Raw genomic sequence first — 57,671 nt, 5'->3', positions numbered from 1 at the left:
GCGGTTTCGGCGTTGCTTCCGGCCTGCTGGTTGGCGGCGTTGAAATAACCAGCAATGAAATTGGCACTCTGCAGGCGGTGGGCGTGCTGGCCGGCGTAGCGGGTCTTTCTTTCAACGGCCAGGGTCACCAAGTGGTGAAGTTCGCTCACTATCCCGATAGGGTCATGCAGGGCCACTGCCAATGGGCTTACGCCTGGGCGTGGGCCTAACTGACGGGTTAGGTTTATCAAGGCCTGGCCATAGCGAGCCATGAAGTCTGGGCGCTTTGAGGGGCCTGCGAAAAGGGGGAATATGCCGGCGGTGCCGGAAGGCTTTAGGTCAGCCAAGGCATTGCCGGCATGGGCTGAATCGAACACATGCGGCTGCTTGGGCGAGCCTGCCGGTTGCACGGCAGTGGCAAGCTGGCTGCGCAGGCCGCCGTCGTCCTGCTCGATGCGCCACAGGGTGGCGTGGCTGAGCAAGGCTTCGCTGACCATCAGGTACACCCTGTCAGCGATACGGGTTTCGGGTGCCAATACGTGGTAGGCGGCACGGGCGGTGTCCGGGTGTGCGTGGCTGCCGGGTGCATCGCTGTTGTAGTCCTCTGGTGTCCACCACAGGTGGGCGAAGCGCACGTCCTCGGTCACCTGGTAATGGCGGGTTTTCATGCGCCCCTGGTGGAAGTAGAACAGGTAGAGATAACTGCCCGGGCGCAGCAGCCTTAGCCCGTAGGGCTTGGCCGACTGCAGGGGCGGGTACTGATCGACGCTGAGGGTCTGGAAGATTTCACGGTCCAGCGGTTGATCCGCGATGCCATAGCGCACGGGGTAGAGCGGAATGCCGCGCTCGCAGGGCGGCGGCGCAATGGCCTGGCCAACCCTGGGGGCGCAGGGGTGATCGGGTTGAATGGCGCGTTTGAAGCTGCGGGTCATTGCTGATCCCTCGTGGTAATCGGGCTGGAGATCGCCAGCAGGCGGTCGTTGATATCCATCAGCCGTTGTTGCCCTTGGGTGCCGGTGTCGAGCAGCAGGTTGTAGAGGGGGCGGTCCTTGACGAAGGGCTGTTCGGGGAACAGCAAGCGAAGTTGCATGTAATAGCGGCGCTCGCCTTCCAGGTGAAACCCGCAGTAGCCGGCTTCGCGGTCGAAGTCCGCTAGCTGGCGGCGTAAATCAAGCGGATCGAATGGCACGTCCATCGCCTTCAAGTGATGTTCCATGGCGTGGCAGGCATGGCGCAGGAACCAGGCGTGCCCCGCGCTGTTCAGCGCGCTTTCATCCGTTTGGGTGAGGTTCAGGATCGTGGCCTGGGGCAGGGGGAGGGGGCTGGAATCGTCCAGCGTCAGCTGCAACCATGAGTCGCGGCCCAGGCCGCTGTGCCAAATCAATCGCTGGAGTGGGCTGAGCAACTGCAAGAGCTGCTGATGAGGCAGTGCTTCGCAAAGCTCCTCAAGCTTGCGCAGGCGGCTCCACTGAAAGACCAGTGTGTTGCCATCCGAGGCCCGAAGGTGCCTGGCGTGCTTGAGTGCCCCAAGCAGTGCCAAGACGTCCTGGTGGCTGGCCAGCAGCGAGCCCTGCTGCTGCGGGCCCCAGATGTCGAGAAAGCGTGCCAGAAGGGCCTCATTCAGGCGGGCGAGCAGTGGGCCTGCCTGATAGCCGGGGCCTGCATACTCCTCGGCTGTGCCACGCCATACCCAATGGTACTGGCCGGGGGCGCAGAGGCTGCGGATGTCCTCAGCCAGTGAAGGTATCTGGTCGCCGCTGAGCAATAGCCAGGCGTGTTCCGTGAATGGCAGCGGCCAGGCCGGCGGCGGTACAACCGTAAGCCGTTGACGGGGCCAGCCTGCATCGACATAGCTGCTGTCCATCACGTGCGCTCCTTGGCACAAGGGCAGGGCGAGCGAGTACAGCGGCCATCGCTGCGCATTTCGCACACTTGATCCAACCCGGAGCCTTGGGCAGGAACGCCGCTTGCGACATGGCTGTTGCCCGCACCTGTTGCCTGCATATCCAGCGGCGCCTGAATATGCAGCGCCACGCCTTTCAGGGTGATGCCATTGGCGTCGATCATCAGCGTGCCGCCGGCACCTTCCAGCACGATCTCGTCCTGTACCTGAAGTGTGAAGCGCCTGGCGTGTTGCTGGATTTCCTGCCCGGCAGTCAGGTGTACGTGGCCTTGAACAGCCTCCTCCCGATGCCCACCCACTTCGAGGGTGTGGTTTGCTGCGGTTCGGTCGAAACGATGGTTGCCCACCTCCAACCTGTGGTCCTTGCCGATGGTGGTGATCTGGTTGCGCACCACATCAAGCAACGCGTCCTGGCCAATCTGCACGCGCTCGTCATTGCCCACCGACTCGGTACGGTCATGGCCGATGCTGATCGTCTCGCTGTGCCCGACCTGCTCGCTTCGGTCATTGCCAACCTGGGTGGTTTCGTCGTGCTTGACCACGTTGTTCTGGTCGCGCTCGGCGTGGATGAACACCTCCTGGCGGCCCAGTTCGTCTTCGAAGCGCAGCTCGTTGAAGCCCTCGCCCTTGTGGGTTTGGCTCTTGATGGTCATGCGCGTCTTGTGTTCGGGCAGGTCGTAGGGCGGCAGCTGGTTCCCGCAATAGGTACGCCCGGTGATCATCGGCTGGTCGGGGTCGCCGTTGACGTAGTGGATGATCACGTCCTGGCCGATGCGTGGAATGGCCATGGCGCCCCAGCTGCCGCCCGCCCAGGCCTGGGAAACCCGAACCCAGCAGGAGCTGAATTCGTTGTTCCTGCTCTCCCGGTCCCAGGGGAAGCTGACCTTCACCCGGCCCCACTCGTCGCAGTAGATCTCCTCGCCAGGCGGGCCGACCACGGTGGCCATGTGCGGGCCATCGACCCGTGGCCGGGGCAGGGGCGCTGGCCGCCACTCCATCTTGCCCGGCACCAGCACGGCCGTTTGCGTGTAATGCGTGCCTTGCTTGGCGTCGGCGGCATCCTCCTGCAGGCTGGTGAACTGGCTGCCTTCGTGGTGAACACTGATGACCCGCCAGAGCGCATTCAGGTCTTGGCGCGAGTGCCCCTTGAGGGTGAAGGCGAGGCCAGGTTGCAGGCGCATGTCGTCGCCTTCGACGTTGGCGATGCAGGCATCGTGGCGCAGGCCGCTGAGGCGGGTTTCGGTAAACGGGATGCCGACCGCACTGCGCTTGTAGCGCCCGGGGTAGTCGAAGCGCTCGTAGTTCATGGACTGGTGCACCACGCCATAGGCTGCAGCGCGCTGGTTCAGCCGGTAGGCCGGGTGGGTGAAGGTGTAGTCATGGTGAACCTGGCACGCGGTGCGCACCTGTTCGCTGTAGTGGAAGCGCCGCAGGCACGGGATGGCGGGGTCACCACCGCTGTTGACGTGGTACAGCACCTGGTCGGGGCCGACGGCATCGTCGTCCTCGTAAAAACCGTCGTCTGTATCGTCAGCATTGAGGGCGCCCCGGCTAATCATCCCAAGCGACTGCAAGCGGTCGGTGATGATCAGCGTGTGCTCCTTGGCACTGTGCGCGAAGCGGTAGACGAAGCCTTCCTCGGCGGCGAGGCGGGCGATGAAGGCAAGGTCGGTTTCGTCGGCCTGAACGCAGAATTCGCGCTCCTTGTGCTCGGCGAAGGCATTCATTTGCAGGCGCAGGATGCCCTGGCGCTGAAACATCAGTTCGAGAATCTGCGGGACGGTCTTGTGCTGGAAAATGCGCCAGTTCGAGCGTAGCTCGGCACGGGCCAGTTGCGGCTCGACCAGGGCGTGATAGCGGGTGCGATGAAAACCACTGTCGCCCTGGCGGAAGCTGCTGACCAGGCCGTGCACGTAACGCACCGGGCGTTGCCCGTTCCAGATGGTGAAGAGCGCCGGCTTGTCGAGCAGGTGGCCGAAGTTGATGTCATCTTCATAACCGATCAGTTCCAGGTGTAACTGGAACGGGGTGCTGAGCGCTTCATCGAGAACGAATGACACCACTTCGAGAGTGACATCAGCGGCCAGAGGTTGAAAGCTGAAACGCAGGTCAGACTGTTTGGGCATAGTTTCTCTCCATGACGCGACTCACTCTAGCAAGCGGGGTTCGGCACTCGTCAATAAACATGGCGTTTGGTTTGCCTGCTCTTCGTGTGGGAAACTTCCTACACTTGTAAGAATTGGTATCGATGTTTGTAGGAATATTCTCTGTCGAATGTTTCTAATTGTTTTTAGTTGCCGCTTGTGGTTGTCGCGCCCTTGTGACGGTGCGCCGTGCAGCGGCCTGTGGTCGAGCCTGAAGATGTAAGGCAATATTTATTTGTATTCCTGGCGAACCCTGCACTACGCTCTTGTGCAGTTGGTTGGGTTGAGGGCTGGATGCTCTCTCCGTCGACGTCCGCCTGATTTGAAAGCTTTGATCTGGATCAAGTAATTGGCCCAGTAGGATCTCGTATGAATAAGATTTGGAAATCTTTGAAACACTGGGGCTGGTCAGTGATGAAGCGAGTGGGCGTGCTAACCCCGCTCCTCTTGGCAACAGGCATCTTGTTATTGCTAGTTGCAATTTGGTGGTTTGGCCCGCAATGGAGATGGCGAGCGTATCAACCGCTGGCAAGCGCAGAAATGCGAGGCATGGCCAGTGTGTTGCTTGTGGTGTTGCCATTACTTTGCTGGCTGTTCGTCACGCGATCGCGTGTTCGTCGTTTACGGCACGAGCGAGAACAGGCCGATGCGGTTGAACGGGACCCCGGATTGGGCCGCGTGCAGGATCAGGAGCGCGAACTGAACCGGCAGCTGGCGAACTTCCTGGGCCATGTGGGTGGCCGTCGGGCGATGAACCGTTTGCCGCGATACTTGATGATCGGCGCTGAACGGGCAGGCAAGAGCAGCCTGTTGGAGCGCTCGGGCCAGCGCTTTTCCCTCACGCAAATCGGCAAGGCGCAGGCGCTGGGGCGCCAGGAGCAGCAGCCGGCCCAGGCTGTGAAGTGGTGGGTCAGTGACCATGCAATCATCCTCGACCCGCCAGGGGACTTCATTACCCAAGGCATAATCCCGACCCGTCAACCGCTTGCCGCAAACACTAGCGAGCCGTCAGTACCGCCAGGTAACCCGGCCAGGCTATGGGTTCACTTGCTCGGCTGGCTCACTCGCAACCGCCCAGGCAAAGCGCTCAATGGCGTGATACTGGTGGTGGACCTGGCAGCGCTGCTGCATGCTACCCCGGCACAACGCGTGGCCCTTGCACACGCATTGCGTGCCCGGCTGTTCGAGCTCAGCAATGAGTTGGGGCTGCGTTTGCCGCTCTACATCGTGCTGAGCAAGATCGATTTGCTGGACGGTTTTGGCCAACTGTTCAGCCGGCTGGGAATGGAGCAGCGTGACGCATTGTTTGGCTTTACAGCCAGACTCGACCGTAGCGGTTCGTCCGATGCATGGTTGAGCGATTTTTCCGATCATTACGCCCGAATGATCCAGCTGGTGCAGGCCCACGTGCGGGACGGCTTGGGGGCACTCACCGACGCAAGCCAACGTAAGCGCTTGTTATCCTTTCAGGCCCAGTTTGCCGGGTTGCGCCCGGGGTTGATGGCCTTTCTGCACGAAGCCCTGGCAAGCGACCGTTTTACCACCGCACCCCTGGTGCGTGGTTTGTACCTGTCTTCGGTCATACAGCAGGGTGAAATCGATAACGCTTTTGTGCGTGAGTCCGCGCAGCGGTACCGCGTGCCCAGGCCATTGCAGGAGGCGCTTAAACCTGGCCTCAAGGCCTCGCCTTACTTCGCCCAGCAGATTTTCCAGCAAATCCTCTATCCAGAAGCCGGCCTGGCCGGTGATAACCTGAGGGTCACCCGCCGCAAACGCCGCAGCCTTTGGGTCGGCTCCAGCATCAGCCTGCTGGCCATCGCCGCCGCTGCTGCAACCCTGCATCGCTTCTCCGACATCAACCAGGATAAAGCGGGCAGTGTTCTGCTTAAAACCCAGGCCTTCAGCGCCGGTGAAGTGGACGCCCGGCTCGACCCGACTGGCCGTAACCTGCTGGAGCCTTTGCAGCAAATCCGTGCGGCTGTGTCGGTGTTCGGCGACTATCGTTCCGCCTGGCCCGGCGTGGCCGATGCCGGGCTTTACCAGGGGCGTGCCATTGGGCCGATGGTCGATGAAGCCTACCTGAGCCTGTTGGCCCGGCGTTTTCTGCCTGCCCTGGCCAGTGGCCTGGTGGACGCAATGGAAGCGGCGCCCCCAGGCAGCGAGCAGCAAATGGCAGCGCTGCGTGTGTACCGCATGATCGAGGACCGGCAGAACCGCCAGGCACCCTGGGTAGAGGCTTGGATGGCGCGCTACTGGCAACGGGCATTTCCTGGGGAAGGCCAGGTACAGCGTGCCTTGATGGAGCATTTGCAGTATGCCCTGGCCTACGCGGACGCAGACCTGCAGCCGTATCACCCGCGTATCGCGGCCATCCAGCAGGCGCTGCGCCAGGTGCCTTTGCAGCAGCGGCTGTACGCTAGCTTGAAGCACGATGCACAACGAACACTGCAGTCGGGCGTGGACCTGCGCCAGCAGGTCGGTCCGGCGTTCGACATCATTTACCAGCCCGCCGAAAACACGCGCCTGGCCCCCTTGCTGACGGCCCAGGGCTTTACGGCATTCTTTGCGCCGCGCAGCCAGCACCTCAGTGAAATGGCCATGATCGACCGCTGGGCTTTGGGCGAGCGCCAGCAACTGGACTATTCGGATGCCGACCGCGCGGCGTTGGTCGATCAGTTGCGCACCCTCTATAGCGCCGACTACATCGACAGTTGGCAGCAAGCGCTGCAGCAACTGACGGTGACCGAGTTCCAGGACCTCGGCCATGGCGTTGCGGTGCTGGCGCAATTGACCGGGCCTGCAGCGCCGCTTCGCCGGTTGCTGGAAACGGTGCGAGACAACACGCAGCTTCAGCCGCAGCCAGTGCTTGTGGAAGGTGATGGCAGTACCGCCCCGGTGGCCGAGCCACTGCCCGAGCCGTTACCCGTAAGCCAAACGGCAGATATTCGCGTAGCCTTCGCTGCCTTGAACGAGGTCATGGAAGCCAAGGGTGAGCGCCCAAGCTTTTACGAAGAAACCTTGGGTGCGATCAAGGCCCTGCATGACTATGCCAGGGCCGTACAAGACAGCCCGAACCTGGGCAGCGCGGCGCTGGAGGCTGTTCTTGAGCGCTCGGCAACCAAGGGTGGCGACCCCATAACGACCTTGCAGCGCATTGCCATCGGCCTGCCTGAGCCAATCCGCCAACACATCGAGTCGGTGGCCGAACAAACTGCGCAAGTGATGTTGAACGAGGCGCTGCAGGAGTTGGAGCGCCGTTGGCAGGCCGATATCCATGGCTTCTTCGAGGAGCGCCTGGCGCGGCGCTATCCCTTCGTGGTGCGCGCTGAGGATGCTGCGCTGGACGACTTCGCGGCGTTCTTCGGCCCCAGCGGGCGGCTGCAGCAGTTTCAGGCTCGCTACCTGGATACCGTCCTGAAGGAAAACCTGAAAGGGGGGCACGCAAAGGCTCCAGGTGGCGGGCTGTTCCGTGCCGATGTGATCGAACAGCTGGAAAACGCAGCACGCATCCGCGAAAGCTTTTTCGACCACCGTGGCCAGTTGAGTGTGCAGTTCAGCATCGAACCCTTGGGCCTCAGTGGCAACCAGCGCACCAGCCTGCTCGAAGTGGCGGGGCAGCAGATTGCCTACACCCATGGCACGGGCCCGATGACGGGTATCGTATGGCCGAACCCTGAGCATGCACGCAGCACGCTGACCTTGCTGCGCCAGAACGGCAACAGCAGCAGCCTGGAATACCGTGGGCCCTGGTCGATGTTTCGCCTGCTCAGCCGGGGCGGGCTGAACGGGCGCACGCAAACGACGGTAGACCTGACCTTCAGGGCGGGCGATGGCGCAGTTCGTTACCAACTACGCTCGGAAAAGGCCTATAACCCGATCACCCAGCAGCCGTTCAAAGGCTTCAAGCTGCCGCGTACCTTGTTTGATCAGCAGGGTGCAGGTGAAGCCCGGTTCACCCTGTAATGGGCTCAGGCCCAGTACCCAAACAGCAACAGCGCAGCCACGCCAAAGCCCACTGCCACCGAACACCCGCCCAGCGAAAGCGCTGCGCGCCCTTGCCGGTACCAGCCATCCTGCCCCAGCTCGCGTGCCGGAGCCAGCAGGCTGCGCCAGCGCAGCTCGGTGTCATGAAAGGCTTGCAGGTGGGACGGGTCGGCATCCAGCCAGCGGCGGAAGTCGATGCGCTCGCACGAGGTGACGTCAGGGCTTTGCAGGCGCACGTACCATTGGGCAGCCTTGCTGGCCGAGGCATTGGCTTGCAGGTTTGCGGGCTGCAGCGCCTGGTTCATGTTGCGTTCGATGCTCAGCAGCGGCAGATCGAGGCGTTTGGCGATGCTGGCGAAATCCAGTTGGTCGAGGCGGTTGAGCAGGAACACTTGCTGTACGCGCCGTGGCAGGCGTTTGAGCCCATGCAGCAGTTCATGCTCGGCAGTGTGCTCGCGCGAAGGCGTGGGGTGCTCAAGGGGCAGCAGCAGACGGGCCATGGACAGCTCCTTGCTCAAGGGGTAGGGGTGGGGGCATCGTCCTTGATGCGGAATTAGCGTAGGCGAAACGAGATTGATTCTCAAGTGCTGATTCCGCAAAGTTTTGTAATGAGCGTTCACGCCCTGACACACTTTTGCTATCATGGCGGCCATCAACGATCTTCATTAGCCTGAAGAGCCAAAAAAAATGACCCGGCAAAAAGCCGGGTCAAAAACCGTGATTAGCCTGATGAGGAGATAATCTGAGAGCGACCTAAGCTTTCAGGTTATCCAGCGGATCTCGCGATCAGCTGAGTGCAATAATAATCGTTATCATTTGCCAGTCAAATGATTTTTCTGTCATCCGGTGAAAATATTTCTCCGGAGCACTGCCTTGTCCCGGCAATCGGGGCCTTTTGCCGTTCCGGCCATCACGTTTTCTCCCTTCTTTTTCCTGGCCTACGAGGCTTTCTGCACGGCGCGGTTGTGCTCCAGCAGGGCCCTGGCCATGTCCATCATGTGCATCAACGCGAAGGTCAGCTCGCGGGTACTGCCGTCCTGATGAGCGGCGGTTTCGTGGGCCGTGGCGGCGGCGCAGCGTAGCAGGGCGATGGCATGTTCCTGCGCCTGGTCGGCGGTGACGCCTTTGTGCAGGGTCCAGACCGGGTTGTTTTCGTCCGCGCGTGGCGGGTTGGGGTTGAGGTAGTAATCCAGGGCGCGGCGGGCGGCGTCGCTGTCGAGATCTGTTACGTCTTTTTTCGGTGGTTTCATCCTGATACCTGTGGATGGCCTATGGGCGTGGGGTCTGGCTAATTTTAATACTTAAAGTAGTCATGCGCCTTTGGGTAAATAATACTGAATGTTTATTGAGCGCCAGAGGGCAGTCCGTATCGTGCCAGCGATGAATATGGATAAATGGATTGCCCTCGTCCGTGAGCGGATCGAGGAGCTCGATATCTCCCAGGAGCAGCTCGCCGAGCGCGTTGGGGTGTCTCAAGGCAGCATCGGCCATTGGTTGGGCAAACGGCGCCAACCGAAGGTCGAGTCGATGAACCGTGTCTTCGTCGAGCTGGGCATGCCGCATTACCATGTCAGCATGGTACTGCGCGTGCTTGGCCAGGTGGGTGAGGACAAGGGCCGATATGCGATTGTCGAGGATGATGACGAAATCGACCTCATGCAATACATCGTGTGCTTTCGCTACCCCGTTCGTGGTTGGGATGAGCTCGGCATTGCAGAGCCTGAGAATGCGTTGGTGTTCGAGCAAACCGAATATTTTGCCCAAGGCCAGGCGTTCTGGCTGACCGTGGAGAACGATGCCATGAGCTCCGCCAGTGGCCGCAGTGTGCCCCAGGGGATGCGGGTGCTCGTGGATGCTGGGTTGGAGGCAGAGCCTGGGCGTCTGGTGATTGCGCGGCAGCCGGGGAAAACGGCGATTTTGCGTGAACTGGCCGAGGAGGGTGGGCAGCGGTATCTCAAGGCGCTGAACAGCAGTTATCCGGCCCTTGTGTGTGAAGAGGGGTGTGAGTTTCTGGGGGTGGTTGTGCGGGTGCACGGGGTTTTCTAGGGGCTTGGCGTGGCGTCTTTGGTGCCTGTGAGATCGAGCGCCGCCCGCGCGGCGCTTCGCGAGCTATGCTCGCTCCTACGTTTGTTTCGGGCCAGTATCGCCTGTGCCATCGCGCGCGGACGCCTTGTTCGTTCACCTCGATATCGAGACATACGCCAAGGCGGCGCGCGCGGTGGCCACATGAACATTGGCCCGAAACAAACGTAGGAGCGAGCGTAGCTCGCGAAGCGCCGCGCGGGCGGCGCTCGATCTCATAGGCGCCAACGATGCCATGCCAAGCGCGCGGCGCTCGATCTCACAGGCGCCAAAAATCCCCCGTCAGGCAGCCTCACTCCACCAACTCAACCAGCACCGCCCCTTCGCTCACCATATCCCCCTCCTGGCAAAACAGCGCCTTCACCGTCCCTCCGTGGGGCGCACGGATGCTGTGCTCCATCTTCATGGCCTCCAACACCACCAGCGCCGTGCCCGCTTCCACCACCTGCCCAGGCTGCACCAGCACGCGCACGATGCTGCCGTTCATCGGCGCCCCCAGCCCGCCTTGCTGGCCATGGCTGGCTTCAGCCTCGGCGATCGGGTCGAAGGCCTCTACGGCATGCACCTCACCGCCCCAGCGCAGGAACAACGTGCCACCCCGGCGCACCGCCAGGTGGCGGCGACGAACACCGCCCGCGTCATGCCCCAACTGCTCACCGTCCAACTGCCACGTCGGCGCGCTGGTGCGTTCCAACGCCACCGCCTGGCGCTCACCGCCACTCACCAGGTGCAGGCTGCTGCGCGCCGGCAAACCCAGGCGCAAGCCATTGCGCTCGGCCCATGGCGAACCGGCATCGTCATCGCGGGTGCTCCGCGCCTGGCCTTGCAGCCAGGCCTCGGCCGCCGCTTCCCAGAAGCCGGCAGGCAAGGCCTCGGGCGCAGGCAGCAACGCCTGCTGGTGGCGGGGGATGAACCCCGTGTCCAGTTCCGCCTCGGCAAACGCCGGGTGGGTAAGGATGCGCCGCAGGAAGGCGATATTGGTCTTCACCCCGCCAATGGCAAACTCATCGAGCATCGCCAGCAGCCGCAGGCGTGCCTGCTCGCGGTCCTGGCCCCAGGCAATCAGCTTGCCCAGCATCGGGTCGTAGAACGGCGACACGCTATCGCCTTCGCTGACGCCACTGTCCACACGGCGGCCTTCACCGGCCGCCGACTCACGGTACAGCGCCAGGGTGCCGGTGGCCGGCAGAAATTCGTTGGCCGGGTCCTCGGCGTACAGCCGCACTTCGATGGCATGGCCAACCAGCGGCACCTGCGCCTGGGTCAGTGGCAGCGGCTCGCCGCAGGCCACGCGGATCTGCCAGGCCACCAGGTCAAGGCCGGTGATGGCCTCGGTGACGGGGTGCTCCACCTGCAGGCGGGTGTTCATCTCCATGAAGAAGAATTCGCCACGGGCATCGAGCAAGAACTCCACGGTGCCGGCACCCACGTAGCCAATGGCCTGGGCCGCCCGCACCGCCGCCTCGCCCATGGCCTGGCGCAGCTCGGCAGACAGGCCCGGGGCCGGTGCCTCCTCGACGACCTTCTGGTGGCGGCGCTGAATCGAACAGTCGCGCTCATTGAGGTACAGGCAGTTGCCGTGTTGGTCGGCAAACACCTGGATCTCCACGTGGCGCGGCTTGAGCACGTACTTTTCCACCAGCATGCGTGCATCGCCGAACGACGACTGGGCCTCGCGCTGGGCCGAGGCCAGCGCGTCGGCCAGCTGGCTTTCTTCCTCCACCACCTTCATGCCCTTACCACCGCCACCGGCGCTGGCCTTGAGCAGCACCGGGTAGCCGATACGCTCGGCGGCAGCGCGGAAGGTGTCCAGGTCCTGGGCCTCGCCGTGGTAACCGGGTACCAGGGGCACCCCGGCATCTTCCATCAGGGCCTTGGCCGCCGACTTGCTGCCCATGGCGTCGATGGCGCTGGCCGGCGGGCCGAGGAACATCAGCCCGGCTTGCTCGATGGCACGGGCGAAACCGGCGTTCTCGGAAAGAAACCCGTAGCCTGGGTGAATCGCCTGGGCGCCACTGGCCTTGGCCGCTGCGAGGAGCTTGTCGATCACCAGGTAACTGTCGGCAGGCTTGCTGCCGCCCAGGTCGACGCGGATGTCGGCTTCGCGGCTGTGGCGCGCGTCGCGGTCGATGGCGCTGTGCACGGCGACCGTGGTCAGGCCCATGGCCTTGGCGGTGCGCATGACCCGGCAGGCGATTTCGCCGCGGTTGGCGACCAGCAGGGTGGTCAGAACGGGGCGGCTCATGGGCGCGGCTCCTTCGTGTCATCGGTTTGCCAGGCAGGGCGGCGTTTTTCCAGGAAGGCCCGCAGGCCTTCCTGGCCTTCGGCGCTGACGCGGATGCGGGCGATGGTGTTTTCGCAGTAGCGGCGCAGCGCAGGGCTGAGTTCGCCATCGTCCACTTCGCGCAGCAGGTCCTTGGTGGCGCGCAGCGCTTGCGGGCTGTTCTGCAGCAGGTTGTTCACCCAGGCTTCGACCTGTGCGTCCAGCTCACTGGCGGGGTACACCTCGGCCAGCAGGCCCAGCTCACGGGCCCGCACGCCGCTGAAGCGCTCGGCGCTGAGGGCATAGCGGCGCGCGGCGCGCTCGCCAATGGCCTTGACCACGAACGGGCTGATGACCGCCGGCGCCAGGCCGATGCGCACTTCCGACAGGCACAGCTGGGCATCGTCGGCGCCAATGGCCATGTCGCAGCAACTGATCAGCCCCAGCGCACCACCGAAGGCGGCGCCTTGCACCACGGCCAGGGTGGGCGCCTTGAGGCGGTGCAGGGCGTACATCAGCTCGCCAAGTTCGCGGGCGTCATCGAGGTTGGTGTTGAAGTCCAGCTGCGCCGATTGCTGCATCCAGGCCAGGTCGGCGCCGGCGCTGAAATGCCGGCCACGGCCGCGCAGCAGCAAGAAGCGCAGGCTAACGTCTTCGGCCAGCTGGTCGAGGGCAACGATCAGCTCGCGGATCATCAGCGCGTTGAAGGCGTTGTTCTTGTCCTCGCGGCTCAGCCACAGGGTGGCGAAGCCGCGGGGGTCGCGGGTCACTTCGAGGGTGCTGAAATCGCTCATGGGTCACATCCGGAAAATGCCGAAGCGGCTCTGTTCGATCGGCGCATTCAACGCCGCCGACAGCGCCAGGCCAAGCACGTCACGGGTTTGCGCCGGGTCAATGACGCCGTCGTCCCACAGCCGCGCACTGGAGTAGTAGGGGTGGCCCTGGTGCTCGTACTGGTCGAGAATCGGCTGCTTGAGCCGGGCCTCGTCCTCGGCACTGAAGGCCTGGCCACTGCGCTCGCTTTGCTCGCGCTTGACCTGGGCCAGCACCCCGGCGGCCTGCTCGGCGCCCATCACGCCGATACGGGCGTTGGGCCACATCCACAACAGGCGCGGGTCGTAGGCACGGCCGCACATGCCGTAGTTGCCGGCGCCGAAGCTGCCGCCGATGATGACCGTGAATTTCGGCACCTGGGCGCAGGCCACGGCGGTTACCAGCTTGGCGCCGTGCTTGGCGATGCCGCCTTCTTCGTACTTTTTGCCAACCATGAAGCCGGTGATGTTCTGCAGGAACAGCAGCGGGATGCCGCGCTGGCAGGCCAGCTCGATGAAATGCGCGCCTTTTTGCGCAGCTTCGGCGAACAGGATGCCGTTGTTGGCCAGGATCGCCACCGGGTAACCGTGCAGGTGGGCGAAGCCGCACACCAAGGTGGTGCCGAACAAGGCCTTGAACTCATCGAATTGCGAGCCGTCGACCAGCCGCGCGATCACTTCGCGCACGTCGAACGGCTGCTTGGCATCGGCCGGCACCACGCCGTACAGCTCATCGGCAGGGTACAGCGGCGCCACCGGGGCCTGGCATTGCAGCTTGCCAAGCTTGTGCCAGTTGAGGTTGGCAACGCTGCGCCGGGCCAGGGCCAGGGCGTGTTCGTCGTTGTCGGCGTAGTGGTCGGCCACGCCGCTGGTGCGGCAGTGCACGTCGGCGCCGCCCAGGTCCTCGGCGCTGACCACTTCACCGGTGGCGGCTTTTACCAGCGGGGGGCCGGCGAGGAAGATGGTGGCCTGTTGGCGCACCATGATCGCCTCGTCGGCCATGGCCGGCACATAGGCCCCGCCAGCGGTGCACGAGCCCATCACCACGGCAATTTGCGGGATGCCCAGGGCGCTCATGTTGGCTTGGTTGAAGAAGATGCGCCCGAAGTGCTCGCGGTCGGGGAACACTTCGTCCTGGCGCGGCAGGTTGGCGCCGCCGGAGTCCACCAAATAGATGCACGGCAGGCGGTTCTGCAGGGCGATGGTTTGCGCCCGCAGGTGTTTCTTCACCGTCAGCGGGTAGTAGGAGCCGCCTTTGACCGTGGCGTCGTTGGCCACGATCATGCATTCCACGCCTTCGATGCGGCCAATGCCGGCGATCACGCCGGCGGCGGGCACGTCCTCGCCGTACACCTCATGGGCGGCCAGCTGGCCGATCTCCAGAAATGGCGAGCCCGGGTCGAGCAGGCGGTCGATGCGTTCGCGTGGTAGCAGCTTGCCGCGTGAGGTGTGCCGTTCCTGGGCCTTGGGCCCGCCGCCCTGGGCCACCTGGGCAAGCAGGCCGCGCAGGGCCTGGACCTGTTCGAGCATGGCCGCGCTGTTGCTGGCGAACTCCGCCGAACGCGGGTTGATCTGGGTGTGCAAGGTAGCCATGTGCGCCTGTCCCTTGTGCTCAGCGGGTTTCGTTGAACAGTTCGCGGCCAATCAGCATCCGGCGGATTTCGCTGGTGCCGGCACCGATCTCGTACAGCTTGGCATCGCGCAGCAGGCGGCCGGCCGGGAATTCGTTGATGTAGCCGTTGCCACCGAGAATCTGGATCGCCTCCAGGGCCATTTGCGTGGCGCGCTCGGCGGTGTACAGAATCACCCCGGCGGCGTCCTTGCGCGTGGTTTCGCCACGGTCGCAGGCCTGGGCCACGGCGTACAGGTAGGCGCGGCTGGCGTTGAGCTGGGTGTACATGTCGGCGATCTTGCCCTGAATCAGCTGGAACTCGCCAATGCTCTGGCCGAACTGCTTGCGGTCGTGGATGTAGGGCACCACCAGGTCCATGCAGCTTTGCATGATGCCGGTGGGGCCACCGGACAGCACCACGCGCTCGTAGTCCAGGCCGCTCATCAGCACCCGTACACCGCCGTTGAGCTGGCCGAGGATGTTTTCCTCCGGCACTTCCACACCGTCGAAGAACAGCTCGCAGGTGTTGGAGCCGCGCATGCCCAGCTTGTCGAACTTGTTGCTGCGGCTGAAGCCTTTCCAGTCACGTTCGACGATGAACGCGGTGATACCGTGGGCGCCCTTGTCCAGGTCGGTTTTGGCGTAGATCACGTAGGTATTGGCGTCGGGGCCATTGGTGATCCAGGTCTTGCTGCCGTTGAGCACGTAGCGGTCGCCGCGTTTTTCCGCCCGCAGCTTCATCGACACCACGTCGGAACCGGCGTTGGGTTCGCTCATGGCCAGGGCGCCGATGTGCTCGCCGCTGACCAACTTGGGCAGGTATTTCTGCTTCTGCGCAGGGCTGCCGTTGCGGTTGATCTGGTTCACGCAGAGGTTGGAATGGGCGCCGTAGGACAGGGCCACCGAGGCCGAGCCGCGGCTGATTTCTTCCATCGCCACCACGTGGGCCAGGTAGCCCAGGCCGGCGCCGCCGTATTCCTCGGGCACGGTGATGCCCAGCAGGCCCATGTCGCCGAATTTGCGCCACATGTCGGCGGGGAACAGGTTGTCGTGGTCGATCTGCTGGGCGCGTGGGGCCAGTTCGGCGGCGACGAAGGTGCGCACCTGGTCACGGAGCATGTCGATGGTTTCGCCCAAGGCGAAGTTCAGGGTGGGGTAATGCATGCGGGGCACCTTGTTGTTCTTGAAGTTTGGGTAACACCGTAGCTCAAGGATCCGGCTCCGGATCCTGGGGGGTGTTGTTCATCACCTTTACGTTAACGTAAACCTGCATCCCACCACTGTCAATCGGCTCATCACCTTTACGTAAACGTAAATCTGCGCCAGAGTATTCTCCGCTCGCATCAGCCGTGCCCAGAACAACCACAAGAAGGGACACCCATGAGTCAACCAAGCTACACCCGCGGCCGCCAGGACCAACCGCTGCTGACCCTGACCATCGGCCAGGCCTTCGACGCCACCGTGGCCCGCTGCGCCGACGGCGAGGCGCTGGTGGTGCGCCACCAGGGCCTGCGCTACAGCTGGCGGCAACTGGCCGAACAGGTCGACCTGCACGCCCGCGCCCTGATGGCCCTGGGCGTGAACACCGGCGACCGGGTCGGTATCTGGGCGCCCAACTGCGCCCAGTGGTGCATCTTGCAGCTGGCCAGCGCCAAGGTTGGCGCGATTCTGGTCAACATCAACCCGGCTTACCGTGTGGGGGAACTGGAATACGTACTACGCCAGTCTGGCTGCCGCTGGCTGGTGTGCGCCGATGCCTTCAAAACGTCTGACTACCACGCCATGGTGCAGGCACTGCTGCCTGAGCTTGCGCTCACGCCCCCCGGCCAGCTGGCCAGCGAAGGCCTGCCAGCCTTGCGCGGCGTGATTAGCCTGGCCGCCAGCCCACCGGCGGGGTTCCTGCCCTGGCAGACGCTGGCCGAGCGGGCAGGGCAGACCCCGCCCGAGGCCTACGCCGCGCGCCAGCACAGCCTGCAGTTCGACCAGCCGGTGAACATCCAGTACACCTCCGGCACCACCGGCGCACCCAAGGGCGCCACGCTCAGCCACTACAACATCCTCAACAACGGTTTCATGGTGGGCGAAAGCCTGGGCCTCAGCGAGCGCGACCGCATGGTGATTCCGGTGCCGCTGTACCACTGCTTCGGCATGGTGATGGCCAACCTGGGCTGCATCACCCATGGCAGCACCATGGTCTACCCCAACGATGCCTTCGACGCCGAACTCACCCTGCGCGCCGTGGCCGAGGAGCGCGCCAGCATCCTGTATGGGGTGCCGACCATGTTCATCGCCATGCTCGACCACCCTTCACGCACCACGCTGAACCTGTCGAGCCTGCGCAGCGGCATCATGGCAGGCGCCACCTGCCCGATCGAGGTGATGCGCCGGGTGATCGACCAGCTGCACATGGCCCAGGTGCAAATCGCCTACGGCATGACCGAAACCAGCCCGGTGTCGCTGCAAACCGGCCCGGACGACGAACTGGAACTGCGCGTGACCACCGTCGGCCGCACCCAGCCGCAGTTGGAGAGCAAGTTGGTGGATGCCGACGGCTGTATCGTCCCCCGCGGCCAAATCGGTGAATTGTGCACCCGCGGCTACAGCGTGATGCTTGGCTACTGGGACAACCCCCAGGCCACCGCCGAGGCCATCGACCCGGCAGGGTGGATGCATTCCGGCGACCTGGCGGTAATGGACGAGCACGGCCATGTGCGCATCGTCGGGCGTAACAAGGACATGATCATTCGTGGCGGCGAGAACATCTACCCGCGTGAACTGGAAGAGTTCTTCCATACCCACCCGGCGGTGGCCGATGCGCAGGTAATCGGTATTCCTTGCAGCCGGTACGGTGAGGAGATCGTCGCCTGGATCAAGTTGCACCCTGGCCACAGCCTCACGGTCGAGGAACTGCAGGGTTGGTGCAAGGCACGCATCGCGCACTTCAAGGTGCCGCGGCATTTTCGCTTCGTTGAAGAGTTTCCAATGACGGTGACCGGCAAGGTGCAGAAATTCCGCATGCGTGAGATCAGCGTGGCGGAGTTGAGCTGACGAAGGAAGCGGCCTTGCCGGGAGGAACGCGAGGCAGGGCCGCCAGGTTCAAATACGCCATCCTCGGCATCAGCTATCCAGGCCGTTCAACCACTTCAGAACGTCTTCGAACGTGTCGAAGTCCTGCTCTTCCTTGATACTCGGTTGCGTGCCGAAGGTATCCTTGAGGTGAACACCGAGGTGTTTATCCCCGTGAGTGATCTCTGTGACAGGGGTCGTGTCGCTGATCTCATCTACCTCGGCATAATGCTCGCGGAAAAATGTTTTGAGTCTTTCTTCGTTGGACATTGCCATTTCCTCTTTGTGGGTGAAGTGATGCTAAAGTTTCAAGGCTGACCAGTCGGGGGTGATGGTTGTTATATCTGTTTCTTCTGTCGTGAGTACATGGATGTAATAGTCTTTATCTTTATTGTCCAATTGGAAAATCATCGCTCGCTCATCGACGAGCGTAAGGGTTCCTTGGATGTGCGGCTCGGGGTGTGACATCGTTTTGTAAGTTAAGGTTACAGCTTTGTTTAGTTTGCCTTTAAGGTAGGCCAAACTATTCGCGTGTTGTCGGCAGCGGTCGAATGAGTCGATTGCCCGCTGGATGTCACTATTTTGGGTGGTTTCATGATTGATTTTAGCGGACACTGCCTGCACCGCACTGGCACCGGATATCGCATAATGGGCCTTGCCAATTGAACACGTCTCAAGACTCTTCCTGTCGGCAAATTTGATAGCCTCTTCGATCAGCGCCCGTCCTTCCTTGGTACTTGCATCCTTCGCCTGAGTTGCCAAGTGCACACGCCAGAGCAAGGCATATACCTTGGCATGCATCAGCGCACGCTGGACCTCGAAGTCATCGGTTGCCGCATATTTTTTATCAATCCGCTCTATCTGCGCGAGCATGACAGCGTCCGACTTACTGCTTTGAATGTCGCTCAGCAAGTCACTCATGGACACCTTCGTCGTCACATTGTTTTTGATCTCGACACTCGCCAAGGCAGCCTTGGCTTTTTCGGCAGCCTGGGCGGCTTTTTCGGCGGCCAGGGCCGCTTTCTCGGCTTCAGCAACCGTCGTCTCTGTGTCAGGGGCTGCTTCTGCGTGCTCGCGCGCGCTCTGCGCCTCACTGGCGGCAAGCTGGGCTTGTGTCAGTGCATCATTGGCCGTTTTCAGCTCGGCAGCGGCAGCAGGGGCTTTCAGCGCCTTGTCGTTGGCAGCGGCCTGCGCGGCATCGCGTGAGGCAATGGCGTCTTGCTGAGCCTTGCCGGCCTTGGACAGGGCGGTGGCCCTTCGTTGGTCGTCCAAGGCTTGCGCAGCCTTGCGGGCATCGGCGACCTCGCCGGCCGCCTTGAGCGCCTGCGCCTTGGCTGTGTGTGCCTTGGCCGCTTCGGCGTTGGCTTCGTCCACCTTGCCGGCGGTTGCTGCAGCCTCGGTTTTCTCTCGGGCTGTTTTAGCGGCTTTGGCAGCAGCCTGCGCATCGGCGAGGGCTTTTATCGCCTTGGCTTTCTCATCTGCAGCCTCAGGCACATTCAATATCGGGGCAGTGGCATCGGCTACGGCGGCATCGCGTGCTTCGTTGGCCAACCCTTCGGCTTCCCTGGCACTGGCAATGGCATCGTCCGCTTTGCCGATAGCCGCAGGTGGGTTGTCGGTTACGGCCGGGGCTTCCTCACTGCTGCCAGCGCCTGGTTGCAGCAAGGCTTTTACGCCTTCGCGGAAGCTGCTTGAGCCCTCTAGCGCCGAGTAGATGACATGCACGGTAATGTCTTCGAGCTTGCAGGTTTCACCGTCGAACAAGCTGGCGGTATGCTTCGCGCCGCTGGGGAACTCGATTTTCCAGCTGGAAAGCAGCCCTGTACCCTCGAAGGGCTGGTAGCGCGACTTGTCGGGGATCGAGGGTTGCAGGTCGAAGTTGCGGTTTACTTCCTTGAGTGCCCAGATGGCCACGCTTTGGTTGGGGCGCAGGTCCCGCAAAACGTTGCTCGCATTGCCCTGAGTACCGGCATAAAGGTGCTTGGCGCCTTCAAGATCGTCGGTGAGCAGCACCCGGTTGGCGGTTTGGTAGAGCATGGCCGACAGTGACTTCGAGGTGCCGCCCTTGGCGACATTGAACGTCAGCCAGATGCGCTCGATCCGGCGCAGGTAATGGCCGGGGAACAGCGTGTCGAAGTGCTGCGGCGCCAGTTCGAAATGAATCACGTCCGCTGCCAGTTGTGCCTGCAGCTGTTCCTTGCTCCAGCCCAGGTCATTCACCAGCGAGAGGTCGGCGTGGATATCCAGTGGCCGATGGTTGTCGCGCACGGCAGCGAGGTCCATCAGCATCAGGTCGCGCTCCAGCGCTTCACCGGCCAGCATGCCGCGCCAGTTGTCGAGCCAGCCGTCGGTCTTGATCCAGGTGCTGTTGAAATCGCCCAGCTCGTACTGCAGGCAGGCCTCGGCCATCAGGCACAACGAGAGGGTGGCATCGTAGGCGCTGCTGTAGATCTCTGCCATGCGCCCGATCAGCCATAGGTAGGTCGGTTGGCTGGTGAACACCGACGTCATGATTTCGTATTCCGCCTCGTGGCATCGCAACTTGGCACGCGCTTCCTCCAGGGCGATGGTCGCGGCGTGTATGCAGATATCGCGCTCGCGCAGTTGCTTGTCGATGATCTTCAGCTCAAAGGCGGCCTGGTCGGCTTCATGCTGCCATTGCTGCGCACGCAATTGGTATTCGGCGCGCACGCGCAGGTCGTCACCCACCAGCTCCATGACCTTGCCCAGTGCTTCGAAGGTCGTCCCCACCCTGGCCAGGCCTTGGCTGGGGTTGGCGTTACCGAATGCAAGGCCGAACACCGTGGGGATGTTGGCCACGCCACTGGCAACCGCGTTGAAGGGAATCGACGCTGCGTAAAAGCTTTGGGCGAGGCCACCCAGGGCCATGGCGGCGGTTTCCAGGTCGGTTATCCCTTCGTCCACCAGCCCTTGGTAATAGGCTTGCTTGTTCTGCGCCATCTGCTGGCTCATCAAGACCGTGTCGCGCTCACGCTTGGCCAGTTCCAGCGCTTGTTCCTGCAGGCGGCACGGGAATTTCAGCACGTTGATGATGTGGGTCTTGCTGGCCAATGCCAGCGTCAGCGACGCCTCGGTATCATAGAAGCGCAGCTGCGATTGCCCCAGTTCGATCAATTGCAGCACGGCTTCCCCGGCACATTCGCGCACCTCTTCGTAATGGCAGGGCGGTACTACCCGGGCAACCTGGGCGGCACTGCGCAGGTCCTGGCCGACACCCACTGAACCTTGAGCGAGCTGGTCGAGCACGGACGGGTCGAGCATGATCGCGGCGGGCTTGCCATCCAGGGTCAGGCCGTGACGTAGGTTGAACTGGCGGTTACGCAACAGGTTGCGCAGTTCTATCAGCGTGTTGTTCAGCGGCGGGGTGAAATCGCCGGTGCCTGCATCGGCCAAGGCCGGTGCTTGCGCCGGGGCGCTGGAAAGGTCTTCGGGCAGCAGGCCGATCAGGCGCAGGGCTTTGTCGTAGCACAATGTGGCCTCTACCAGCGAGTCCAGGGTCAGCAGGCGGTACTGGTCGTCGCCTTGGCGTTGCCAGTTCTCCACCACGAACAGGTGCATGGCCTTGCGGTAGCGTTCGGGGTTAGCGTAGGCCAGCAGATCGGGGTCGTTCGCTTCTCCAGGGGCCGCAAACACGGCTCGGCTCAACAGCGGCAGCGTGAGCCAGAACAGCGGCGGGTGGTTGCCTTCGGGAACCCAGGTGCGGTAGGGGTCGAACAGGTAGCGGGTACACCAGCGCCAGGCCTGGGCGTATTCCCGGTTCTGGCGCTGCAGCCAGCTGACCAGGAACGGGACATGGAAGAACAGTTCCCAGAAGTACAGGCCGTTGGCGCTGTGGAAGTCCACCTTGGCGGCTGCACTGCTCGGCTGCAGGCGCGGTTCGGGCAGGTGTTGGGCTTCCCAGGAAAGTGCCTGGCTGACCGATTGTGCCGCCATTGCAACGAGTTGTTTGCCGAAGAGGGTGTTGAGCCGAACGCATGGGGTCGGCACTGTTTTCCCTGGGAATGGTTTGGCGTTGGCTTCCGTGAAATCCAGGTACAGGGCCTGAACTTCGTTACGCCTGATCTGAACACTTGGAACGGCGTCGTCCTTCTTGTCCACTACGGTGTAGGCCAGGGTGGCCGAACCGAGCGGTTCGATACCTGTTGGTAACCGGTGCTCCACGGCCAATGTAAAGGTGTATTGGCTGATGTCCGGGTTGAACGGGTGTTGAAAGATGACCTTTCCGTGGCCATTGGTGCTCAGTTGGTCTTCATAGACCAAGGTGTGAGTGGGGTCGATGTACAGCAGAATTTTGCGTAAGGCATCTGGTTGATGGTGCTGCAGGCGCAGGATGGCGTCCAGCAACGTACTATCACCGGCAGCGTTGACATTTTCTGTGTCCAGAAGTGCTTTTTCATGCCTGATGATCGCCTCTTGGGCATCGGCATCATGCGCTGTGTTCGCTTTCCTGAAGGCAGTGGTGGTCGCAACGGGTTCGTCAGTGCCTTCGGCATCCGAAAGGGGGAAGATCTCTCGGTACGTTTCAGCCGAAAGGTATCGAACTTTAAGGAGTGCGGATTTTAGCTGCTGGAAGGCGAAAAGGTCCTTGTCTTTGAGGGCCTTCAGGTTCGCCAGTTCAGGTGTTTCAAGCAGGGCAGATTCTTTGCTCGACAGCGTCCATGTTGGGTTTTGTTGCTCAGGTGCTTTGACAGTCAGGCGAGTCGTTAGCTGGGCAGTGGCTGGTTTTTTTCGATCTATTACCTCTATTGTTCGCTGCTTACTGATGTTTTCGGCGGGTGTTGATATGTCGAAGGTGATTGTGTAATCAATTGAAAGAGTTGATTTTTTAAGTGCTAGGAATTGGGAGGTGCTTTCTATGTCTAGCGAAAACTGGTCACTGTAAGGGCCAGTCGATTTGTAAGCAATTAATTGTCGCGGTTTTTTCTGCGTATTGGTTTCGTTTTTTGTGCCGGCTCTATATGTTTCAGGTTTTGCGGAAATGATAAGAGCCTTATGGGAGATTTTTTTGTCTTCCGCGTGGAGGAGCTTCGTTTGGTATGTTATTAGGTAATATTTTTCCTCGAGTTCGGTCCGGGTCAGGTCGCTAAATTTGATGAGAATTGAATCTTTTGTAGAACTCGTTATTTCGTCCCCGCGGAGGCTAACGCAAAAATGCGCTTCTCCCCCTGGGGATGCCAGCATTATTTCTCCAGTGTCCCAGCCTCCGCGTGTTTTCCAAACACCATCCATGTCGAGTGTGAACTGGATGTCACTTGTACCCATCGAAAAAGAAGCGTGTGGCTTTATGTCGCCTCTGGAAACGAGGTCATACTGCGTGTTGAGTTTTTCAACCGTTGCGTCGGCGTCCCAGGCGAAGGGTATTGATCCGGTGGTTGCCGGTTCGAGTTCGACAACCGCTCCCACGTAGGGATGCTGTACGACCCGAGGGTCGTGGAAAAAGCCGATCCAGTTCGAAATCAGCTTTCTTTCCAGTGGGCGCTCGCGCTTGTTTTCGGTGTCCAATACCTTGTTTTCTAACAGGAGAAGATCTTTTGTGACGCTGAAGTAATTCTCGTTGCGCTGCGGCGAACCGCTCTCACCCTTGATAAGGCTCGGATCGGCCAGAACGACCGTGAGCCACGGATCGTCCAGGCGATCGCCATGGTTGTTGACCATCACCATCAACACGGGCATGAAGTTGCGGGTTTTTAGAAATGCATTTCCTGTTGGCTTGCCATTTCTGACGCCCGGCAGTGTCGTATCGAACGCTCCCTGCTCATCATGCCCATCCAACTCAATCAGCGTATTGGCCGGGCTCCACGCCCCATCGGTCTGCTGGAACGCGAGGCACACCCGCAAGGGGTAAAAGTCACTGGGTTTGTTATCCGCCCCCATGGGAATCGCCGTGTTGTCCCGCTCTACCCAAACCACATAGCGCCGCCCCGCAATCATCACCGGCCGTACCAACTCGATGTGCGTGCGAAGGTCATCGTCCAACAGTGCCTTTTCCGTTGCAGTGGCATCGGCAGGGGCTTTGGGCAGCGGGGTCACCACCATCTCCCCGCTCAGCATCAACGTGATCTTCTCCCATTCCCCCCACGCCAGCATGCTCGGCGCCCCATCCGGGGCCCGTTGCGACATGTCGAGCGTGCGCCAGTAATACTCCACAGGCTCGACGTTGGTCTTGCCGATGAAATGGTAGGTATCGGTCAACGGGGAGGTGCCGTCGGCATACGCCGAAATCGGTTGGATATTGCTCAGCTTCTCGAAGGTGCTCAGGTAGCCCAGCATGGCGATCTGGATTTCATCCGCCGTGCATTTGCCCTGGGCGAGCAGGGTTTCCAGGTCCTTGAACGCTGTGGTCTTGCGCTGGCGGCGGGTGGGGTCGATGAAGTTCTGCGGCTCGTTGTGCGCATCCTTGCGCAGCTTCCAGCGCTCGTAACTGCTGCTGAAGTTTTCCCAATCCTCCCGTTGCGCTTCGCTGATGGCGGTGCTGCGGTAGCCGTTTTCCAGGCGCGAGTGAATCTGATGCAGGTAACGCTGCAGGCTGGCGGTGGCCGACAGCGTTCGCGTCGTGAGCGGTTCATGGGATACCTGCAGGTCGATCAGCAAGTAGTCGGCCAGGGCCTGTGGGCTGGTGATCCAGTGGCGGGCAGCGTCCCTGGGTACCCACTTGACGATCATCCATTGCAGCAACGCATCACGCCAGGCAACGCTCAGTTGTTCATCCAGCGCCTGGCGCTGTTTGCCCGAGCAGTGTTTGCGCAGCGCCACGGCGGCTTGCTCAAACAGGGCGTAGTCATTGGCCTTGGCGTTGGGCAATTTGCCCAGGTCGAGCAACGTGTCCAAGGCCAGATTGTGTTTACTGGCCAACTGCAACATACGCAGCAATTGATCCATGCCCCTTAGCGTATTCGGGGCGGGCATGCTGGCCAGGGCTGCGAAGGTGCCCTGGGGTTGGCCCAGTACGCGCTCAAGGGTGGACCAGCGCTCCTGTTCATGGGCGGCGATGGCGGCTTCATCGGCGGCTGTTTCGAGGCTGGCCGTGTCGTTTACCAGTGCATGTTCGTGGGTGCCGGAAACTACGCTGGCCAACAGCGACTGGTAGCGGCTCAGTTGATAGGTGACCGTGAGGTCGAGCGCTCGATACCTGGCTTTGCCTCTGCCATTCAAGCCAAACCAGGCAGGGTGCACGCTGATCAGCCTGAGCGTTTCGGCGCTGAGTTTGAAGATTTTCACCGCGTAGGCGTAGCGCTGCAGCTTGGTCCACAACGCATGATCGCTGTCGGTAAAGTGGCTCAGGGCCGTGTCGGTTGGCTGGCAGGCCTGGCGAATGGTGTCGATTTGGGTGGCAAGCATCAGCGGATCGACCTCGGCCCAATTCAGCAGGTGGGCTGCATGCTGCGCGCTTTCCAACGCCAGGGCTTGGCTCAGTGCCTGGTGGAGCCCTTCAAGGTTGGCTTGCACTGCTGGGTTTTCCACTTCCGTGGTCGGTTTGGGCGCGAGGTCGGTTTTGCCCGGGTGAATGAGCACATCGGCCTTGAACGCCAGTTCCCATTGGGGCATGGCATACGACACGTTGGTATTCACCACCATGGCCAGTTGTACGGCGTTGAGTTTCTGTTGCTGCAGCCACTCCATGGCCTGGGCCACGCCGGCAAGCACATCGACGATATCCGCCTTGCCGGTTTCACCCAACAAGCTGGGTTCGCCCGCCAGTTGTTTGCGGTAGGCCGGTTGGTCTTGCATCAACAGCCCAAGCAGCACCAGGCCATCGGCTGTTGGCGTACCGAACAGGCGGGTGAGGGCGACGATGCGGTAGCACGCCGACACCACGGCCAGTGAGCGCTTGGGTTTGCTCAGCCCCTGGGCCTCGATCACCCAGCCCAGGATGCCCCGCACGAAGGCGACGTCCACCTTCAATGCCAGCGCGAGCTGTTTGACGGTCAAGGCGTCGGCGCCGCTGGTGGCCGTGTGGTCGAAATGCGTGTCATCCAAGCTCAGGGCAGGCAGTGCAGGTGCACTGTCGTCACCGCTGGCTGGCGCGAACAGCTTGTCGTAGAACGCCACGTTGCGGTGGGTGGCGTAGGGGGAAATTTCATTGAGGAAGGCGGCGTACTGCCAAGGGGTAACCTTGTACTTGAGCTGCAGATGCCGGAACAGGCCCAGCGCCCGCAGGGTATGCTCGGTCAGCTGGTAGTCCGCGGCCTGGCCCTGCGCGCGCAGGGCGGCCATGACCAGGCCGTCGGTTTCGGCGGCGTTCAGGCCCAGTGCCCGCTGCAGGCGCAGCATGCGTGACAGGCGGCCGATGTGGGCTTGGGTGAGGCCCGTGATACGCACGTTCTTTTTCCCTGGTGCTTGCGCCGAGCCTGACTCGGTGAGGTACAGGGGGGGACCGGCATTGTTGATGAACGCCGCGCCATGCACCTTGCTCGACGGCGCAGCGGCCGAGGGGACGTTGATGCTTCGCGTTACCGAGGTCCCCTGCACGCCAACTGCGTTCACGGCCAGTAGCTGGCGTAGCTCCCGGCGTGTCACCCCCAGCGCCTTGGCCAGTGTGCGTGTGGTGTCGACATCGGCCAGTGCGGGGCTGCTGTCGTCCGCCTGTAGCAGCAAGGTGTGCAGTTGCGGTGAGAAGCCGCTGCAAAGGGTGATGGCCGAGCGTTGGGCGGCGAGGGTCAGGTTGTCGAAGGCGAACAGCGGGTGGCCCTTGTGGGCAGCGCTGAGCAGGTCCCACAGCGGCAGCTGTTTCGCCGCCAGCGTGGCCTTGGCGGCTTCCCACGCAGGATGGAACGGCACATTGGCCTGATACGCCCCATTGGCCACGGCCAGTTGCAACGATTGCCTGGCGGGCACGGCCTCCTGGGCCCGGCTCTCCAGCAGTCCCACCACCATGCGCACCTTGGGCAAGACTTTGCGTGCATTGCGCTCATCGAGCTTCAGCGCCAGCAGGTCGGGGCGCCGGGTCAGCAAGGTGATCGGTGCACTGACATCGGCCCGCACTTCGAATGCCTGAATCAGCTCCTTGAGGTGAACCAGGTAGGCCAGGCGGCTGTTGTTGGCCATCAGGGCGCCGGGCGCGCAGCGGGTCTTGTCGTCGCTGAACAGCGTCATGTAGGTGGCAGCATCTGGGCGCGCGGCGGGGGAGTGATCAGTGTTTGGAGACGTGAGGTCGTTCATCGCAGGCTTCCTGAGTCGAGCAGACCAGCCCCGGTGACGCCGGGGCGCAATGTAGGTGTCTACACGCTACGCCTCAAGCCGCAGTCGCACAGCTGGCAAAAATGTCAGGTAGGCTATGCTTGAGCGGGGGCGTTTTGCTCAGAAGTTGAGCATGCGCAAGTTCCGCGTGGCGAGGATAGGCGCGGTTCGATAAACGCCGCATGCGCGACAGGCGCTCTGTGCCGAGTAGATTGAGCGCCGGTGATGCATTACCTCATTACCCACGTGTCTTTGATACGATTCTCCCCAACAGTCCAGTTCTCTTTTTCTTGTACTGTTCGGGATAAAAAGTCACCGGGCCTGCGTTCAGATAGCCGTTCTCGATAAGTTCCAGTTCAATCAATGTACTTGTCGGGTTGAGGCCCAAGTTAAAGAGGACGGGCTCGGTATACGTGGTGACCGGTTTGCCCATGATATCGGACAGCTGCTGTCCGAAAGCGACCGTCGGGAAGCCATTACCATGGGTTTCTGTACTTGCCCCAGCTCTGCAGGAGATCAGGTGAATGGGGCCATCGGTGAGGGCAGCTTTATTCAATTTCAGCTGTTCCTTCAAACCTTTGGGTGTCAAACCGCCTACGGTCCAACCATCGCCATGACCGAATATGACGTCCATTGTATCGTGTTTGCTACCATATTCCCTTCCACTGGTGACAACGATGTCCTTGAGGCGACTATTGTCACGCCGGGTTTTGCCGAACGTCGTGTAGGGCCTGGTGATCTTTAGGTGTGGCCTGATGAACTCTCCAATGCCGTGCCCGGAAGGGTCGCCGTAATTTATAGGGTCACCCATTACGAATGCATAGGTGTTGAGCCCTCCGCGCGCAAACGGGCTGTCACTGTCCGGGCTCATGAACCTCATCAGACTGGGGTTGTAACTGCGGTAGCCCATTCCGAGTATATAGTGCTGGCTAAGCGTATCGGGTCGCTCCCCTTTGAATACGGCGGGCAGGTCAGGACGCCCCACGGCTTGCCCATATGCATTGAAAGTTATGGAATGTTGCTCCGATTGCGTGCAATACCGGACGGCAGACTGTTGGGCGTCCGTTGCCAGCAACGTAGTGCGCTGCTGTTGGACCGCGCCAGTGAGGAACGCCATTGTCATTCGCCCATGAGTGAGCGAGGTCGTGATGACGGTAGCCTGCAGAACTGTGACAACGTTGGAGTCTTGATAGAAGTATCGTTCGATCATGAATCATTCCCTCCTCGCTCAAGGTTGGCTGAGGACTTCGATCAGGCCGCCGACGGTCATGTGGTCGCTGTAACTGACTGGTTTACGGGTCGCCAGGCGCAGTGCTTTCAGGTAACGGTGCAGGGTCTGCTCGCCAAGCGCTTCCCTGAGCATCAGGTCTTTATCAACCTTGAAGGTAGGAAGAAGGGCGCTGTCACCGTAGGTTTCGATGGCTTGGGCGCGTTGGTTGGCGATGATCTTCTGCAGGCTGCGGATGACGAGTTTGCGGTAGTTGTCCATGGTTGAATCTCCGCCGGAACAGGATGGATTGGCTTACTTGCCATGTTTGTTGATGTGGTCGATCGCGGCTTGAACCGTGGTCAGCTGCTCCGCCTGCTCATCGGTTATTTCCATTTCAAACTCTTCTTCCAGCGACATGACCAGTTCCACGGTGTCCAGCGAGTCTGCCCCAAGGTCTTCCATAAAGGACGACTCATTCTTGACCTCTTCCTCTTCGATGCCCAGTTGTTCTGCAACCACTTTTTTCACGCGTTCTTCTACCGTACTCATCTCAATCTCCAGTGGATGGGACCTGTGATGGGTATATCGCGCGTGAGGTTTGGGTGAAACTGGTAAAAATGTCAGTTGCCCGAGAGCAAATTGCATGCCTCGGGATTGTGCGGTACGCCCGGTAGGAGCGAGCGAAGCTCGCGATGCGCCGCAAGCGCGGCGCTCGGTTTCACAGGTACCGAATGCCTGCGCCGCTGACGCGACGCATCGCGAGCGGCGCTCGCTCCTACGGGGCGGGTACAGGCCCTTGGGCGATGGGCAGTCCGGGTATGAACGTCTACCCTTAAGCCTTCACCGGGGGCTCCTCATTCGGCGGGTCCCCCACCGTCGGCGGCATGGTCGGCTTGATGGGCAGCTCGTCCGGTTCCTGTTCCGGCACGGGCGGCGGCAAGCTCGGGTCGTCGATGTTGGGGTCGGGTGTCTCCGGTGGAATGGGAATGTTCATGGCCTGACCTCGCGTGGGTGAATGGAAAGAGGTGCTGAAGGCTCTGACCGCTGGCAGCTGCCGTTCGCTCAATTTTTTTGAACCCCACGCCTGTGCCCGGCTCTGAACCCTTACCGCCACCAGCCTGAGGGAGCAAGGTCGATGTCACGAAACGAGCCCTTTGAACGCGTGCCCATGGCGAACGATCACCCGGACCAGGCCATCAGCCTGTCCCAGGCGCTGTTGGCGCCGCGCATCGTGATCGAAGACACCCAACCGGTACTCGAAGCTGGCACCTTCGCTGCCAAGGCCATCAGCGGCCAGCCAGTTGCAGTCAGCAGCAAGGTCTACAGCGACGGCCACGACCGCCTGGCGGTGATGCTCAACTGGCGCCAGGCCAACAGCCGCCGCTGGCATTGCGTGCCCATGCACTCACCAGGCAACGACCTGTGGCTGGCCGAATTCACCCCATCCGAGCTCGGCCCACACCTGTTCAGCATCGAGGCCTGGATCGACCCCTTCGCCACCTATTGCCACGACCTGGAGCGAAAGTACCACGCCGGCGTCGAGGTCAAGCTGGAGCTCGAAGAGGGCCGGTTGATGCTGGGCCAGGGCATGGAACTCACCGAAGGTGTGCTGCGCGATGAAATCGGCGCCCTGCGCGACCGCCTGGTGGCGCTAAAACCCGATGACCAGGTGGCGCTGCTGCTGCACCCCGACACCGCACGCCTGATGGCCGATGCCGAGCACCGCAGCTACCTCACCCGCAGCCGCGAATTCCCCGTCGATGTCGACCGCCCGGCGGCGCTGTTCGCCAGTTGGTACGAGCTGTTCCCCCGCTCGATCACCAGCAGCCCCGACCGCCACGGCACCTTCAACGATGTGCACGAACGCCTGCCGATGATCCGTGACATGGGCTTCGACGTGCTGTACTTCCCACCCATTCACCCCATTGGCACCCAGCACCGCAAGGGCCGCAACAATGCCCTGCGCGCCGAGCCCGGCGACCCCGGCAGCCCCTATGCCATCGGCAGCGACGAGGGCGGCCACGAAGCCATTCACCCGCAGCTGGGCAGCCGTGAAGACTTCCGCCGCCTGGTCGCCGCTGCCGCCGAGCACGGCCTGGAAATCGCCCTGGACTTCGCCATCCAGTGCTCCCAGGACCACCCCTGGCTCAAGCAACACCCTGGCTGGTTCAGCTGGCGCCCAGACGGCACCATTCGCTACGCCGAGAACCCGCCGAAGAAATACCAGGACATCGTCAACGTCGACTTCTACGCCGCCGAAGCGGTGCCGAGCCTGTGGCTGGCCCTGCGCGACGTGGTGGTCGGTTGGGTGGAAGAGGGCGTGAAGACCTTCCGCGTCGACAACCCGCACACCAAGCCGCTGCCGTTCTGGCAATGGCTGATCGCCAATGTGCGCAGCCAGTACCCCGAGGTGATCTTCCTCGCCGAGGCCTTCACCAAGCCGGCCATGATGGCGCGCCTGGGCAAGGTGGGGTATGCCCAGAGCTACACCTACTTCACCTGGCGCAATACCAAGCAGGAGCTGCGCGAGTATTTCGAAGAACTCAACCAGCCGCCGTGGAGCCAGTGCTACCGGCCAAACTTCTTCGTCAACACGCCAGACATCAACCCCTACTTCCTGCAAACCTCCGGCCGTGCCGGCTTCCTCATTCGCGCAGCCCTTGCCACCATGGGCTCGGGGCTGTGGGGCATGTATTCGGGCTTCGAGCTGTGCGAAGCCACGCCGCTGCCGGGCAAGGAGGAATACCTGGATTCGGAGAAGTACGAAATCCGTCCGCGCGACTTCACCCAGCCCGGCAACATCGTGGCCGAAATTGCCCAGCTCAACCGCATTCGCCGGCAGAACCGCGCCCTGCAAACCCACCTGGGGGTGGTTTTCCTCAACTGCTGGAACGACAACATCCTGTACTTCGCCAAGCGTACGCGCGAGCGCGACAACTACATCCTGGTAGCCATCAGCCTCGACCCGCACAACGCCCAGGAGGCCAGCTTCGAGCTACCGCTGTGGGAGCTGGGGCTGGGCGACAACGCCGATACCCTGGGCGAGGACTTGATGAACGGCCACCGCTGGACCTGGCACGGCAAAACCCAGTGGATGCGCATAGAACCCTGGCACCAGCCGTTCGGCATCTGGCGTATCGAAAAGGCTCATTGAAACCACCGCAACCTGGTAGGAGCGAGCGTAGCTCGCGATGGGTCGCCTGGCGGCCCCAGGGTTTCAGCTTCGCAGCCCGTGTTGCCGGGGCTGCCTTGCAGCCCATCGCGAGCTGCGCTCGCTCCTACCGGGGCCGTGCTGTACCGAGATCTGAAAGGAGTCACCCATGGCCAAGCGTTCCCGCCCGGCAGCCTTTATCGATGACCCGCTGTGGTACAAGGACGCGGTGATCTACCAGCTGCACATCAAGTCGTTCTTCGATGCCAACAACGACGGCATCGGTGACTTCGAAGGCCTGATCGGCAAGCTTGACTACATCGCAGGCCTTGGCGTCAACACCCTCTGGCTGCTGCCGTTCTACCCCTCGCCACGCCGGGACGACGGCTACGACATTGCCGAGTACAAAGCCGTGCACCCCGACTACGGCAGCCTGGCCGACGCCCGCCGCTTCATCGCCGAAGCCCACGCACGAGGGCTTCGGGTGATCACCGAGCTGGTCATCAACCACACCTCCGACCAGCACCCCTGGTTCCAGCGCGCCCGCCACGCCAAGCGTGGCAGCAAGGCGCGGGACTTCTACGTGTGGTCCGATGACGACCAGAAGTACGACGGTACGCGCATCATTTTCCTCGACACCGAAAAATCCAACTGGACCTGGGACCCGGTCGCCGGCCAATACTTCTGGCACCGCTTCTACTCGCACCAGCCTGACCTCAACTTTGACAACCCCCAGGTGCTCAAGGCGGTGATCGGGGTGATGCGCTTCTGGCTCGACCTGGGCGTCGACGGCCTGCGCCTGGACGCCATCCCCTACCTGATCGAACGCGACGGCACCCACAACGAAAACCTCCCCGAAACCCACGCGGTGCTCAAGGCCATCCGCGCCGAAATCGACGCCAACTACCCCGACCGCATGCTGTTGGCCGAGGCCAACCAGTGGCCCGAAGACACCCGCCCGTACTTCGGCGCAGGCGATGGCGACGAATGCCACATGGCGTTCCACTTTCCGCTGATGCCGCGCATGTACATGGCCCTGGCCATGGAAGACCGCTTCCCGATCACCGACATCCTGCGCCAGACCCCGGAAATTCCCGCCAACTGCCAATGGGCGATCTTCCTGCGCAACCACGATGAGCTCACCCTGGAAATGGTCACCGACCGCGAGCGCGACTACCTGTGGAACTACTACGCCGAAGACCGCCGCGCGCGCATCAACCTTGGCATTCGCCGGCGCCTGGCGCCGCTGCTGCAGCGTGACCGGCGGCGCATCGAACTGCTCACCAGCCTGCTGCTGTCGATGCCCGGCACGCCCACCCTGTACTACGGCGACGAACTGGGCATGGGCGACAACATCTACCTGGGCGACCGCGACGGTGTGCGCACGCCGATGCAGTGGTCGCCAGACCGCAACGGCGGCTTCTCCAAGGCCGACCCGCAGCGCCTGGTGTTGCCGCCGATCATGGACCCGCTCTACGGCTACCAGACCGTCAACGTCGAAGCCCAGGCCCACGACCCGCATTCGCTGCTGAACTGGAACCGCCGCCTGCTGGCGGTGCGCAACCAGCAGAAGGCCTTCGGCCGCGGCACCTTGCGCACCCTTGCCCCCAGTAACCGGCGCATCCTCGCCTACCTGCGCGAGTACACCGATGCCGACGGCAACAGCGAAGTGATCCTCTGTGTCGCCAACGTTTCCCGCGCAGCCCAAGCCGCGGAACTGGAACTGCAGCAGTACGCCGAGCGGGTGCCGGTGGAGATGCTGGGCGGCAGCGCCTTCCCACCGATCGGCCAGCTGCCGTTCCTGTTGACCTTGCCACCCTATGCCTTCTACTGGTTCCTGCTGGCCGCCCACGACCGCATGCCCAGCTGGCACATCCAAGCGACCGAGGGGATGCCGGAATTGACTACCTTAGTGCTGCGCAAACGCATGGAAGAACTGCTCGAAGCGCCGTCGAGCGACACCCTGCAAGGCTCGATCCTGCCCCAGTACCTGCCCAAGCGGCGCTGGTTCGCCGGCAAGGAAGGGCCGATCGATGCGGTGCGCCTGTGTTACGGCGTGCGCTTCGGCACGGCCACCACACCGGTGCTGCTCAGCGAAATCGAGGTGCACAGCGACGGCGTGGCCACCCACTACCAGCTGCCGTTCGGCCTGCTGCCCGAGGAGCAGATCAACAGCGCCTTGCCCCAGCAACTAGCGCTTTCCCGGGTGCGCCGTGCCCACCAGGTGGGCCTCATTACCGATGCCTTCGTGCTCGAACCGTTCATCCGTGCGGTGCTGCGCGCTTGCCAGGAGGAGCAGCGCCTACCCTGTGGCAATGGCCAGGGCGAACTGCACTTCGCCAGCAACGCGCAGCTCGCCAGCCTGGGCCTGGACGACGAAAGCGCGGTGCGTTACCTGAGCGCCGAGCAGTCCAACAGTTCGGTGGTGATTGGCGACCGCGTGGTGCTCAAGCTGATCCGCCGGGTCAACCCGGGCATTCACCCCGAGCTGGAAATGAGCGCCTACCTGACTGCCGCAGGCTTTGCCAATATATCGCCGTTGCTGGCCTGGGTCAGCCGCGTCGATGACCAGGCAACGCCGCACTTGCTGATGATTGCCCAGGGCTACCTGAGCAACCAGGGTGACGCCTGGGCCTGGACCCAGAACACCCTGGAACGGGCCATTCGCGACGAGATGGAGCCCGACAGCGCCGAGGCACAAGCTCACACCGACGCGCTGGCCGAGCTCAACGGTTTCGCCAGCCTGCTCGGCCAGCGCCTGGGCGAGATGCACCTGCTGCTGGCCGCGCCGAGCGACGACCCAGCCTTCCAGCCGCGCGCCAGCAAGGCCGAGGACAGCCAGCGCTGGAGCACGCAGGTCAGCGCCGAACTCAACCACGCCCTCGACCTGTTGGCCCAGCACCGCGCACACCTGGACAGCGACAGCCAGGCCCTGGTGGACGACCTGCAGCAGCAGCGCGAAGGCCTTGCCCAGCACATCGTCAGGCTGGCCGAGCAGGCCCAGGGCGGGCTGCTGATGCGGGTGCATGGCGACCTGCACCTGGGCCAGGTGCTGGTGGTGCAGGGCGATGCCTACCTGATCGATTTCGAGGGTGAGCCGTCCCGCCCACTGGAGGAACGCCGGGCCAAGCACAGCCCCTACAAGGATGTCAGCGGCGTGTTGCGATCCTTCGACTATGCTGCTGCGATGATCCTGCGCAGTGCGTCTGCGGTCGACCTTTCAGGCCCGGCGCGCCAGGCCCGTCAACGTGTTGCCCGGCAGTACCTGCACCAGTCTCGCCATGCCTTCGTCCAAGCCTATGGGCTGGCCACCGCCGCCATGCCCCATGCCTGGCAACAGGCCGAAGGCGAGCGCGCCGCACTGGAGTTGTTCTGCCTGGAAAAAGCCGCTTACGAAATCACATACGAAGCCGAGAACCGTCCGAGCTGGCTGGCCGTGCCCTTGCATGGCCTGCATGGACTGATCAGTACCTGGGGAGAGTCAGAATGAACGTTACAACGCGTGAAAACGGCGGCCTTCGGCAACGGGACCTGGATGCCCTGGCCCGCGCCGAGCACGCCGACCCTTTTGCCGTGCTGGGTCCCCACGCCGATGGCCACGGCGGCCTGCAGCTTCGCGCCTTCCTGCCCGGCGCGTTGAATGTACGTGTGCTGGCGCGCGACGATGGCCGGGTGCTGGCCGACATGGCGCAAGGCAGCCTGCCAGGGCTGTTCACGGCGCACCTGGATGAGGCGCACCCCTACCGGCTGCACATTGGCTGGGCCGGGGGCGAGCAGGTGACCGAAGACCCGTACAGCTTCGGCCCGCAACTGGGCGACATGGACCTCTACCTGTTCGCCGAAGGCAACCACCGTGACTTGTCCGGGCGTTTCGGCGCGCAGCCGATTCAGGTCGATGGCGTGGACGGCGTGTGCTTCTCGGTGTGGGCGCCGAACGCCCGGCGGGTGTCGGTGGTGGGCGATTTCAACAACTGGGATGGCCGCCGCCACCCCATGCGCCTGCGCCACAGCGCCGGGGTGTGGGAGCTGTTCCTGCCGCGCCTGGGCGTGGGCGAAACCTACAAGTTCGAGGTGCTGGGCAAGGATGGCGTGCTGCCGCTCAAGGCCGACCCCCTGGCCCGCGCCACCGAGCTGCCGCCCAGCACAGCCTCCAAGGTGGCCGGCGCACTGAGCCATGCCTGGCACGACCAGCAGTGGATGGAGCAACGCGCCCAACGCCATGCCTACAGCGCGCCGCTGTCGATCTATGAACTGCACCCAGGCTCCTGGCAATGCGAGCTTGACGAGCTGGGTGAGGTCGCGCGCTTCTACAACTGGCGCGAATTGGCCGAGCGCCTGGTGCCTTACGTGCAGCAGCTGGGCTTTACCCACATCGAGCTGCTGCCGATCATGGAGCACCCGTTTGGCGGCTCCTGGGGTTACCAGCCGCTGTCGCTGTTCGCGCCCACTTCGCGCTACGGCAGCGCCGAGGACTTCGCCGCGTTCGTCGATGCCTGCCACCAGGGCGGCATCGGCGTGATTCTGGACTGGGTGCCCGCGCATTTCCCCACCGACGAGCATGGCCTGGCCCGCTTCGACGGCACCGCGCTGTATGAGTACGACAACCCGCTGGAAGGCTACCACCAGGACTGGAACACGCTGATCTACAACCTGGGGCGCAACGAGGTGCGCGGCTTCATGCTGGCTTCGGCGTTGCACTGGCTCAAGCATTTCCATATCGATGGCCTGCGCGTCGATGCGGTGGCGTCGATGCTCTACCGCGATTACTCGCGCAAGGCCGGCGAGTGGGTGCCCAACCGCCATGGTGGGCGCGAGAACCTGGAGGCCATCGACTTCATTCGCCACCTCAACGGCATTGCGGCCCACGAGGCGCCAGGCGCGCTGATCATCGCCGAGGAATCCACGGCCTGGCCCGGTGTCAGCCAGCCGATCCAGCAGGGCGGGCTGGGCTTTGCCTACAAGTGGAACATGGGCTGGATGCACGACACCCTGCACTACATCCAGAACGACCCAGTGCACCGCACCTATCACCACAACGAGATGAGCTTCGGGCTGATCTACGCCTATTCCGAGCATTTCATCCTGCCGATTTCCCACGACGAGGTGGTGCACGGCAAGCACTCGCTGATCGACAAGATGCCCGGCGACCGCTGGCAGAAATTCGCCAACCTGCGCGCCTACCTGACCTTCATGTGGACCCACCCGGGCAAGAAGCTGCTGTTCATGGGCTGTGAGTTCGGCCAGTGGCGCGAGTGGAACCATGACCAGCAGCTGGACTGGTACCTGCTGCAGTACCCCGAGCACCAGGGCGTGCAGCGCCTGGTAGGTGACCTCAACCGGCTGTACCGGGAGCTGCCGGCGCTGCACGAGCAGGACTGCCAGCCCCAGGGCTTCCAGTGGCTGATTGGCGATGACGCGCACAACAGCGTGTATGCCTGGTTGCGCTGGAGCAGCCAGGGTGAGCCGTTGCTGGTGGTGGCCAACTTCACCCCGGTGCCGCGTGAGGGCTACCGGATTGGCGTGCCGTTCGGGGAACGCTGGGAGGAAATGCTCAACAGTGATGCCGAGCTGTATGCCGGGTCCAACGTTGGCAACCTGGGGGCGGTACAGAGTGAGGACGTGGCCAGCCATGGGCAGCCGTTGTCGTTGGCGCTGAACCTGCCGCCGCTGGGGGTGTTGGTGATGAAGCCGGCCTAATTGTAGGAGCGGGCTTGCCCCGCGAAGCAAGCGACGCGGTGCGTGGCACCGGCTGCGCCGGTGTTCGCGGGGCAAGCCCGCTCCTACAAAGGCCTACCAGCGCATGCGGATGCCAAGGCTGGCAATCAACCCGTTGATGTCGTTGTCATCCACATCACTGCTGTAGTCGGCACTGACGAACAGCGCCACCGAAGGCGTCACCCGCGCCACCAACCCCAGCCCCAGTTCCACCGTGGTCGAATACCGCGAGCTGGAAATCTTGTCGACCTGGTCCAACTTCACCTCATCGGCATTGCTGAAGTCGTACCACACGTTGGTGCGCACATAGGGCTCGATCGGCATGCCGTTGACATCGTAGCGCCCCGACAGCCGCGCACCCACCCGGCCGCTCCAACTGGGCTGGTTGTCGAAGGCCTGCGCGGTTGCCACCGGCACCTGGCTGCCGGGGTAGAAACGCTGGTTCACCAACTGCGCCTGGGGCTCGATCACCCAGTTGTCAGTGAGGTGGATGGGGAAACCGCCCTCCACCGAAAAGGTCGTGGTACGGCTGTCATAGCGCCCCTGTGCGTTGCCGCCATCGAGTTGCGAGCCGGTGGCCGTGGCGTCCAGGTGCCAGCCCTGGGTGTGGGTCAGGCTCCAGTACGCGCCCTGGCTCTCGCCGCTGAGGTTGATGGCGTTGCGCTGCATGTCGGCTACCTGCGCACGGGGCACTTCGATCGGGCCCTGCAGGTTGTCGTGGCCCACGAAGGTGCCGCTGCGCAGCACCATGGCCGGCTGTTGCTGGGCACTGGGGTAGGTGGCGGGTTCTTGTAGTTCCGAGGCAAAGGTTTCCACCGGGGTTGCCAGAAGCATCGACGTGGAAACCGCGTAGAAAATACGGTCGAAACGCAACGGATTCGAGTGGGTATTCATGGCGGATCTCCTCAGTTTTCTTGTTGTACAGCCAAGGATCTGGCCTGTTGTCACGAGCTGTACGGCAAAAACAGAGGGCGACCCAAACCAGCACGCCACGCTTCAGGCGCGCGTGCAAAGGCGCGAGCTAGAGGCCCGGCATGAGTGTTAACTGCAAGTGGTAGTGTTCAGCTAAGGAGACGGCGGCGCTTGCGTCAAGAATGTGTGAAAGCCATGTGCAAAACCTGTATTGCAGGTTAACTGCTTGATTTCCCCGGCAATCGACTCGGGCATAGCGGGTATCGTTCTTTACTGGCCTGGCGCTATGCCGAATCGTTGCTAGAGCCGCACCTGCCGCCAAGGGCCGCAGGGCGGGCGCTGCTTCAGTCTTCCTCGCGCTGCAGCACCATCAGCAACAGCGAGCGGCCCTTGACCTCGAAGGTGCTGTCGAACTGCAGGTGTTGCGGCTTGCGCAGTTCTGGCCGGTCGGTGTCGACCAGGCAGCTCCAGTAGTCCCCTTCAGGCACTGCCGGCAACTGGAACGGCACCACGTCATGGTGTGCATTGACGATCAGCAGCATGGTCGCCTCCGCACCAGGCCGGGCAATGCCGCTTTCCTGGGCGCGGCCATCGATCAGCATGCCCAGGCAGCGCCCGTGCGGGTCTTCCCACTGCTCCACGCTCATCTCGCTGCCATCGGGCGCCAGCCAGGTCACGTCCTTGACGCCGATTGCCTCGTTGTAGTCGCCCACCAGAAAACGCGAGCGGCGCAGCACCGGGTAGGCCAGGCGCAGGCGGGTCAGGCGCTTGACGAACGCCAGCAGCTCCTCGCCTTGCTGGTCCAGGTCCCAGTTCACCCAGCCGATTTCGCTGTCCTGGCAGTAGGCGTTGTTGTTGCCATGCTGGGTGCGGCTGAATTCGTCGCCGGCAACGATCATCGGCGTGCCCTGGGCCAGCAGCAAGGTTGCGAAGTAGTTGCGCATCTGGCGCATGCGCAGGGCGTTGACCTGCGGGTCGTCGGTGGGGCCTTCCACGCCACAGTTCCATGACAGGTTATTGTCGGTGCCGTCCTGGTTGTTCTCGTCGTTGTCCTCGTTGTGCTTGCTGTTGTACGACACCAGGTCGCGCAGGGTGAAGCCGTCGTGGGCGGTGATGAAATTGACCGACGAATAGGGCCGCCGGCCACGGTTGTTGAACAGGTCGCCCGAGGCGGTCAGGCGTGCGGCGAAGTCGGCCAGCTGGCCTTCGTCACCTTTCCAGAACGCCCGCGTGGTGTCGCGGAAACGGTCGTTCCATTCCGCCCAGCCTGGCGCGAAGTTGCCCACCTGGTAACCCCCGGGGCCGCAGTCCCAGGGTTCGGCGATCAGTTTCACCTGGCTGAGCATGGGGTCTTGGCGGCAGGCCACGAGGAAGCCGTGGCGTTCGCTGTAGCCGTCGTGGTAACGGCCCAGGATGGTGGCGAGGTCGAAGCGGAAACCGTCCACGCGCATCTCGCCGGCCCAGTAGCGCAGCGAGTCGGTCACCAGTTGCAGCACCCTGGGGTGGCTCAGGTCGAGGGTGTTGCCGGTACCCGAATCGTTGATGTAGAAGCGCTTGTCGTCGGGCATCAGGCGGTAGTACGAGGCGTTGTCGATGCCGCGCATCGACAGGGTGGGGCCGCGCTCGTTGCCTTCGGCGGTGTGGTTGTAGACCACATCCAGAATCACCTCCAGGCCTGCGTCGTGCAGGTGCGCCACCATCTCCTTGAACTCGGCGATCTTGCCGCTGGCAAGGTAGCGTGGGTGCGGCGCGAAGAAGGCGATGCTGTTGTAACCCCAGTAGTTGTTCAGGCCCTTTTCCAGCAGGTGCTGGTCGTTGACGAAGGCGTGAATGGGCAGCAGCTCGATGCTCGATACGCCCAGCTCCTTGATGTGCTTCAGCAGCTCGTCATTGGCAAGGCCGGCGAAGGTGCCGCGCAGTTTTTCCGGCACCGCCGGGTGGCGCATGCTGATGCCGCGGGTGTGGGCTTCGTAGATGATGGTGCGCTCCCACGGCACCTGCACTGGCTGGTCGCGGCCCCAGGTGAAGGCCGGGTCGATCACTTTGCACTTGGGCACGAAGGGCGCGCTGTCGCGCTCGTCGAACGACAGGTCGCCGTCGGGGTGGCCGATGGTGTAGCCAAACAGCGCTTCAGACCACTTCAGGCTGCCGACCAGCTGCTTGGCGTAGGGGTCGATCAGCAGTTTGTTGGGGTTGAAGCGGTGGCCGTTTGCCGGCTCGTAGGGGCCGTACACACGGTAGCCGTAGACCAGCCCGGGGTGGGCGTCGGGCAGGTAGCCGTGGTAGATCTCGTCGGTGTATTCGGGCAGCTCGATGCGTTCGAGTTCCTGCTCGCCCGTGGAGTCGAACAGGCACAGCTCAACCTTGGTGGCATTGGCCGAGAACAGGGCAAAGTTCACGCCCAGGCCGTCCCAGGTGGCGCCGAGCGGGAAGGGCAGGCCTTCACGAATGCGCGATGGGGCAACGGAGCGGGTTTTCTTTGGGGTGCGCGGGCTCATGGCAATCCTCGAATGGCCTTGTGGATGGGGGGTGGGGAAACATGTACCGGCCTCTTCGCGGGGCAAGCCCGCTCCTACACAGGGATCGTGAAGGGCCTGTAGGAGCGGGCTTGCCCCGCGAAAGGGCCGCTACAGGCGTTAGCCAGCGGTGGGCTTTTTCACTGCCCGAGGCTTCTTGGCAGCCGGCGCCTTGGCCGCCGGCAGGGCCGTCACCTTGGGCTCGGCTGGCGCCTTGGGCTTGGCTGCCGCGCGCTTGCGTGGCTCGGCCTTGGGTGCCAGGGCTTCGGCTTCGGCCAACTTGCGGGCCATGTCCCAATGGCGGTCTTCCTGTCCCTGTGGCTTACCCTCCGACTCCCAGATCTGGTAGGCGAATTCGCGTACTCGTTTTTCATCGACACTCATCTCGACGCTCCTGAATGCTAGGCATGTTCAATCAACAGGTTGACTGGAAAATCCGCCAATACGGCGCTCAGTGGCAGCTCCCTTGTAGGGCTGACAGCGGCGCCGCCGAAAAGTCCAGTCCAAGTGGCAGGCGACAAGGCAAACGGCAAGATCACCCGTGTATCGTCCCAGTTCTGTGCCGGGATCAACGGTTCGGTTGCGCTGCCCAGCAGGCTGCTGGCCAGGCGCGGGGCTACGACGATGGCGCGCTCGCCGTCACCCAGGCGGGCGAAGGCGATGACCTGTTCGGCATGCCGGCCCTGCACGTTCAGGGGCAGGTAGGCGCCGCGGCGAAACAGCTCGGCGTGGGCCTGGCGGCAATCCAGCACGCGGGCCACGAGCGCCTGCTTGATGCGGCCATCGCGCCAGTGCGCCAGCAGCTCGCCAGGGGGCGTGGCAGCGTCCAGCGTACGACGCCTGCAAGCGTAGTCCACGGGGCGGCGGTTGTCCGGGTCGACCAGGCTGAAATCCCAGTACTCGTTGCCCTGGTACAGGTCGGGCACGCCGGGCACGGTCATGCGCAGCAGCGTCTGCACCAGCCCGTTGAGGGCGCCGGAGCAGACGATCAGCTGCACGGCATCGGCCAGTGACTGGCGCAGTTGCTGGTTTTCCCGGTCCAGCAGCAGGCCGTCGACATAGGCCGCGCACGCGGCTTCATAGGCATCGTTAGGTGCGTTCCAGCTGCTGCGCAGCTTGGCCTCGCGCAGGGCCTTCTGCTGCCACTGGCGAATGCGCTCGGCGTACTGGCGCAGGCCGTTGTCGTCGCGCGGGTCGAGGTTCAGCGGCCAGCTGCCGAGCAGTGTCTGCAACAGCAGCAGCTCGTCGCCGGGGCTGGGCGCCGGGCCATCGTCCAGGCTTTCGCGCAGCGGTGCGGCCAGTTCGCGCCAATGCTCCACACGGCTGGCGAACCACGGGCCACGTTCGCTCAGCACGGCCAGGCGCGCGCGGGTATCTTCGCCGCGCTTGTGGTCGTGGGTGGCGGTGGCCAGCAGGTTGTCTGGGAAGTCGCGCAGGCGGCGTTGGGCCTCGTTGTGAAAGTGCGCGGGGCTGGCGCTGAAACGCTCGGCCTCGAAGCCCACATCGTTGCGCGACAGCAGCCGCGCCGAGCGGTAGAAGGCGGTGTCTTCCACGGCCTTGGCGGCGCTGGGCGCGGTGAGCTGTTGAAAGCGCACGCAGGCGTGGCGCAGGTGCTTGCGCGGGCGGCCCGGCGGCAGCTGGCGCCAGGGCTGGCCGCCCAGCCAGCGTTCGAGTTGCTCCAGCAGCGGCCAGTCGGCTTCGGCCAGGTCCTGGCGGGCATTGGCCAGGGCCTGCTGGAAGAAACGCTCGTCCTCGGCCGGGCGGCCGCAGGCGTTGAAGTAGGTGCGGTACACCGGGTAGTGCGCAACCAGGGCCTGCAACGCGCGGCGGATGGCGCCGAGGGTCAGGTCGCGGGTCATCAGGTCGTCGCGGGCCACTTGCAGCAGGGCCTGGGCGACCGACTCGCAATCGCCGGCCAGGCTGGCAGTGAGTACCAGGTGCCGGGCCTGGCGCACTTCCTCGGTGAACGCGGGGCGTTCGCTGACTGTGCTCCACAGCTCGGTCAGCGGCGCTTCGCCGGCGGGGTCGTGCTGCAGCAACGACACCTGGTTCATGAATTCGTAGCCGGTGGTGCCGTCGGTGAGCCAGTCGCGGTGCAGGTGCTCGTCAACGCCGAGGATCTTCTCGACGTAGATCGGGAAGTGCTCCAGCGCCGCGTGCAGCGGGCGCCGGGCAAGCAGGCTGTCGACCCGGCGGCGCAGCTTGCGGCAGTAGCCACGCGGGTCGGCCAGGCCATCGATATGGTCAATGCGCAGGCCATCGACCAGGCCGCGCTCGATCAAGGCAAACAGCTTGGCATGGGTGGCCTCGAACACCACTGCGCGCTCCACCCGCAGCCCACCCAGTTCGTTGATGTCGAAAAAGCGCCGCCAGTTGATGTCGTCTGCGGCGGTGCGCCAACTGGCCAGGCGGTAGGTTTGGCGCTCAAGCAGCAGGTGCAGGCGTTTGAAGCCGGCCTCCGTACGGCTGTCGAAGGCCAGCAGGGCCGCTTGCAGGTCGGCGCCTTCGCGCACCAGGCGTGCCAGTTCGGCGTGCAAGGGCAAGGCGCTGGCCAGCGGGTCGGTGGCCTCAGCCAGGGCGGTGAAGTGTTCGGCCAGGGTGTTCAGTGCAGGTTCCGGGCTTTGCGCCAGGATCCAGCCGTAGTCCTGGGGGCAGATCGGAAAGCGGTGATCGTGGTGGGCGACTTGCAGCAGGCCCTGCTGCGCGTCGAACTGCAAGGGAATTTCGCCGTTCTTCAACGCCGCGCCATAGTCGCTGCCCAGGAACGGCAACAGCAGCTGGCCGGCCAGCAGCGGGTCGCTGGAATGCCACTGGATGTCGAAGAATTCGGCATAGGGGCTGCGCCTGCCCCAGGCCAACAGGTTCTGCCACCAAGGGTTGTCGGCGCCGCCCACGGCCATGTGGTTGGACACGGTATCGAGGAGCAACCCCATGCCGTGCTGGCGCAGGGCGGCCACCAGCCGCTCCAGTGCAGCTTCCCCGCCCAGCTCGGGGTTCACGCACGTTGGGTCGACCACATCGTAGCCATGGCGCGAGCCGGCCCGGGCCTTGAGGATTGGCGAGGCGTACAGGTGGCTGATGCCCAGCTGGGCGAAATACGGCACCAGCGGCACCGCATCGTCCAGGGTGAAGTCGCTGTGAAACTGCAGGCGCAGGGTTGCGCTCAGGGCTTTCATCGGTCGCGCTCCCAGGCTTGTTCACGGGCCTGGGCCAGCAGCTCCAGGCGCCGGGCGGCGTGCTCATCGTCGAGCAGTTCGCGCACCGGCGTGGCAAAGCGCCGGCGCCAGTTCGGGTGGCCGCTGGTGGTGCCGGGCAGGTTGGGTTGCTCGTCGCTGCCCAGCAGGTCTTCCAGCGGAATCAGCACCAGCGGCGCGCGGGTGTGGCCGACGTAGCGGATGGCCGCATCGATCACGGCGTCGTTGTCTGCTTGCGGGCCGTAGTTGGCTTCCAGGGTGCGGCGCAGCCCCTCGCTTTCCCGCTGCCGCTCGTGGCGCCAGTGCAGCTCGGTGGCAGCGTCGATCAGTTGCAAGCGGTGGCTCCAGTCGATGTCGCGGCTCTGCAGCCAGCCGGCCAGCGGCGCCAGGTCGTGGGTGCCGGTGGTGGCCAGGGCGTTGTCTGGCCAGTCGAGAATCGGCTTGAAGTGGCCGGGCTGGGTTTGCTCGAAGGGCAGCACGCGCATGCCCAGCACGGCGTTGGCCGCCAGCTGCTCGCGCAGGCCGTCGGGCACCGTGCCCAGGTCTTCGCCGAGGATCACCGCCTGGTGGCGCACCGATTCCAGGGCCAGCAAGCGCAGCAGGTCTTGCAGCGGGTAGTGCAGGTAGGCGCCCTCGCTGGGCTTGCAGCCGCGGGGGATCAGCCACAGCCGGCGCAGGCCCATCACGTGGTCGATGCGCAGGCCGCCGGCATGGGTGAGGTTGGCCCGCAGCATTTCGATGAAGGCGCGGTAGCCGTTGCGCTTGAGGCCTTCGGGGGAAAACGCGCAGATGCCCCAGTCCTGCCCGGAGCGGTTGAGGATGTCGGGCGGCGCGCCGACCTTGAGGTTGGCCAGTAGCTCGTCCTGGCGGCTCCAGGCCTGGCTACCGGCGCCGTCCGCGCCCACCGCCAGGTCGGCGATCAGGCCGATGGCCATGCCGCTGCTACGGGCGGCTTGCTGGGCGCGCTGCAGGCTGCGTTCGGTCAGCCACTGGCAGAAGGCGTGGAACTCGACCCTGGCCGGGTAAGCGTCGGCGAAGGCCTCCACTTCCGGGTGATAGGGGTCGTGCCAGGCGCTTGGCCAGTTGCGCCAGTCGGCGCCCAGGCCATGCTCGACGGCCTGGGCCTGCAGCACTTCGAAGCGGCAATGGTGCTCCAGGGCCTGGCCACCGGCCTGGCGGTAACTTTCGAAGTCCTTGCGCAGGGGGTGTTCGGCTTTGCTGAAGTCCTGGTACAGCGCCTCCAGCAGGCGCAAGCGGGCGTCGGCGGCGCGTGGCCAGTCCACCAGCGGGCGTTGTTCCAGGTCTTCGAGCACTTGCTCCAGGCCGCAGGCGGCGATGGCCATGCGCACGCTGCGCTCGCCCAGCAGCGCCGCGGGGCTGGCATACAGGGTGTTGAGCAGCAGGCGGCTGGAGGGCGAGTAGGGGCTGTAGTGCTGCTGGTCGACCGCCGACAGGGCGTGGATCGGGCTGATCGCCAAGGCATCGGCGCCGCGTTCGGCGGCGCTTCGGGCCAATTGCTCCAGGGCCAGGCAGTCGCCGTAGCCACCATCGCCAGGGCGGCGCAGGCTGTACAGCTGCACCGCCAGGCCCCAGCAACGTGGCGGCGGTTCGGCCACCGCGTCGGCCAGGCTGTAGCAACGCGGCGGCGCCACGGCCAGGGTGAAGCTGCGCTCGTCGATGTGCAGTTGGTGGTAGCCGATGGGCAGGCCACCGGGCAGGTTGCCTTGGGCATCCAGCGTCAGGTGTTGCAGGCGGTTGCTTTCCAGGGTGCAGCGCACGGCGCTGCCCGGGGCGAAGTAGCGTTGCAGGGATACCGGCTGGTCCACTTCGGCGGTCAGCAGCGGCGGCAAGTGCTCGCCGTCTTCGGCGACCTCCACGGCGCGCAGGCTGGCCAGGGTGGCGGGCTCATCCTGGGCGGGGTGGCCAAGGCCGTCCAGGACCTTGCGCAGTACCTCGTCGCTGACTTGCTGGGGGCGGTTGTTGGCGTCGATCCAGTCACGGGCCAGCCCTACGCGGGCAGCCAAGCGGTGCAGGGCGGTTTCGCTCATGGGCGCTCCTGGCCAGGTGGAAGCAGGCTGACCACACAGCTGTGGGCGGCCAGTGCGGAGTCGGGGTGCGTGGTGTCGCTGCTGTCGAACAGGCGCCGTTCGGCTGCCGGCAGTGCCACGGCCTGGGGCGTGGCGGCCAGGTTCAGGTCGATGCGCAGGATGTGGCCATTGCCCAGTTGCCAGCGTGCGGTCAGGGCCTTGTCGCCCAGCACCTCGGCGCCCAGGGCGCGGCTGCCGGGCAGGTGCGGGATGACGTGGCGTTGGCGCAGGCTGAGCAGTTGCTGGTAGAGGCCGTGCCAACCGGCGATCACTTCCTGGTTGCTTGGCCGCGAGGCTTCGAAGGTGTGCCGGGCGTTGGGGTCGGGGATGTGCGCGCGTTGCTCGGGGTCGGCGAAGGCGGCGAAATGGGCGAACTCGCCCCGCCGGCCTTCGCGCACGGCATCGGCCAGCTCATCGTGAAAGTCGGTGAAGAACAGGAACGGCCGGCAACTGCCGTCGTCGTCGCCCATGAACAGCAGCGGGACCATCGGCGCCAGCAGCAACAGGCCGGTGGCGGCGCGCAAGGCTGGGGGCGGGCACAGGCGGGTCAGGCGCTCGCCCAGGGCGCGGTTGCCGATTTGGTCGTGGTTCTGCAGGAACAGCACGAACGCGCTGGGCGCCAGGTGCCCGCTGGGCTCACCGCGTGGGGTGCCGTGGCGGTTGGCCTGGCCCTGGAACACGAAGCCCTCGGCCAGGCAGCGGGCCAGCTTGTCGATCGGCTGCTGCTGGTAATCGGCGTAGTAGCCTTCGGTTTCGCCGGTCAGCAGCACGTGCAGGGCATTGTGGCCATCGTCGTTCCACTGGGCATCGAAACCTTGTTCCAACAGGAACGCCTGGTTGTGTTCGTTCTCCAGCACCAGCCACACCTGGCGCCCGGGTTCGACAGCGGCGCGTACCCGTTGGGCCAGTTCCAGCAGAAAGTCGGGCTGGTCGATGGCGTGCACGGCATCCAGGCGCAGGCCGTCGCAGCGGTAGTCGCACAGCCACATCAGGGCATTCTGGATGAAGTACTCGCGCACCTCGGCGCGGCGAAAGTCGATGGCCGCGCCCCAGGGTGTCTGGCGGTCCTGGCGAAAGAACGCGCTGGCGTACTGGTGCAGGTAGTTGCCGTCGGGGCCGAAGTGGTTGTACACCACATCGACCATCACCATCAGGCCCAGGCCATGGGCCTGGTCGACCAGCGCGCACAGTTGCTCGGGGCTGCCATAGCTGTGCTGCGGGGCGAAGGGCAGCACGCCGTCGTAGCCCCAGTTGCGCTCGCCGGGGAACTGCCCCAAGGGCATCAGCTCGATGGCGCTGATGCCGAGCTCGGCCAGGCGCGGCAGGTGCCGCGCCACGCCCGGGTAGCCTTCGAGCACGCCCACGTGCAGTTCCTGAATCACCGCCTCGTGCCAGGGCCGGCCCTGCCACGGGTGTTGCCAGGGGTAGGCTTGTACATCCACCACCTGGCTTGGCCCATGCACGCCCTCAGGTTGGTAGCGCGACGCCGGGTCGGCCACCCGCAGCTGGCCGTCGATACAGAAGTGGTAACGGTCACCGGCCTGGCACGGGGCGATGCCCGTGTGCCAGCCGCCTTCCTCGGGCAGCAGGGCGATGGCCGGCTGCTGCTCCAGGTGCAAGCTCACGTTGCGCGCATCGGGTGCCCAGAGGGCGAAGCGCGCCGACGTGGCGTCCAGCAAGTGTGCGCCATGCCTGTGCATCTTCGGCCCTCGCTCAGTAGTGGCTCAGTTGCGCCTGCTTGACCAGGTCCTCGTAGAGGCGGGCATAGGGTTCTACCGCCTGGCACCAGTTGAACGGCTGGGTCATGGACAGGCAGCGCATGGCGTTGAGCAGGCCCTTCTTGGCGTAGATATAGAAGGCGCGGCTCAGGGCCTCGCGGTAGCTGTCCACGCTCGACTCATTGAACAGGAAACCGGTCACGCCATTTTCGATGGTGTCGGCCAGGCCCCCGGTGTTGCGCGCCACCGGCAGCGACCCGAAGCGCTGGGCGTACATCTGGCTCAGGCCGCAGGGCTCGTAGCGCGAAGGCATCAGCAGGAAGTCGCTGCCGGCGAACATGCGCCGGGCGTCGGTTTCGTTGAAGCCGATGCGCACGCCGATACGCCCGGGGTGACGCACGGCCAGCTCGCGCATGGCCTGTTCTTCCTCCGGTTCGCCGCGGCCGATAATTGCAATCTGCCCGCCTTGCTCGACGATGTAGTCGGCCACGCCCAGAGTCAGGTCCAGGCCTTTCTGGTACACCAGCCGCGACACCACGGCGAACAACGGCCCGGTGGATGGTTCAAGGCCGAACAGGCGGCGCACGGCCTCGGCGTTGCGGGCCTTGCCGTCCCAGTCGTTGATGCTGAAGTTGTGCTCCAGGTGCTGGTCGGTGGCCGAGTCCCAGCTTTCGTCGATGCCGTTGGGAATGCCGCCCAGCAAGCCTTGCTGGGCCTTGCTGGACAGAAAACCATCGAGGCCGCAGCCAAATTCCGGGGTGGTGATTTCCCGGGCGTAGGTGGCGCTGACCGTGGTGATGTGGCTGGAGTAGGCAAGGCCGGCCTTGAGGAACGACAGCTTGCCGTAGAACTCCATGCCTTCCTGCTGCATGGCATGGTCGGGAATTGCCAGCTCAGGGCTGCAGGCACGGCTGTACACGCCCTGGTAGGCCAGGTTGTGGATGGTGAACAGGGTTGGGGTATTGAGCCCACGCCAGTGCATGTAGGCCGGGGCCAGGCCGGCTGGCCAGTCATGGGCGTGGACCACCTCGGGCTGCCAGTGAATGCGGCCCTCGCCGGCAGCGATCTCGGCAGCGGCCAGGCCCAGGCGGGCGAAGCGGATGTGGTTGTCGGGCCAGTCGCGGCCGTTGTTGGCACCATAGGGCGTGCCGTCGCGCTCGTACAGTTCGGGGCAGATCAGCACGTAGATCACCAGGCCGTCGGCCATGTCCATGCGGCCGATGCGGCAGGGCGGCAGGGCGGCGTGGCCACCGAGTTCGCCCACCACATGGATGGGGTTGTCGCTTTCCATTACCTGGCGGTAGCCGGGAATCAGCACGCGCACATCGTGCAGGTGCGCCAGGGCCCGGGGCAGGGCAGCGGACACGTCGCCCAGGCCGCCGGTTTTCACCAGGTCGGCGATTTCCGAGGTCACGAACAGGATTTTGCGTTTGTTGGGGTTGTGCTGGCGCTGGGCGCCGGGTGCCTTGGCTGTCGTGGCAAGCGCCGGGGTAAGCGGCTCGCGGTTTTCCGGGTTGAATGAATCTACGTGAGGTTCGACAGCGGCACTGATCATACTTCTCTCCGTCCCTATGTGTGGCCGGGTGCTGGCACCCGTTGCAATGTGGCGTGCTGGTTCTCTCTGGTTCTGTCGTTGCGTAACGCTATCCATGCCCCGAAGTCGTGCGCACGGGCACAACGCGATCAGCATTCCGGCCGAAGGCGATTGGACTGATAGGGGTAGGCGGGCCGTGCGAAGGAAGTCCTTTTGCGTTTGGCCTACTCAGTTGCTGACCCGCCGCCATTTCCAAAAGTTCGACTTTTTTACGTCGCACTTTCCCTGAGCAAATGGCGGGCCGAATCCTGAGTGTAGGAGAGCTGGAGATAAAAAGGTGACCCACTGGTCACTTTCGTTATGACGCGGAATAGACGCAAACGTTGGCGTGTGTGAGCGCATGTGAATGCGCTGTTGGGAGGGGGTGTGGGCGTGCTCTTCTGTGGAACGTGCGCACCTGTTTGGTGCGTTAGGTAGCCCTAGGCTCGCGCGCCTTTGGCGCAGGAATAACTGGCCCGAAACAGATGTAGGAGCAGGCTTGCCTGCGATGCGCCGCGCGGGCGGCGCTCGATTTCGTAGGCGCTGAAAATGTATTGGCGAGCACCTAGTGGCCGTTACTCATCGAAGCGCCGGTCAGGGCTGACATGCGCATGCCTTTAGAGGTGTAGTGCCTATGACATCGAGCGCCGCCCGCGCGGCGCATCGCAGGCAAGCCTGCTCCTACATCTGTTTCGGGCCAGTTATTCCTGTGCCAGAGGCGCGCGTCCCCTAGGTTCACCAGCATGACCGGCCGCGAAGCTGAAAGCCTGGGGCCGCTGCGCGCCCCATCGCGAGCTACGCTCGCTCCTACCGGGGAGAATGGGTGTGAATCAGCTCGACGGCTGCAGCGACGAATGATGGTGGGTAATCAGCCATTCACCCCCAACCTTGCGGTAGTTGAACGTGAAGCGCGCTGGCACCTGTTTGCCCGTGGCGGCGAACGTGAAGGTATACAACCCCGCCAGCGTGGCTTGGTCGCAGCCGCTGAATACCTGGGTTTCATCCAGCGCCCCGGCGGGCCGGTCGCGCAGGAAACCCTTGAAATAGTCGATATGCGCCTCGCGGGTGAGCCTGGGCGTGGCGGACAGCGTCGGCAGCAGCAGGGCGCCATCCTGATACAATTCGGCCACCTTGGCCGCAACACCCCCTTGCAAACGGTTGTTCCACTCGCCAAACAGGGCCAGTACCTGCGCATCGCTAGGGGTGTCGCATGTCGCAGCGCTTGCTGCAAGCGCGGGCAGGCTGAAGCAGCTGGCCAGCATGAGAGGCAGCATGAAAGGCAAACGCGGCATTGGCTTGAATCCTCGTGTACGGCAACCCCGGGCGGGCTGCGGGCGCACACTGTGGCGTTTGGCAGCCACACAGGTTATCGGCGCTGGCAGCTCAGTTGCCGCGATTGATCGCTGATGCACGTAGGACGAGGGGAAGGCTTGGTACTGGCCAGGTTACCCATGGCCAAGTGGGAGCAGGGCGCTCCCACGGCGGGGCGGGTGAATCAGCGCGTGACGGCCTTGCCGTCGTGGCGTGCCTGTTCCAGCAGCTGGTGCAAATGCGCGACCTGCTGGCGCAGCTGGTCACGTTCGTCCTTCAGCTTGCGCAGCTCGTCGCGGCGCAGGGACACATAGAGGGTCTGGGTGGGGGTGGAAGGCATCAAGGTACCCATGAGTACACCTCGCGGTTTTGGCTGGTGACAGTTAAAGCGTGGTCGCTTCACGCGGCGCGCATTCTGAATTCTTTTGCCGTGCTTGGGAACTTTTTTGTTTAACGTTGTCTGGCCGTTCGTCGCTGAACCCTCGGGCGGCGCGCTGGACTAATCTGAAACGCTGAACGTGTCGTCATTCATTTCGCAAGGGGAGCAACGGCTCATGCAACTGGGAATCGTCGGGCTGGGCCGCATGGGCGGCAACATCGCAAGGCGCCTGATGCGCGCCGGCCATCGCACCGTGGTGCACGACCGTAACCGTGATGCCATCGCGGGCCTTGAGGGCGAGGGCGCGCAGGGTGCCCACGACCTCGGCGCGCTGGTGCAGAAACTCAAGGCACCGCGCGCGGTGTGGGTGATGCTGCCGGCCGGCGAGCCGACCGAGCAAACCATCGCCCAGCTGGCCGACCTGCTGGAGCCGGGCGATGCGATCATCGACGGCGGCAACACCTTCTATAAAGATGACATGCGCCGCGCTGCCGAGCTGGGCAAGCGCGGGTTGCATTACCTGGACGTCGGCACCTCCGGTGGCGTGTGGGGCCTGGAGCGCGGCTACTGCATGATGATCGGGGGTGAAAAAGACGTGTTCGAGCGCCTGGAGCCCTTGTTCAAGGCGCTGGCGCCAGGTGTCGGTGATATTCCACGCACCCATGGCCGCAGCGGCGAGCACCAGCGCGCCGAGCATGGCTACATCCATGCCGGCCCGCCCGGCGCCGGGCACTACGTGAAAATGGTCCACAACGGTATCGAGTACGGCCTGATGCAGGCCTATGCCGAAGGCTTCGACCTGCTGCGCAGCAAGGGCGGCAGCGAGTTGCCGGAAGACCAGCGCTTCGACCTGGACGTGGCCGAGATCGCCGAAGTATGGCGCCGTGGTAGCGTGGTGACCTCGTGGCTGCTCGACCTCACCGCCGATGCCCTGGTGGCCGACCCACAGCTCGCGCAGTTCAGTGGCTCGGTGTCTGACAGCGGCGAGGGCCGCTGGACCATCGACGCCGCCGTCGAACAGGCAGTGCCGGTGCCGGTGTTGTCCAGCGCCTTGTTCGCCCGCTTCCGTTCGCGCCAGCAGCAGGGCACCTACGGCGACAAGATTCTTTCCGCCATGCGCCTGGGCTTCGGTGGCCACGTCGAGAAAAAAGACTGATGAGCAAACAGACCATTCCTGCTGCCCCGCCCTGCACGTTGTTCCTGTTCGGCGCCAACGGTGACCTGGTCAAGCGCCTGCTGATGCCGGCGCTTTACAACCTCAGCCGTGACGGCCTGCTGGACCGCAACCTGCGCATCGTTGGCGTCGACCACAACGCAGCCACAGCCGAGGCATTTGCCGAGCGCCTGCATGCGTTCATGCTTGAGCGCGACAAGGGCGGCGAGGGCGCCGCCAAGTGCCTGGACGAAAAACTCTGGGCCCGCCTGGCCAAGCGCCTGGACTACCAGACCGGGGATTTCCTCGACCCGGCCACCTACGCAGCGCTGGCCAAGCGCATCGACAAGACCAGCCATGGCAATGCCATCTTCTACCTGGCCACCTCGCCGCGCTTCTTCCCGGAGGTGGCCCAGCGCCTGGGCGAAGCGGGCCTGCTCGATGAGTCGGGCGGCGGTTTTCGCCGGGTGGTGGTGGAAAAACCTTTCGGCACCGACCTGGCCAGCGCCGAAGCGCTGAACGCCTGTTTGCTGAAAGTGATGAGCGAGCGGCAGATCTACCGCATCGACCATTACCTGGGCAAGGAGACGGTGCAGAACATCTTGGTCAGCCGGTTTTCCAACGGCCTGTTCGAGTCGTTCTGGAACAACCACTACATCGACCATGTGCAGATTACCGCTGCCGAAACCGTCGGCGTGGAAACCCGCGGCGCGTTCTACGACAACACCGGTGCGCTGCGTGACATGGTGCCCAACCACCTGTTCCAGCTGCTGGCCATGGTTGCCATGGAGCCACCGGCGGCCTTTGGCGCCGATGCCGTGCGCGGGGAAAAGGCCAAGGTGATCGGCGCCATCCGCCCGTGGTCGGCAAAGATGGCGTTGAAGAACTCGGTGCGTGGCCAGTACGCAGCCGGCAAGCAGGGGCGCAAGGCGCTGCCCGGCTACCGCCAGGAGGCCAATGTTGCCCCCGATAGCCAAACCGAAACCTACGTGGCGCTGAAGGTGATGATCGATAACTGGCGCTGGGCCGGGGTGCCGTTCTACCTGCGCACCGGCAAGCGCATGAGCGTGCGCGACACGGAAATCGCCATCTGCTTCAAGCCCGCGCCCTATGCGCAGTTCCGCGAGTCGGAGCTGGAGCGGCCCAAGCCCAACTACCTGAAGATTCAGATCCAGCCCAACGAGGGCATGTGGTTCGACCTGCAGGCCAAGCGGCCGGGGCCGGAGCTGGTGATGGAGAATGTCGAACTGGGCTTTGCCTACAAGGACTTCTTCAAGATGACCCCGGCCACCGGCTACGAGACGCTGATCTATGACTGCCTGACCGGTGACCAAACCCTGTTCCAGCGGGCCGACAACATCGAGAATGGCTGGCGTGCGGTGCAGCCGTTTCTCGATGCCTGGGCCCAGGGTGGGGAGGTGCATGAATACCCGGCCGGGCAGGATGGGCCGGACGCTGGCAATGAATTGCTGACCCGCGACAAGCGCGAGTGGCATACGTTGGGATGATCGTTTTGTGTTGGCCTTGCCGGGGTACACCCTTTCCCACAGGCAACCCCCTGTAGGAGCGGGCTTGCCCCGCGAAGAGGCCGGCACAAGCAACCCCATAAAGGAGGTGCAATGCCCGCCCATATCGAAGACTACGCCCTGCTCGGCAACTGCCGCAGCGCCGCCCTGGTCAGCCGCGACGGCTCCCTCGACTGGCTGTGCCTGCCACGCTTCGATGCCCCGGCGGTGTTCGCCGCATTGCTGGGCAATGAAGAAAACGGCCGCTGGCGCCTGGCCCCCAGCGACCCTGTCGAGCACTGCAGCCGCCAGTACCTGGCAGATACCCTGGTGCTGGAAACCACCTGGGTCACCCGCAGTGGCCGTGCCCGGGTGCTGGACTTCATGCCGCTGGGCGAAGTGAACTCGGTGGTGCGCATCGTCGAAGGCCTTGCAGGCGAAATCCATTTCGAAATGGACCTGGTGATGCGCTTCGATTACGGGCGCAGCGTACCCTGGGTGGAAAAGCTCGACCCGCTTACCCTGACCGCAGTCGCCGGCCCCGACCGGCTGGTTCTTGGCAGCACGGTCACCACCCATGCCCGCGACCACCACACCGTGGCGCGCTTTCGCGTGGGCACCGGCGAGCGCCAGGTGTTCAGCCTGCGCCACCAACCCTCGCACCTGCCAGTGCAACCAGACTGCGATATCGACCAGGCCCTGCACCACACCCAGGCGCACTGGCAGGCTTTCGCCGACCGCTGCCCGCCGGTGGGGCCCTACACCCACTTGGTGCGGCGCTCGCTGCTGACCCTCAAGGCCATGACCTACGCTCCCACCGGCGGCATCGTCGCTGCGGTGACCACCTCGCTGCCCGAGCGCATCGGCCATGAACGCAACTGGGATTACCGCTTCTGCTGGCTGCGAGATGCCACCATGACCTTGCTGGCGTTCATGAACCTGGGCTACTTCGACGAAGCCCAGGCCTGGCGCGAATGGCTGCTGCGTTCGGTGGCCGGCAACCCTGAACAGATGCAGATCATGTACGGCCTGGCCGGCGAGCGCGACCTGCAGGAGTACACCTTACCGTGGCTGGCCGGCTACGAGCAGTCGCAACCGGTGCGGGTGGGCAATGCGGCGTCGGAGCAAGTGCAACTCGACATCTACGGCGAGCTGGCCGATGCCATGACCCAGGCGATCAAGGGCGGTTTGCCGCGCCACCCGCGCAGTGCGGCGATTTCCCGGTTGATTCTGCCGTACCTGGAGCGCATCTGGCGTGACCCGGACGAAGGCCTGTGGGAAGTGCGCGGTGGGCGCCAGCATTTCGTGCATTCCAAGGTCATGGCCTGGGTGGCCTTCGACCGCGCGGCGGGGCTGGCCGACACCACCGAGGAAGGCCGTGAACGTGGCCGGCATTACCGCCAGGTGGCCGACCAGATTCACCAGGAGGTGTGCGCCCAGGGGCTGGATGCGCGCGGCGAGCACTTCGTCCAGGCCTACGGCTCGGCCGAGCTCGATGCCAGCCTGCTGCAGATCGCCCTGACCGGCTTCCTGCCCGCCACCGACCCGCGCTTTCAACGCACCCTGGTGCAGATCGAACAGCGCTTGCTGAAGAACGGCCTGCTGCTGCGCTACGACAGCGACAGCTGCAGCGACGGGCTGACGGCGGGCGAGGGCACGTTCCTGGTGTGCTCGTTCTGGCTGGCCGACGTGTACGTGCTGCTTGGCCGCGAGGCCGAGGCCCAGGCGCTGTATGAAAAACTCACCGGGCTGTGCAATGACCTCGGCCTGCTGGCCGAGCAGTACGACCCTGCCGGCCAGCGCATGCTCGGCAACTTCCCCCAGGCCTTCAGCCATATCGGCATCATCAACACCGCCCTCAACCTGCACCGGGCGCAGTGCCCGGCGCGGGACCGGGCAAGCGGTGGCTGATGGGCAATCATTGTGTGACGCATGACGTCACATATGATACTTTGCCTTGTGTGATGCATGGGGTCACACAAGGCCGCCATCCCTAATGGGCCCTGCGAGTTATCCATGAGTTGGTCGATCACCTTGATTATCACTGAATAGGAGGGCTGACCATGCCTTTGCACAATCCGCCACACCCTGGTGAAACCTTGCGTGAGGATGTGTTGCCAGCGCTGGGGCTTACGGTTAAAGCGTTTGCAGGCCACTTGGGGTTTTCCCGAGAGGCGCTTTCCCGGGTATTGCATGGCCGCGCAGCCATGTCGCCGGACCTTGCAGTACGCCTGGAAATGGCGGGCATCAGCACGGCACGGCTCTGGCTCGGTATCCAGGCAGACTACGATATCTGGCAGGCGCTGCACCGCCAGCAGCCGGTCATACCCCGGCTGTTCCAGGCGGCCTGATGCAGCAACGCGGGTGCATCGGCGTAGACTAAGGCACCCCCACTCGGCAAGGAGTACGCATGAGCGTTCGTGGCCATGACAGGCAGATCGACAACATCGAGTTCAATGTCAGCGACATTGCGCGCAGCAAGGCTTTCTATGGCCAGGTGTTTGGCTGGCGATTCACCGACTACGGGCCGGCTTATAGCGAGTTCAGCGATGGCCGCCTCACGGGTGGTTTCACCACCGGCGAGCCGGTGCGCCCAGGTGGGCCGTTGGTGATCCTGTATGCCGATGACCTGGACGCCACGCAGCAGCGTATCGAGGCGGCTGGGGCGCGCATCAGCCGGGCGACGTTCGCCTTTCCGGGTGGGCGGCGCTTTCACTTCATCGACCCGGACGGCTATGAACTGGCGGTGTGGACGGCGCAAGCCTGATGGCCAACCACAAGATCGAAATTCGCCGGCGCAACATCGAAAAAATCCTGGTGGCGGCCGAACGGCTGTTTGCCGACAAAGGCTACGGCGCCACGTCCATGGGCGATATTGCCGAGTTGGCCGAGCTGCCGCGCTCCAATTTGCATTACTACTTCAGCACCAAGGATGAGTTGTTCCGCGCCGTGTTGCAGGACTTGCTGGAGGTGTGGAAACAGGACGCGCTGTGCTTCGAGAATTTCGACGACCCGCGGGTGGTGCTGACCAGCTACATCCGCGCCAAGATGGGCCACTCACGTTCGCGGCCCCTGGGCTCGAAGATCTGGGCCGAGGAAATGCTGCACGGCGCACCGGTGCTGGGTGAAAGCCTGGGGGAGAGCCTGGTGCCCTGGGCCAGGCTCAAGGAAGACAAGATCCGCCGTTGGGTGGCGCAGGGGCGGATTCTGCCGGTAGAACCGTCGGCGTTGCTGTACATGATCTGGGCATCGACCCAGCACTACGCCGATTTCGGTTACCAGGTGACGTTGCTCAACGAGGGCGAGCCGCTGTCGGACGGCGCCTTCGAGCGGGCGGTGCAGACGGTGACCAGTGTGATTTTGCGCGGGATCGGCTTGGAACCTTGAACGGCGGGGCTGCCATGCAGCCCCTATCGCAACCTACGGTCCCCTGCAGGAGCGACCGCAGGTCGCGATAGGGCCCTCAATCAGCCCGCCTCACGGTAGGGATTGCGCGGATCCTGCGTCCAGTTCAAGTAAGGCTTGCCCGTCTCCTGCGCCACCATCTCGATGCAGTTGTCCACCGGGCAAGTGATCTGGCACAGGTTGCAGCCCACGCACTCTGCTTCGATCACGCTGTAGGCATGGGTTCCATCGGCCTTGAGCGTACTGGCGATGGCCTGGTGCGAGGTGTCCTCGCAGGCAATGTGGCAGCGCCCGCAACCAATGCAGGCACCCTGGTCGATCTGCGCCACCGACTTGTAGTTGATGTCCAGGTACTTCCAGTCGGTGGTATGCCCCACCGCCTGGGCGCGAAACGCCTCCAGGTTGCGGTGCCCATGCTGGTCCATCCAACGCACCAGGCCATCCTGCATGTCTTCGACAATGCGGAAACCATGCAGCATGGCGGCGGTACATACCTGCACTGCGCCACAGCCCAGGGCAATGAATTCGGCAGCATCGCGCCAGTTGCCGATGCCGCCAATGCCGCAGATCGGCAAGCCATGGGTTTGCGGGTCGCGGGCAATTTCCGCCACCATGTTCAGGGCAATTGGCTTCACCGCCGAGCCGCAGTAGCCACCGTGGGTGCTCTGCTCGCCGACGATGGGGTGGGCGACCATGCGGTCGAGGTCGACGCTGGTGATCGAGTTGATGGTGTTGATCAACGACACCGCATCGGCGCCGCCCCGGTGGGCCGCCCGGGCCGACTGGCGGATGTCGGTTA

37 protein-coding genes (2 of these 37 only partly in view) are annotated in these 57,671 nt (G+C 63.6%); 12 read left to right on the top strand and 25 right to left on the bottom strand.

Features of this window, described 5'->3' with window-relative positions; genetic code table 11:
• The 3 genes in view from F3J44_RS09500 to F3J44_RS09490 are tightly spaced (each overlapping or abutting the next) and all read right to left on the bottom strand, a layout consistent with a single transcriptional unit that may run on beyond the window.
• On the bottom strand, positions 1 to 911 hold the beginning of the coding sequence (locus tag F3J44_RS09500) for a toxin VasX (protein ID WP_167271927.1). 1,903 nt of this gene lie to the left of the window's left edge; only the first 911 of its 2,814 coding nucleotides appear in the window; its start codon is at positions 909 to 911; its stop codon lies off the left edge, out of view.
• Positions 908 to 1,843, bottom strand: a complete 936-nt coding sequence (locus tag F3J44_RS09495; RefSeq protein WP_167271925.1) for a DUF4123 domain-containing protein — start codon at positions 1,841 to 1,843, stop codon at positions 908 to 910. Before F3J44_RS09495 ends, F3J44_RS09500 begins: the two co-directional genes overlap by 4 nt.
• The gene (locus tag F3J44_RS09490) at positions 1,843 to 4,008 is read right to left on the bottom strand and encodes a type VI secretion system Vgr family protein (protein WP_167271923.1); all 2,166 of its coding nucleotides are present in this window, start codon (positions 4,006 to 4,008) and stop codon (positions 1,843 to 1,845) included. The genes F3J44_RS09495 and F3J44_RS09490 overlap by 1 nt, the downstream gene beginning before the upstream one ends.
• 387 nt (positions 4,009 to 4,395) lie before the next feature.
• Between F3J44_RS09490 and tssM the strand changes: the two genes are divergently transcribed.
• Positions 4,396 to 7,989, top strand: coding sequence for a type VI secretion system membrane subunit TssM (gene tssM, locus F3J44_RS09485; RefSeq protein WP_167271921.1), 3,594 nt, complete (start codon positions 4,396 to 4,398; stop codon positions 7,987 to 7,989).
• 5 nt (positions 7,990 to 7,994) lie between these two features.
• On the opposite strand, the gene F3J44_RS09480 is transcribed toward tssM, so the two are convergent.
• Both F3J44_RS09480 and F3J44_RS09475 read right to left on the bottom strand, forming a co-directional pair.
• Positions 7,995 to 8,510 (bottom strand): DUF4880 domain-containing protein, encoded by a 516-nt coding sequence (locus F3J44_RS09480; RefSeq protein ID WP_167271918.1) that lies wholly within the window; start codon positions 8,508 to 8,510, stop codon positions 7,995 to 7,997.
• A gap of 438 nt (positions 8,511 to 8,948) precedes the next feature.
• A complete protein-coding gene (locus tag F3J44_RS09475; RefSeq protein ID WP_167068194.1) occupies positions 8,949 to 9,260 on the bottom strand; it encodes a hypothetical protein in 312 nt (103 codons plus the stop codon).
• A gap of 130 nt (positions 9,261 to 9,390) precedes the next feature.
• Between F3J44_RS09475 and F3J44_RS09470 the strand changes: the two genes are divergently transcribed.
• Positions 9,391 to 10,056: a LexA family transcriptional regulator gene (locus F3J44_RS09470; RefSeq protein WP_205299795.1), complete on the top strand. Its 666-nt coding sequence runs from the start codon at positions 9,391 to 9,393 to the stop codon at positions 10,054 to 10,056.
• Between the two features lie 328 nt (positions 10,057 to 10,384).
• Here F3J44_RS09470 and F3J44_RS09465 read toward each other — a convergent pair whose 3' ends face one another.
• From F3J44_RS09465 to F3J44_RS09450, 4 genes are read right to left on the bottom strand one after another with little or no spacing between them, the layout of a single operon-like run.
• Positions 10,385 to 12,337, bottom strand: coding sequence for an acetyl/propionyl/methylcrotonyl-CoA carboxylase subunit alpha (locus F3J44_RS09465; RefSeq protein WP_167271914.1), 1,953 nt, complete (start codon positions 12,335 to 12,337; stop codon positions 10,385 to 10,387).
• Positions 12,334 to 13,149, bottom strand: a complete 816-nt coding sequence (locus F3J44_RS09460; protein ID WP_167271912.1) for a gamma-carboxygeranoyl-CoA hydratase — start codon at positions 13,147 to 13,149, stop codon at positions 12,334 to 12,336. The genes F3J44_RS09465 and F3J44_RS09460 overlap by 4 nt, the downstream gene beginning before the upstream one ends.
• A 3-nt stretch (positions 13,150 to 13,152) precedes the next feature.
• Positions 13,153 to 14,760, bottom strand: a complete 1,608-nt coding sequence (locus tag F3J44_RS09455) for a carboxyl transferase domain-containing protein (protein ID WP_167271910.1) — start codon at positions 14,758 to 14,760, stop codon at positions 13,153 to 13,155.
• 19 nt (positions 14,761 to 14,779) lie between these two features.
• The gene (locus F3J44_RS09450) at positions 14,780 to 15,943 is read right to left on the bottom strand and encodes an isovaleryl-CoA dehydrogenase (RefSeq protein WP_167068180.1); all 1,164 of its coding nucleotides are present in this window, start codon (positions 15,941 to 15,943) and stop codon (positions 14,780 to 14,782) included.
• Between the two features lie 216 nt (positions 15,944 to 16,159).
• Here F3J44_RS09450 and F3J44_RS09445 point away from each other — a divergent pair, with 216 nt between their 5' ends.
• On the top strand, positions 16,160 to 17,827 hold the full coding sequence (locus F3J44_RS09445; RefSeq protein WP_167271908.1) for an AMP-binding protein: 1,668 nt from the start codon (positions 16,160 to 16,162) through the stop codon (positions 17,825 to 17,827).
• Positions 17,828 to 17,896: 69 nt separating this feature from the next.
• Here F3J44_RS09445 and F3J44_RS09440 read toward each other — a convergent pair whose 3' ends face one another.
• From F3J44_RS09440 to F3J44_RS09415, 6 genes are all read right to left on the bottom strand, one after another.
• Complete coding sequence (locus tag F3J44_RS09440; protein WP_167271905.1) at positions 17,897 to 18,115, bottom strand: hypothetical protein; 219 nt, start codon at positions 18,113 to 18,115, stop codon at positions 17,897 to 17,899.
• Between the two features lie 30 nt (positions 18,116 to 18,145).
• A complete protein-coding gene (locus tag F3J44_RS09435; protein WP_167271903.1) occupies positions 18,146 to 27,025 on the bottom strand; it encodes a neuraminidase-like domain-containing protein in 8,880 nt (2,959 codons plus the stop codon).
• 256 nt (positions 27,026 to 27,281) lie between these two features.
• Complete coding sequence (locus F3J44_RS09430) at positions 27,282 to 28,253, bottom strand: RHS repeat-associated core domain-containing protein (protein ID WP_167271901.1); 972 nt, start codon at positions 28,251 to 28,253, stop codon at positions 27,282 to 27,284.
• Between the two features lie 18 nt (positions 28,254 to 28,271).
• Positions 28,272 to 28,532, bottom strand: a complete 261-nt coding sequence (locus tag F3J44_RS09425; RefSeq protein WP_167271900.1) for a hypothetical protein — start codon at positions 28,530 to 28,532, stop codon at positions 28,272 to 28,274.
• A gap of 33 nt (positions 28,533 to 28,565) precedes the next feature.
• Entirely contained in the window at positions 28,566 to 28,802 is a 237-nt protein-coding gene (gene acpP / locus F3J44_RS09420) for an acyl carrier protein (protein ID WP_167271898.1), read from the bottom strand.
• Between the two features lie 283 nt (positions 28,803 to 29,085).
• Positions 29,086 to 29,247 (bottom strand): hypothetical protein, encoded by a 162-nt coding sequence (locus F3J44_RS09415; protein WP_167068174.1) that lies wholly within the window; start codon positions 29,245 to 29,247, stop codon positions 29,086 to 29,088.
• Positions 29,248 to 29,421: 174 nt separating this feature from the next.
• Between F3J44_RS09415 and F3J44_RS09410 the strand changes: the two genes are divergently transcribed.
• The 3 genes from F3J44_RS09410 to glgB all read left to right on the top strand — a co-directional run bounded on the left by F3J44_RS09410 (position 29,422) and on the right by glgB (position 37,101).
• On the top strand, positions 29,422 to 31,407 hold the full coding sequence (locus F3J44_RS09410) for an alpha-1,4-glucan--maltose-1-phosphate maltosyltransferase (protein WP_205299794.1): 1,986 nt from the start codon (positions 29,422 to 29,424) through the stop codon (positions 31,405 to 31,407).
• Positions 31,408 to 31,573: 166 nt separating this feature from the next.
• The gene (gene treS, locus F3J44_RS09405; protein ID WP_167271893.1) at positions 31,574 to 34,894 is read left to right on the top strand and encodes a maltose alpha-D-glucosyltransferase; all 3,321 of its coding nucleotides are present in this window, start codon (positions 31,574 to 31,576) and stop codon (positions 34,892 to 34,894) included.
• Complete coding sequence (gene glgB / locus F3J44_RS09400) at positions 34,891 to 37,101, top strand: 1,4-alpha-glucan branching protein GlgB (RefSeq protein ID WP_167068165.1); 2,211 nt, start codon at positions 34,891 to 34,893, stop codon at positions 37,099 to 37,101. Before treS ends, glgB begins: the two co-directional genes overlap by 4 nt.
• Before the next feature lie 93 nt (positions 37,102 to 37,194).
• Here the strand turns inward: glgB and F3J44_RS09395 are convergent, their stop codons facing one another.
• The 9 genes from F3J44_RS09395 to F3J44_RS09355 all read right to left on the bottom strand — a co-directional run bounded on the left by F3J44_RS09395 (position 37,195) and on the right by F3J44_RS09355 (position 50,782).
• On the bottom strand, positions 37,195 to 38,013 hold the full coding sequence (locus tag F3J44_RS09395; protein ID WP_167271891.1) for an autotransporter outer membrane beta-barrel domain-containing protein: 819 nt from the start codon (positions 38,011 to 38,013) through the stop codon (positions 37,195 to 37,197).
• 362 nt (positions 38,014 to 38,375) lie between these two features.
• Positions 38,376 to 40,529, bottom strand: a complete 2,154-nt coding sequence (gene glgX, locus F3J44_RS09390; RefSeq protein WP_167068160.1) for a glycogen debranching protein GlgX — start codon at positions 40,527 to 40,529, stop codon at positions 38,376 to 38,378.
• 138 nt (positions 40,530 to 40,667) lie between these two features.
• Positions 40,668 to 40,931: a DUF2934 domain-containing protein gene (locus F3J44_RS09385; protein ID WP_167068158.1), complete on the bottom strand. Its 264-nt coding sequence runs from the start codon at positions 40,929 to 40,931 to the stop codon at positions 40,668 to 40,670.
• A 17-nt stretch (positions 40,932 to 40,948) separates the two neighbouring features.
• Positions 40,949 to 43,723: a malto-oligosyltrehalose synthase gene (locus F3J44_RS09380; RefSeq protein ID WP_167271889.1), complete on the bottom strand. Its 2,775-nt coding sequence runs from the start codon at positions 43,721 to 43,723 to the stop codon at positions 40,949 to 40,951.
• Positions 43,720 to 45,789, bottom strand: a complete 2,070-nt coding sequence (gene malQ / locus F3J44_RS09375; protein ID WP_167271887.1) for a 4-alpha-glucanotransferase — start codon at positions 45,787 to 45,789, stop codon at positions 43,720 to 43,722. Before malQ ends, F3J44_RS09380 begins: the two co-directional genes overlap by 4 nt.
• Positions 45,786 to 47,528, bottom strand: a complete 1,743-nt coding sequence (gene treZ / locus F3J44_RS09370) for a malto-oligosyltrehalose trehalohydrolase (RefSeq protein WP_167271885.1) — start codon at positions 47,526 to 47,528, stop codon at positions 45,786 to 45,788. Before treZ ends, malQ begins: the two co-directional genes overlap by 4 nt.
• A gap of 13 nt (positions 47,529 to 47,541) precedes the next feature.
• Positions 47,542 to 49,101 (bottom strand): glycogen synthase GlgA, encoded by a 1,560-nt coding sequence (gene glgA, locus F3J44_RS09365; RefSeq protein WP_167271883.1) that lies wholly within the window; start codon positions 49,099 to 49,101, stop codon positions 47,542 to 47,544.
• Between the two features lie 848 nt (positions 49,102 to 49,949).
• Complete coding sequence (locus tag F3J44_RS09360; RefSeq protein ID WP_205299793.1) at positions 49,950 to 50,411, bottom strand: DUF4440 domain-containing protein; 462 nt, start codon at positions 50,409 to 50,411, stop codon at positions 49,950 to 49,952.
• Positions 50,412 to 50,614: 203 nt separating this feature from the next.
• Complete coding sequence (locus F3J44_RS09355) at positions 50,615 to 50,782, bottom strand: DUF6026 family protein (RefSeq protein WP_167068141.1); 168 nt, start codon at positions 50,780 to 50,782, stop codon at positions 50,615 to 50,617.
• A 202-nt stretch (positions 50,783 to 50,984) separates the two neighbouring features.
• On the opposite strand from F3J44_RS09355, the gene gnd reads away from it, so the two are divergent.
• The 6 genes from gnd to F3J44_RS09325 all read left to right on the top strand — a co-directional run bounded on the left by gnd (position 50,985) and on the right by F3J44_RS09325 (position 56,854).
• Positions 50,985 to 51,965, top strand: coding sequence for a phosphogluconate dehydrogenase (NAD(+)-dependent, decarboxylating) (gene gnd / locus F3J44_RS09350; protein WP_167271881.1), 981 nt, complete (start codon positions 50,985 to 50,987; stop codon positions 51,963 to 51,965).
• Positions 51,965 to 53,470 carry a glucose-6-phosphate dehydrogenase gene (gene zwf / locus F3J44_RS09345; protein WP_167068137.1) on the top strand — a complete coding sequence of 502 codons (1,506 nt, stop codon included), beginning with the start codon at positions 51,965 to 51,967 and terminating at the stop codon, positions 53,468 to 53,470. The genes gnd and zwf overlap by 1 nt, the downstream gene beginning before the upstream one ends.
• A 111-nt stretch (positions 53,471 to 53,581) precedes the next feature.
• Positions 53,582 to 55,378 carry a glycoside hydrolase family 15 protein gene (locus F3J44_RS09340; RefSeq protein WP_167271879.1) on the top strand — a complete coding sequence of 599 codons (1,797 nt, stop codon included), beginning with the start codon at positions 53,582 to 53,584 and terminating at the stop codon, positions 55,376 to 55,378.
• Between the two features lie 152 nt (positions 55,379 to 55,530).
• Positions 55,531 to 55,818, top strand: coding sequence for a HigA family addiction module antitoxin (locus F3J44_RS09335; RefSeq protein ID WP_167271877.1), 288 nt, complete (start codon positions 55,531 to 55,533; stop codon positions 55,816 to 55,818).
• A gap of 59 nt (positions 55,819 to 55,877) precedes the next feature.
• The gene (locus tag F3J44_RS09330) at positions 55,878 to 56,234 is read left to right on the top strand and encodes a VOC family protein (protein WP_167271876.1); all 357 of its coding nucleotides are present in this window, start codon (positions 55,878 to 55,880) and stop codon (positions 56,232 to 56,234) included.
• The gene (locus F3J44_RS09325) at positions 56,234 to 56,854 is read left to right on the top strand and encodes a TetR/AcrR family transcriptional regulator (protein ID WP_167068131.1); all 621 of its coding nucleotides are present in this window, start codon (positions 56,234 to 56,236) and stop codon (positions 56,852 to 56,854) included. The genes F3J44_RS09330 and F3J44_RS09325 overlap by 1 nt, the downstream gene beginning before the upstream one ends.
• Positions 56,855 to 56,934: 80 nt before the next feature.
• On the opposite strand, the gene preA is transcribed toward F3J44_RS09325, so the two are convergent.
• Positions 56,935 to 57,671, bottom strand: partial view of an NAD-dependent dihydropyrimidine dehydrogenase subunit PreA gene (gene preA, locus F3J44_RS09320; RefSeq protein ID WP_167271875.1) — the 3' portion only. The gene runs 538 nt beyond the window's last position; only the last 737 of its 1,275 coding nucleotides appear in the window; its start codon lies beyond the right edge, outside the window; its stop codon occupies positions 56,935 to 56,937.

The organism is Pantoea sp. Tr-811 (genome assembly GCF_011752535.1).
Lineage (GTDB): Bacteria > Pseudomonadota > Gammaproteobacteria > Pseudomonadales > Pseudomonadaceae > Aquipseudomonas.
Note: the sequence above shows the minus strand (reverse complement) of the source record. Positions and strands in the feature narration are given on the sequence as shown.

Excerpts from the sequence above, each read along its gene's own strand:
- F3J44_RS09495 (WP_167271925.1), bottom strand. The coding sequence starts at position 1,843 with ATGGACAGCAGCTATGTCGATGCAGGCTGGCCCCGTCAACGGCTTACG.
- F3J44_RS09490 (WP_167271923.1), bottom strand. The coding sequence starts at position 4,008 with ATGCCCAAACAGTCTGACCTGCGTTTCAGCTTTCAACCTCTGGCCGCT.
- tssM (WP_167271921.1), top strand. The coding sequence starts at position 4,396 with ATGAATAAGATTTGGAAATCTTTGAAACACTGGGGCTGGTCAGTGATG.
- F3J44_RS09480 (WP_167271918.1), bottom strand. The coding sequence starts at position 8,510 with ATGGCCCGTCTGCTGCTGCCCCTTGAGCACCCCACGCCTTCGCGCGAG.
- F3J44_RS09475 (WP_167068194.1), bottom strand. The coding sequence starts at position 9,260 with ATGAAACCACCGAAAAAAGACGTAACAGATCTCGACAGCGACGCCGCC.
- F3J44_RS09470 (WP_205299795.1), top strand. The coding sequence starts at position 9,391 with ATGAATATGGATAAATGGATTGCCCTCGTCCGTGAGCGGATCGAGGAG.
- F3J44_RS09465 (WP_167271914.1), bottom strand. The coding sequence starts at position 12,337 with ATGAGCCGCCCCGTTCTGACCACCCTGCTGGTCGCCAACCGCGGCGAA.
- F3J44_RS09460 (WP_167271912.1), bottom strand. The coding sequence starts at position 13,149 with ATGAGCGATTTCAGCACCCTCGAAGTGACCCGCGACCCCCGCGGCTTC.
- F3J44_RS09455 (WP_167271910.1), bottom strand. The coding sequence starts at position 14,760 with ATGGCTACCTTGCACACCCAGATCAACCCGCGTTCGGCGGAGTTCGCC.
- F3J44_RS09450 (WP_167068180.1), bottom strand. The coding sequence starts at position 15,943 with ATGCATTACCCCACCCTGAACTTCGCCTTGGGCGAAACCATCGACATG.
- F3J44_RS09445 (WP_167271908.1), top strand. The coding sequence starts at position 16,160 with ATGAGTCAACCAAGCTACACCCGCGGCCGCCAGGACCAACCGCTGCTG.
- F3J44_RS09440 (WP_167271905.1), bottom strand. The coding sequence starts at position 18,115 with ATGTCCAACGAAGAAAGACTCAAAACATTTTTCCGCGAGCATTATGCC.
- F3J44_RS09435 (WP_167271903.1), bottom strand. The coding sequence starts at position 27,025 with ATGAACGACCTCACGTCTCCAAACACTGATCACTCCCCCGCCGCGCGC.
- F3J44_RS09430 (WP_167271901.1), bottom strand. The coding sequence starts at position 28,253 with ATGATCGAACGATACTTCTATCAAGACTCCAACGTTGTCACAGTTCTG.
- F3J44_RS09425 (WP_167271900.1), bottom strand. The coding sequence starts at position 28,532 with ATGGACAACTACCGCAAACTCGTCATCCGCAGCCTGCAGAAGATCATC.
- acpP (WP_167271898.1), bottom strand. The coding sequence starts at position 28,802 with ATGAGTACGGTAGAAGAACGCGTGAAAAAAGTGGTTGCAGAACAACTG.
- F3J44_RS09415 (WP_167068174.1), bottom strand. The coding sequence starts at position 29,247 with ATGAACATTCCCATTCCACCGGAGACACCCGACCCCAACATCGACGAC.
- F3J44_RS09410 (WP_205299794.1), top strand. The coding sequence starts at position 29,422 with ATGGCGAACGATCACCCGGACCAGGCCATCAGCCTGTCCCAGGCGCTG.
- treS (WP_167271893.1), top strand. The coding sequence starts at position 31,574 with ATGGCCAAGCGTTCCCGCCCGGCAGCCTTTATCGATGACCCGCTGTGG.
- glgB (WP_167068165.1), top strand. The coding sequence starts at position 34,891 with ATGAACGTTACAACGCGTGAAAACGGCGGCCTTCGGCAACGGGACCTG.
- F3J44_RS09395 (WP_167271891.1), bottom strand. The coding sequence starts at position 38,013 with ATGAATACCCACTCGAATCCGTTGCGTTTCGACCGTATTTTCTACGCG.
- glgX (WP_167068160.1), bottom strand. The coding sequence starts at position 40,529 with ATGAGCCCGCGCACCCCAAAGAAAACCCGCTCCGTTGCCCCATCGCGC.
- F3J44_RS09385 (WP_167068158.1), bottom strand. The coding sequence starts at position 40,931 with ATGAGTGTCGATGAAAAACGAGTACGCGAATTCGCCTACCAGATCTGG.
- F3J44_RS09380 (WP_167271889.1), bottom strand. The coding sequence starts at position 43,723 with ATGAAAGCCCTGAGCGCAACCCTGCGCCTGCAGTTTCACAGCGACTTC.
- malQ (WP_167271887.1), bottom strand. The coding sequence starts at position 45,789 with ATGAGCGAAACCGCCCTGCACCGCTTGGCTGCCCGCGTAGGGCTGGCC.
- treZ (WP_167271885.1), bottom strand. The coding sequence starts at position 47,528 with ATGCACAGGCATGGCGCACACTTGCTGGACGCCACGTCGGCGCGCTTC.
- glgA (WP_167271883.1), bottom strand. The coding sequence starts at position 49,101 with ATGATCAGTGCCGCTGTCGAACCTCACGTAGATTCATTCAACCCGGAA.
- F3J44_RS09360 (WP_205299793.1), bottom strand. The coding sequence starts at position 50,411 with ATGCCGCGTTTGCCTTTCATGCTGCCTCTCATGCTGGCCAGCTGCTTC.
- F3J44_RS09355 (WP_167068141.1), bottom strand. The coding sequence starts at position 50,782 with ATGGGTACCTTGATGCCTTCCACCCCCACCCAGACCCTCTATGTGTCC.
- gnd (WP_167271881.1), top strand. The coding sequence starts at position 50,985 with ATGCAACTGGGAATCGTCGGGCTGGGCCGCATGGGCGGCAACATCGCA.
- zwf (WP_167068137.1), top strand. The coding sequence starts at position 51,965 with ATGAGCAAACAGACCATTCCTGCTGCCCCGCCCTGCACGTTGTTCCTG.
- F3J44_RS09340 (WP_167271879.1), top strand. The coding sequence starts at position 53,582 with ATGCCCGCCCATATCGAAGACTACGCCCTGCTCGGCAACTGCCGCAGC.
- F3J44_RS09335 (WP_167271877.1), top strand. The coding sequence starts at position 55,531 with ATGCCTTTGCACAATCCGCCACACCCTGGTGAAACCTTGCGTGAGGAT.
- F3J44_RS09330 (WP_167271876.1), top strand. The coding sequence starts at position 55,878 with ATGAGCGTTCGTGGCCATGACAGGCAGATCGACAACATCGAGTTCAAT.
- F3J44_RS09325 (WP_167068131.1), top strand. The coding sequence starts at position 56,234 with ATGGCCAACCACAAGATCGAAATTCGCCGGCGCAACATCGAAAAAATC.